This window comes from Lactobacillus corticis, from assembly GCF_018327645.1.
Taxonomy (GTDB): Bacteria; Bacillota; Bacilli; order Lactobacillales; family Lactobacillaceae; genus Lactobacillus; species Lactobacillus corticis.
In genome coordinates, this window is sequence record NZ_BMAY01000002.1 from 114731 (window position 1) to 172401 (window position 57671).

General features: G+C 42.1%; 52 protein-coding genes and 1 other annotated feature (1 of these 53 cut by a window edge). Of the genes, 25 read left to right on the plus strand and 27 right to left on the minus strand.

Annotation, left to right across the window (positions count from 1 at the left end):
- Positions 1–187 precede the first annotated feature (187 nt).
- The 3 genes from cbpB to KI210_RS01855 all read left to right on the plus strand — a co-directional run bounded on the left by cbpB (position 188) and on the right by KI210_RS01855 (position 3925).
- Positions 188–658, plus strand: coding sequence for a cyclic-di-AMP-binding protein CbpB (cbpB, locus tag KI210_RS01845; RefSeq protein WP_212780189.1), 471 nt, complete (start codon positions 188–190; stop codon positions 656–658).
- Between the two features lie 94 nt (positions 659–752).
- Positions 753–2609: a heavy metal translocating P-type ATPase gene (locus KI210_RS01850; protein ID WP_212780190.1), complete on the plus strand. Its 1857-nt coding sequence runs from the start codon at positions 753–755 to the stop codon at positions 2607–2609.
- A gap of 58 nt (positions 2610–2667) precedes the next feature.
- Positions 2668–2715 (plus strand) — a sequence feature (sodium ion sensor (DUF1646 type); this cis-regulatory element may regulate processes involved in with the transportation of sodium ions).
- 40 nt (positions 2716–2755) lie between these two features.
- The gene (locus KI210_RS01855; RefSeq protein WP_212780191.1) at positions 2756–3925 is read left to right on the plus strand and encodes a cation:proton antiporter; all 1170 of its coding nucleotides are present in this window, start codon (positions 2756–2758) and stop codon (positions 3923–3925) included.
- Between the two features lie 28 nt (positions 3926–3953).
- Here the strand turns inward: KI210_RS01855 and KI210_RS01860 are convergent, their stop codons facing one another.
- Positions 3954–4610 carry a type II CAAX endopeptidase family protein gene (locus KI210_RS01860; protein ID WP_212780192.1) on the minus strand — a complete coding sequence of 219 codons (657 nt, stop codon included), beginning with the start codon at positions 4608–4610 and terminating at the stop codon, positions 3954–3956.
- Positions 4611–5023: 413 nt separating this feature from the next.
- On the opposite strand from KI210_RS01860, the gene KI210_RS01865 reads away from it, so the two are divergent.
- The 6 genes from KI210_RS01865 (at position 5024) to KI210_RS01890 (ending at position 12260) form a co-directional block, all read left to right on the plus strand.
- Positions 5024–6112, plus strand: coding sequence for a BMP family lipoprotein (locus KI210_RS01865; RefSeq protein ID WP_371870176.1), 1089 nt, complete (start codon positions 5024–5026; stop codon positions 6110–6112).
- Positions 6113–6168: 56 nt separating this feature from the next.
- Positions 6169–7263: a BMP family lipoprotein gene (locus tag KI210_RS01870; protein WP_212780194.1), complete on the plus strand. Its 1095-nt coding sequence runs from the start codon at positions 6169–6171 to the stop codon at positions 7261–7263.
- 245 nt (positions 7264–7508) lie between these two features.
- Positions 7509–8591: a BMP family lipoprotein gene (locus KI210_RS01875; RefSeq protein WP_212780195.1), complete on the plus strand. Its 1083-nt coding sequence runs from the start codon at positions 7509–7511 to the stop codon at positions 8589–8591.
- A 75-nt stretch (positions 8592–8666) separates the two neighbouring features.
- Positions 8667–10211 (plus strand): ABC transporter ATP-binding protein, encoded by a 1545-nt coding sequence (locus KI210_RS01880; protein WP_212780196.1) that lies wholly within the window; start codon positions 8667–8669, stop codon positions 10209–10211.
- Positions 10201–11304 carry an ABC transporter permease gene (locus KI210_RS01885; protein WP_246487302.1) on the plus strand — a complete coding sequence of 368 codons (1104 nt, stop codon included), beginning with the start codon at positions 10201–10203 and terminating at the stop codon, positions 11302–11304. The genes KI210_RS01880 and KI210_RS01885 overlap by 11 nt, the downstream gene beginning before the upstream one ends.
- Positions 11304–12260 (plus strand): ABC transporter permease, encoded by a 957-nt coding sequence (locus KI210_RS01890; protein ID WP_212780197.1) that lies wholly within the window; start codon positions 11304–11306, stop codon positions 12258–12260. Before KI210_RS01885 ends, KI210_RS01890 begins: the two co-directional genes overlap by 1 nt.
- A 102-nt stretch (positions 12261–12362) precedes the next feature.
- Here KI210_RS01890 and KI210_RS01895 read toward each other — a convergent pair whose 3' ends face one another.
- From KI210_RS01895 to KI210_RS01910, 4 genes are all read right to left on the minus strand, one after another.
- Positions 12363–13619: a matrixin family metalloprotease gene (locus tag KI210_RS01895; protein WP_212780198.1), complete on the minus strand. Its 1257-nt coding sequence runs from the start codon at positions 13617–13619 to the stop codon at positions 12363–12365.
- Between the two features lie 186 nt (positions 13620–13805).
- Positions 13806–14459 carry an ABC transporter ATP-binding protein gene (locus KI210_RS01900; protein ID WP_212780199.1) on the minus strand — a complete coding sequence of 218 codons (654 nt, stop codon included), beginning with the start codon at positions 14457–14459 and terminating at the stop codon, positions 13806–13808.
- A 2-nt stretch (positions 14460–14461) separates the two neighbouring features.
- On the minus strand, positions 14462–16660 hold the full coding sequence (locus KI210_RS01905) for a bacteriocin-associated integral membrane family protein (protein WP_212780200.1): 2199 nt from the start codon (positions 16658–16660) through the stop codon (positions 14462–14464).
- On the minus strand, positions 16657–16956 hold the full coding sequence (locus KI210_RS01910) for a lactococcin 972 family bacteriocin (RefSeq protein WP_212780201.1): 300 nt from the start codon (positions 16954–16956) through the stop codon (positions 16657–16659). Before KI210_RS01910 ends, KI210_RS01905 begins: the two co-directional genes overlap by 4 nt.
- 262 nt (positions 16957–17218) lie before the next feature.
- Here KI210_RS01910 and KI210_RS01915 point away from each other — a divergent pair, with 262 nt between their 5' ends.
- The 6 genes from KI210_RS01915 to KI210_RS01940 all read left to right on the plus strand — a co-directional run bounded on the left by KI210_RS01915 (position 17219) and on the right by KI210_RS01940 (position 22994).
- Positions 17219–17896, plus strand: a complete 678-nt coding sequence (locus KI210_RS01915) for an IS607 family transposase (protein ID WP_212780202.1) — start codon at positions 17219–17221, stop codon at positions 17894–17896.
- On the plus strand, positions 17877–18986 hold the full coding sequence (locus KI210_RS01920) for an RNA-guided endonuclease InsQ/TnpB family protein (RefSeq protein ID WP_246487305.1): 1110 nt from the start codon (positions 17877–17879) through the stop codon (positions 18984–18986). The genes KI210_RS01915 and KI210_RS01920 overlap by 20 nt, the downstream gene beginning before the upstream one ends.
- Before the next feature lie 199 nt (positions 18987–19185).
- The gene (nagB, locus tag KI210_RS01925) at positions 19186–19893 is read left to right on the plus strand and encodes a glucosamine-6-phosphate deaminase (RefSeq protein WP_212780204.1); all 708 of its coding nucleotides are present in this window, start codon (positions 19186–19188) and stop codon (positions 19891–19893) included.
- A gap of 239 nt (positions 19894–20132) precedes the next feature.
- Positions 20133–20786, plus strand: coding sequence for a deoxynucleoside kinase (locus KI210_RS01930; RefSeq protein WP_212780205.1), 654 nt, complete (start codon positions 20133–20135; stop codon positions 20784–20786).
- Positions 20787–20809: 23 nt separating this feature from the next.
- On the plus strand, positions 20810–21505 hold the full coding sequence (locus KI210_RS01935; protein ID WP_212780206.1) for a deoxynucleoside kinase: 696 nt from the start codon (positions 20810–20812) through the stop codon (positions 21503–21505).
- Positions 21506–21683: 178 nt separating this feature from the next.
- Positions 21684–22994, plus strand: coding sequence for an NCS2 family permease (locus tag KI210_RS01940; protein WP_212780207.1), 1311 nt, complete (start codon positions 21684–21686; stop codon positions 22992–22994).
- 151 nt (positions 22995–23145) lie between these two features.
- On the opposite strand, the gene KI210_RS01945 is transcribed toward KI210_RS01940, so the two are convergent.
- The 12 genes from KI210_RS01945 to KI210_RS02000 all read right to left on the minus strand — a co-directional run bounded on the left by KI210_RS01945 (position 23146) and on the right by KI210_RS02000 (position 33875).
- Positions 23146–23859: an ATP-binding cassette domain-containing protein gene (locus KI210_RS01945; protein ID WP_212780208.1), complete on the minus strand. Its 714-nt coding sequence runs from the start codon at positions 23857–23859 to the stop codon at positions 23146–23148.
- Positions 23856–24599, minus strand: a complete 744-nt coding sequence (locus KI210_RS01950) for a hypothetical protein (protein ID WP_246487303.1) — start codon at positions 24597–24599, stop codon at positions 23856–23858. The genes KI210_RS01945 and KI210_RS01950 overlap by 4 nt, the downstream gene beginning before the upstream one ends.
- Positions 24600–24659: 60 nt before the next feature.
- Entirely contained in the window at positions 24660–24884 is a 225-nt protein-coding gene (locus KI210_RS01955) for a hypothetical protein (RefSeq protein WP_212780209.1), read from the minus strand.
- Between the two features lie 160 nt (positions 24885–25044).
- Entirely contained in the window at positions 25045–25863 is an 819-nt protein-coding gene (locus tag KI210_RS01960) for a helix-turn-helix domain-containing protein (RefSeq protein WP_212780210.1), read from the minus strand.
- 29 nt (positions 25864–25892) lie between these two features.
- Positions 25893–26288 (minus strand): hypothetical protein, encoded by a 396-nt coding sequence (locus KI210_RS01965; protein WP_212780211.1) that lies wholly within the window; start codon positions 26286–26288, stop codon positions 25893–25895.
- A gap of 359 nt (positions 26289–26647) precedes the next feature.
- Positions 26648–27127 carry a hypothetical protein gene (locus KI210_RS01970; RefSeq protein ID WP_212780212.1) on the minus strand — a complete coding sequence of 160 codons (480 nt, stop codon included), beginning with the start codon at positions 27125–27127 and terminating at the stop codon, positions 26648–26650.
- Complete coding sequence (locus KI210_RS01975) at positions 27120–27716, minus strand: ABC transporter ATP-binding protein (RefSeq protein WP_212780213.1); 597 nt, start codon at positions 27714–27716, stop codon at positions 27120–27122. Before KI210_RS01975 ends, KI210_RS01970 begins: the two co-directional genes overlap by 8 nt.
- 19 nt (positions 27717–27735) lie before the next feature.
- Positions 27736–28317: a hypothetical protein gene (locus tag KI210_RS01980; protein WP_212780214.1), complete on the minus strand. Its 582-nt coding sequence runs from the start codon at positions 28315–28317 to the stop codon at positions 27736–27738.
- A 281-nt stretch (positions 28318–28598) separates the two neighbouring features.
- Positions 28599–29831, minus strand: coding sequence for a chloride channel protein (locus KI210_RS01985; protein WP_212780215.1), 1233 nt, complete (start codon positions 29829–29831; stop codon positions 28599–28601).
- Positions 29832–29907: 76 nt separating this feature from the next.
- Positions 29908–31071 (minus strand): MalY/PatB family protein, encoded by a 1164-nt coding sequence (locus KI210_RS01990; protein ID WP_212780216.1) that lies wholly within the window; start codon positions 31069–31071, stop codon positions 29908–29910.
- 9 nt (positions 31072–31080) lie between these two features.
- Positions 31081–31920: a DUF3737 family protein gene (locus KI210_RS01995; RefSeq protein ID WP_212780217.1), complete on the minus strand. Its 840-nt coding sequence runs from the start codon at positions 31918–31920 to the stop codon at positions 31081–31083.
- A gap of 134 nt (positions 31921–32054) precedes the next feature.
- A complete protein-coding gene (locus KI210_RS02000) occupies positions 32055–33875 on the minus strand; it encodes a monovalent cation:proton antiporter family protein (protein ID WP_212780218.1) in 1821 nt (606 codons plus the stop codon).
- A gap of 420 nt (positions 33876–34295) precedes the next feature.
- Here KI210_RS02000 and KI210_RS02005 point away from each other — a divergent pair, with 420 nt between their 5' ends.
- The gene (locus KI210_RS02005; protein ID WP_212780219.1) at positions 34296–35918 is read left to right on the plus strand and encodes a peptide ABC transporter substrate-binding protein; all 1623 of its coding nucleotides are present in this window, start codon (positions 34296–34298) and stop codon (positions 35916–35918) included.
- 31 nt (positions 35919–35949) lie between these two features.
- Here KI210_RS02005 and KI210_RS02010 read toward each other — a convergent pair whose 3' ends face one another.
- Complete coding sequence (locus KI210_RS02010; protein WP_212780220.1) at positions 35950–37407, minus strand: FAD-binding oxidoreductase; 1458 nt, start codon at positions 37405–37407, stop codon at positions 35950–35952.
- A gap of 269 nt (positions 37408–37676) precedes the next feature.
- On the opposite strand from KI210_RS02010, the gene KI210_RS02015 reads away from it, so the two are divergent.
- From KI210_RS02015 to KI210_RS02030, 4 genes are all read left to right on the plus strand, one after another.
- Positions 37677–38492, plus strand: coding sequence for a Cof-type HAD-IIB family hydrolase (locus KI210_RS02015; RefSeq protein ID WP_212780221.1), 816 nt, complete (start codon positions 37677–37679; stop codon positions 38490–38492).
- Positions 38493–38562: 70 nt separating this feature from the next.
- A complete protein-coding gene (locus KI210_RS02020) occupies positions 38563–38940 on the plus strand; it encodes a cupredoxin domain-containing protein (RefSeq protein WP_212780222.1) in 378 nt (125 codons plus the stop codon).
- Complete coding sequence (locus tag KI210_RS02025; protein WP_212780223.1) at positions 38940–39218, plus strand: cupredoxin domain-containing protein; 279 nt, start codon at positions 38940–38942, stop codon at positions 39216–39218. Before KI210_RS02020 ends, KI210_RS02025 begins: the two co-directional genes overlap by 1 nt.
- The gene (locus tag KI210_RS02030) at positions 39218–41137 is read left to right on the plus strand and encodes a copper-translocating P-type ATPase (protein WP_212780224.1); all 1920 of its coding nucleotides are present in this window, start codon (positions 39218–39220) and stop codon (positions 41135–41137) included. The genes KI210_RS02025 and KI210_RS02030 overlap by 1 nt, the downstream gene beginning before the upstream one ends.
- A 116-nt stretch (positions 41138–41253) precedes the next feature.
- On the opposite strand, the gene KI210_RS02035 is transcribed toward KI210_RS02030, so the two are convergent.
- The 9 genes from KI210_RS02035 to rpmH form a co-directional block, all read right to left on the minus strand.
- Positions 41254–42822: a ClC family H(+)/Cl(-) exchange transporter gene (locus KI210_RS02035; RefSeq protein ID WP_212780225.1), complete on the minus strand. Its 1569-nt coding sequence runs from the start codon at positions 42820–42822 to the stop codon at positions 41254–41256.
- A gap of 126 nt (positions 42823–42948) precedes the next feature.
- Positions 42949–44334 carry an NADP-dependent phosphogluconate dehydrogenase gene (gene gnd, locus KI210_RS02040; RefSeq protein WP_212780226.1) on the minus strand — a complete coding sequence of 462 codons (1386 nt, stop codon included), beginning with the start codon at positions 44332–44334 and terminating at the stop codon, positions 42949–42951.
- A gap of 204 nt (positions 44335–44538) precedes the next feature.
- Positions 44539–46347 (minus strand): pyruvate oxidase, encoded by a 1809-nt coding sequence (gene spxB / locus KI210_RS02045; RefSeq protein WP_212780227.1) that lies wholly within the window; start codon positions 46345–46347, stop codon positions 44539–44541.
- Between the two features lie 326 nt (positions 46348–46673).
- Positions 46674–47672 carry an alpha-hydroxy-acid oxidizing protein gene (locus tag KI210_RS02050; protein WP_246487304.1) on the minus strand — a complete coding sequence of 333 codons (999 nt, stop codon included), beginning with the start codon at positions 47670–47672 and terminating at the stop codon, positions 46674–46676.
- 22 nt (positions 47673–47694) lie between these two features.
- The gene (mnmG, locus tag KI210_RS02055) at positions 47695–49590 is read right to left on the minus strand and encodes a tRNA uridine-5-carboxymethylaminomethyl(34) synthesis enzyme MnmG (RefSeq protein WP_212780228.1); all 1896 of its coding nucleotides are present in this window, start codon (positions 49588–49590) and stop codon (positions 47695–47697) included.
- Between the two features lie 14 nt (positions 49591–49604).
- Entirely contained in the window at positions 49605–50990 is a 1386-nt protein-coding gene (gene mnmE, locus KI210_RS02060; protein ID WP_212780229.1) for a tRNA uridine-5-carboxymethylaminomethyl(34) synthesis GTPase MnmE, read from the minus strand.
- A gap of 103 nt (positions 50991–51093) precedes the next feature.
- Positions 51094–51951, minus strand: a complete 858-nt coding sequence (locus tag KI210_RS02065; protein ID WP_212780230.1) for a YidC/Oxa1 family membrane protein insertase — start codon at positions 51949–51951, stop codon at positions 51094–51096.
- Entirely contained in the window at positions 51932–52318 is a 387-nt protein-coding gene (rnpA, locus tag KI210_RS02070) for a ribonuclease P protein component (protein WP_212780231.1), read from the minus strand. Before rnpA ends, KI210_RS02065 begins: the two co-directional genes overlap by 20 nt.
- A gap of 51 nt (positions 52319–52369) precedes the next feature.
- Positions 52370–52510 carry a 50S ribosomal protein L34 gene (gene rpmH / locus KI210_RS02075; protein WP_003549412.1) on the minus strand — a complete coding sequence of 47 codons (141 nt, stop codon included), beginning with the start codon at positions 52508–52510 and terminating at the stop codon, positions 52370–52372.
- Between the two features lie 477 nt (positions 52511–52987).
- Between rpmH and dnaA the strand changes: the two genes are divergently transcribed.
- The 5 genes from dnaA to gyrB all read left to right on the plus strand — a co-directional run.
- Entirely contained in the window at positions 52988–54349 is a 1362-nt protein-coding gene (dnaA, locus tag KI210_RS02080; protein WP_212780232.1) for a chromosomal replication initiator protein DnaA, read from the plus strand.
- A 169-nt stretch (positions 54350–54518) separates the two neighbouring features.
- Positions 54519–55649, plus strand: a complete 1131-nt coding sequence (gene dnaN, locus KI210_RS02085) for a DNA polymerase III subunit beta (RefSeq protein ID WP_212780233.1) — start codon at positions 54519–54521, stop codon at positions 55647–55649.
- 320 nt (positions 55650–55969) lie between these two features.
- Positions 55970–56185, plus strand: coding sequence for a S4 domain-containing protein YaaA (gene yaaA, locus KI210_RS02090; protein WP_212780280.1), 216 nt, complete (start codon positions 55970–55972; stop codon positions 56183–56185).
- A gap of 1 nt (position 56186) precedes the next feature.
- Complete coding sequence (recF, locus tag KI210_RS02095; protein WP_212780234.1) at positions 56187–57320, plus strand: DNA replication/repair protein RecF; 1134 nt, start codon at positions 56187–56189, stop codon at positions 57318–57320.
- On the plus strand, positions 57320–57671 hold the 5' portion of the coding sequence (gyrB, locus tag KI210_RS02100; RefSeq protein ID WP_212780235.1) for a DNA topoisomerase (ATP-hydrolyzing) subunit B. The gene runs 1607 nt beyond the window's last position; only the first 352 of its 1959 coding nucleotides appear in the window; its start codon is at positions 57320–57322; its stop codon lies beyond the right edge, outside the window. Before recF ends, gyrB begins: the two co-directional genes overlap by 1 nt.

Genomic DNA, 57671 nt, shown 5'->3' on the forward strand with positions numbered 1-57671 from the left:
CCGTATTATATAAATCGTAGCAAGGCGGTAGAACTTGTTACGATACTCCCACTTTTTATTTCATTCATTCATTCTTACTCCTCCAAAGTAGATGAAATTTAAGAGACCTGCAGAAATTGCAGGTCTTTTTCTTTGCCAATAACTAGTACAATGATAAGGGAGTAATCATAAGAATGTGAGGAAGTCTATGTTTTCACCGTCAATTAAACATTTAATAGAAGAAAAATCCGGTTCCTTTTTAATTCCGGCCAGTCGGATTGCCTTTGTTCAAGATGATAATCCGCTTTACCACGCCTTTTTAATTCTTACCAAGGTCCGCTATGCCAAAATTCCGGTATTGGATAAGCAAAAACGCGTGGTTGGCCTGCTTAGTCTAGCTATGATCACCGACAAAATGCTGACAAACGAAGCTATTAACCCAGAAGTATTGAATGAGCTGAAAGTGCGTGACGTCATGCAAACCAAATTTGCCAAAATCAATTTTGTTGAAACTACGCTAGAAGCCCAACTTCATCTCTTAATCGATAATGCCTTTCTTCCGGTTGTCGACGACAAGGGCGTTTTTCAAGGCTTATTAACGCGGCGAGAATGGATCAAGGCCTTTAATTACGTTACTCATACTTTTGAAGATAAATATGAAGTCAAAGCCAAAAAGTAAATTCTAATTTAGAATCATTACAGTTTACATTTTCAGTTAAAGTGTTATTCTTAAGGTGTACGAAGAAGTGAGAACGAATATATGGAGGCTGATTATGAAACGGCAATGGAAATTTTGGGTAGTTGTAGCCCTTGGTATTGTTGCTGTCGTATGTGACTTTGTACTCCACCTTGAACCATTCTTCCAATTCTTCAGCTGGAAAATGAGCATTTCGGAAATCTTGATTGATATTGTCGGGATTTTCATGGCTTATGAACTGCTAGCTGAAATTATCTCCGACTTGAAGAATGGACGCTGGGGAGTCGACGTTCTGGCAGTAATTGCGGTAATCTCAACAATCTTAATTCGTGACCATTGGGCTGAATGGATGATTTTGATCATGATGACCGGTGGCGAAACTTTGGAAGATTACGCTACTAGTCAAGCTGACAAGGAATTGCGTGCCCTGCTAAGTCGCGCACCTCGCATGGCCAACCGCCTAATCAACGGCAAGATTGAACAAGTTAAAGTAGAAGATTTGGCAGTAGCTGACCATGTTTTAGTCCGCCCAGGCGAACAAGTCCCAGTCGATGGAGTCATTGTCGATGGTGAGTCTAGTTTTGACCAATCGTCACTGACGGGTGAATCAGTACCCGTAGAAAAGGGACCTGATGATGAATTGATGTCTGGTTCCATAAATGGCGACGGGGCTGTCGAGATGAAGGTTACTAAATTAGCCAAAGATTCTGAATATCAGACCATCGTGGCCTTAGTTAAATCATCACAAGCCCAACCGGCTAAATTCGTTAAGATGGCCGACCGTTACGCTGTGCCATTTACGATTATTTCCCTGGTAATAGGGATTGCTGCTTGGATTTTTTCTGGCAACCCTGTGCGTTTTGCGGAAGTTATGGTAGTTGCCTCCCCTTGCCCGCTGCTGATTGCAGCCCCAGTGGCAATGGTTTCAGGCATGAGCTCAATGTCTAAGCACCACATTATTGTAAAAAGCGGTCCAACTTTGGAAAAATTATCCCGTGCTAAGACTTTTGCCTTTGATAAGACCGGTACTTTGACTCAGAACCAATTGGAAGTTGAAGAAGTAATCCCGGCTACTGATAAATTCAGCAAAGACCAGATTCAAGCCTTGGCTGCAAGCGTAGAACAACAATCAACCCACATCGTGGCAGTTTCGCTTGTTAAGAGCACTGACAAGGCGGCATTAAAGCCCGTTAGCGACTTAACTGAAACGACTGCTCAAGGGGTTGAGGGCGTTGTTGACGGCCATCGGGTTAAGGTCGGTAAGGCTAGCTTTGTCGCCCCTGATCAAGATGTTAAGCGCGTAAGTGGTTCAGCTGTCTATGTCACAATTGATGGCGAATATGCCGGCTGCATCAGTTTGCGCGACCAGATCCGGCCAGAAACTCCTGAAACTTTGGCTAGATTACGGCGGCAAGGAGCTCATCACATTATGATGCTGACTGGCGACCGCGAAGCAGTTGCCCAAAAGATTGGTAAAGCTGCCGGCGTGGATGATATTCGGCATGACTTGTTGCCTTCTGAAAAGATCGCTGCTATTAAAAACGTTAAACCAGCTGATCGCCCTGTAGTAATGGTTGGCGACGGCGTTAACGATGCTCCTAGTTTGACCGCTGCTGATGTTGGTATTGCCATGGGAGCCAAAGGTGCGACAGCCGCTAGTGAAAGTGCTGATGCGGTTATCATGGTTAACGACTTGAGCAAGGTTAATGATGCGGTCGCAATTTCCAAACATACCATGAAAGTGGCTAATATCGATGTCTTAACAGCGATTGCGATCGTTATTATCATTGAACTGATTGCCTTCACTGGGGTAATTCCAGCAATTATTGGGGCCATTTTGCAGGAAGTGGTCGATATGATCACGATTAGTTTGGCCTTGTTGGCTAAAACCGAGCCCAAAAATCCTGAACAAACCGGGCTTGCAGGTAAATAATTTGCACTTTGACTGAAAATACCGTACACTATTGTTTATACATAGTAGATATTTTTGTGGTTGGAGTTTCGAAACTTTCAAGATTTGCTTCTTTGGGTCAAGGAGCGACTTGAAAGTTTTTTTGTTTTTAGCAGAAAGGAACGGATATGCACTTTGTAGGTCAATTAATCTTAATTTTATTGATTTCTAGCCTTTTGGGACAACTCTTTGCCCGCCTTAACTTGCCAGCCGTAATTGGTCAGTTATTGAGCGGAATTGTCCTTGGGCCCGCCATCTTGGGATGGGTCCATCCAGGAGAAATCGTTTCCCTCTTCTCTGAATTCGGGGTAATCTTGCTCATGTTTTTAGCAGGGCTGGAATCCGATTTAGACCTGTTGAAAAAATACATGAAATTGAGCGTCACTATCGCAACCATGGGGGTAATCCTGCCCGTCGTCCTGATTGGCGGAGCTTGCATGGCCTTTGGCATGAAATTCCTCGAAGCCCTCTTTATCGGGATCGTCTTTGCTGCTACCAGTGTTTCAATTTCGGTAGTAGTTTTAAAAGAAGCCGGACAAATGAATACGCGGGCCGGCTCAGCCATCCTAGGAGCCGCTGTGGTTGATGATATTTTAGCTGTGATCGTGCTGAGCTTATTTACCAGTTTCAGTCACGAAGGCGGTAAAACCGGGCTAACTAATAACTTCTTTATTAATCTATTAATCGAAATTGCGTATTTCGTGGTCGTTTGGCTAATTTACCGTTTTGTTGCACCATACTTTATGAAGTTGGCCGAAAAAATTGAAGTCAACTATTCAGTAGTTATCGGATCCTTGGTATTAGCTCTGACAATGGCGTGGGCTGCTGATTTTGTAGGCTTGAGTGCCGTCGTTGGTGCTTTCTTTGGTGGTTTGGCAATTCGCCAAACGCCGCAGCACCAAGAAGTCCAATCTTCAGTTTCCGCAATTGGTTATTCTATTTTTATTCCAGTCTTTTTCGCTGATATCGGGCTTTCGATGACTTTTGCCAGCTTCTGGAAAGACTTTGTCTTTATTGTAGTCATGACCATCCTAGCCCTGTTTTCAAAATTCTGGGCCGGCAAATACTCAAGCGAATTGTTCGGCTTTACTAAAGACGAAGGTAATATTGTCGGAGCCGGCATGATTTCACGTGGTGAAGTAGCTTTGATTGTGGCCCAAATTGGGATTAACTATCACCTTTTCCCCAAAGATATTTATTCTAGCCTAATCCTGGTAATCATTGTAACCACGGTACTATCACCATTTATTCTTAACTACTTCATTAAGCGGCACCAAAAAAATAGCAGCATGGCATAAAAAAGACGTGAGGTTTGCCTCACGTCTTTTATAATACGCCTAAAGCGTTGTAGCACATATGAACCAGCATCGAATACCGCAAATCGCGCGTTTCAACATAAACCCATGCGAGTATACACCCTAGCAGTAAATATACGATAATATATTTGCTAAAAGTCGGATCGTGCATGTAAGCAAAACAAAAGCCACTAACTAGCACAGCCAAAACTTTATTAGTGCGAGTTGGATGCCTAAAGAACACATTAAGCAACATGCCTCTAAATAAAGTCTCCTCACAAAAAGGTGCAATAAAAACCACCATTAGGTTATATAAACCCCGAGAGCCATTCTTTTCAATCGCATTTAATGCCGATTGGTTGGCAGAAGTGCCACCACCAACTAGATTCAAAGAAACCACTGAGGCAAAGACAATTAAAATATAACCTAACACTGCTATCCCCAGCCGATGCCAATCCCAATGCGGTTCTTCATTAAAGTGCCATTCATCAGCTTCGGGGATAGTTTTTTTATACATCCAGAAGATGAAAGCCAAAACTGCCACAGTTCCAAGTGCTAACAGCCAGCCTGAACTACGATGCAAATGGGCTTTTTGCGGATAAAAATAAAAATATTGCAGATAGGCATAAAGGTAGTAAGTCACGATCATCGCCACAAATCTACCAAGGGTTTGCCCAATTTTTTTCATGTCTCCACCTCCTAGTTATATATTCTCTATTGTATTATTTCCCAGGTAATAATGCTATTAAACAAAATAAAACAAACAATTTTGCCGACTGTTCAGTTAAAAGTTCGTTTTGTTTTACGCTTACTATACGCTATATCTTGTGCATTCATTGACAAAAAATGTGATTCGCCTACTAGATAATGTGTTTTTTAATATTTTTTGTAAAAAGCACGCTCCTCCCTACTCCGATAAGCCCTTCACCCACTTTTTAAGAAAACAAGAATGGCTTAATACCAGGCTTTTATGGGATTTCGCAATTTTGACAAGTGCGAATTTTTAGGCTAATTTGTTAATCGTTGCCGCTAATCGGCATAAATATATTCGTTTTTTGTATTTTGTATTTTTAATTATCTATTTTGTTTGTGTTAAAGGGGATCCGGATGAATTTTAAGCGGATAAAACGTGCCGCTGCTTCAGTCCTCCTCCTCTCAGCGGTTGGTTTAGTGCTGGCTGCTTGTTCTGGCAAAAAGAACAGCAGTAATGGGAAGACTACGGAACACAGTATTGCATTAGTGACTAACAATACTGGCGTAGACGACCATTCTTTCAACCAATCAGCGTGGGAAGGACTGCAAAAGTACGGCAAGAAGTACGGCTTGAAAAAAGGAACCGGTGGCTACAACTACTTTGAATCTAGTTCAGCCAGTGATCATGTTCCAAATATCGAACAAGCCATCAATGCTAAATATCAAACTATTGTCGGCGTTGGCTACGAATTAACTAGTGCAATCAAGTCTGAGGCGAAAAAACACCCCAAGACTAATTTCATTATGATTGACAACACGATTAACGCCAAAAATGTGGTCTCTGCCACCTTTAAGAGTCAAGACTCTTCTTACTTGGCTGGGATTGCCGCTGCTTACACCACTAAGACCAATGTAGTTGGTTTTGTCGGCGGAGCTCACAGCGTCATCATTGATATGTTTGATGCTGGGTTTACGCAAGGCGTCAAGGACGGCGCTAAGGCCCAAGGCAAGAAGATCAAGATTTTAAACCAGTACGTTGGCAACTTTACCAGTACCGACAAGGCTAAAACAATTGCCCAATCGATGTATGCCAATAAGGCTGATGTAATTTATCATGCTGCCGCTACAGCTGGTGAAGGCGTATTTTCAGAAGCCAAGGCAATCAACCAAAAGCGTTCAGCTGCCAACAAGGTTTGGGTCATCGGGGTTGATAGCGATCAATCCAGTTTAGGCGCTTATACCGATAAAAACGGCAAGAAGAGCAACTTCACTTTGACTTCTGTCATGAAGGGAATCGGCAAGGTCTGCTACGATATTGCCGTTAAGACCCATGAAGGCAAGTTCCCAGGAGGAAAGCACTTGGTTTACGGCGTTAAAGGCAATGGTACTTATGTGTTAAAAGGCAACATGAATGCCAAGAGCTGGAAAGCCGTTCAAAAAGCCAAGCAAGCTATTATCGCTGGAAAAGTCAAAGTTCCAACAACTCCCAAGAGTTAATTAAACAAAAAAGAAAGTAACCAAAACTCGTTAAGTAAGACATTTAGGACGAAAAAATGAACAAGAAAATTAAACACTTATTATCTGCAGCAGCCGTCTTCTTAGCTGCTGGTATGACCTTAGCTGCCTGCTCAGGCAAAAAATCAAGCACTGCCTCTGGCAGCAAGAAGAAAGGCACCGTTGCCTTAATTACTGACGGCAATGGGGTTAACGATAACTCCTTCAACCAATCAGCTTGGAATGGCTTTTTAGCTTACGGCAAGGAACACAACTTGAAGCGAGGCAACAACGGCTACCAATATTTCCAATCTTCAAGCGCTGCTGACTATGATCCTAACTTTACGCAAGCCGCAAACGCTGGTTTCCAAACTATTTTTGGGGTTGGCTACCAACTTAAAGACGCCGTTGCTTCGGCAGCCAAGAAATATCCTAAAAAGAACTTCGCAATTATCGACGATGTTATTAAGGGTCAAAAGAACGTTGTTTCTGCCAACTTCAAGAGTGAAGACGCCTCTTACCTAGCCGGGGTAGCTGCTGCTTACACTACCAAAACCAATGTTGTTGGCTTTATCGGCGGAGCCCACGGCGATATCGTTGATTTGTTCGATGCCGGCTTTACCCAAGGGGTTAAGGATGCTGCTAAGGCTCAAGGCAAGAAGATCACGATCTTAAACCAATACATCGGCAACTTCTCCAGCACCGACAAGGCTAAGTCAATTGCCCAATCAATGTACGCTAAAAAGGCTGATATCATCTTCCACGCAGCTGGTGGTGCCGGCAACGGTTTATTCCAAGAAGCTAAGAACATCAACCAAGAACGCACTGCTGCTAACAAAGTTTGGGTGATCGGGGTTGACGTTGACCAATCAAGCCTTGGTTCCTACAAGGACAAGAACGGCAAGAAAGCCAACTTCACTTTAACTTCCGTAATTACCGGGGTTAACGTGGCAGTTAAGGACATTTCTGACCGTGCTTACGAAGGCAAATTCCCTGGTGGTAAGAACCTAATTTACGGCCTTAAGAATAATGGGGTTTCAATCACCCAGGGACAACTTTCAAGCAAAGCTTGGAAGGCTTCTAGAACTGCTAGAACCAAGATTCTCAACAAGACAATCAAGGTTCCAATCCACCCAGCTTCAGCTTCTAAATAATTCCATCTAACTCCGAAGCTATTTTTTACACTTACATTTACATTCTTTACTATTTCCATCTAAGAGAGCCAGCTTGAAGTGCAATGGCTCTCTTTTCTTAAAAAGCAAAAATATTGTTCGTGTTTTAAACTGGATCAGACCAACTTTTTCCGAAAACAAAGTTTTTGTAATTGACATCAAACTAACAAATTGTTAAATTACTAAGTGGAATGTTCGTTTTATAAAATTTCGGAGGAAGAAATATAATGAAGTTCAAGTTCAAACACATTGCTGCTTTAACCGCAGTTGCTTTGGCTGGGGTTGCCCTTACTGCCTGCTCAGGCAAGAAACAAGGCGGCAACGCAAATGCGGGCAAGGCGAACCATTCAATCGCCTTGATTACCGACTCTAACGGTGTTGATGACCACTCCTTCAACCAAGCTGCTTGGAGCGGCTTTAAGGCCTATGGTAAAGAACATGGTCTCTCCCGCGGCAAGGGCGGATACCAATACTTCGAATCATCAAGTGCCTCAGACTATGAACCTAACTTCACGCAAGCTGCTACTGCTGGTTACAAGACGATTTACGGCGTCGGCTACATGTTAACTGCTTCAGTTAAGGCTGCTGCCAAAAAGTATCCTAAGAAGAACTTCGTTATCATTGACGATGTAATTACTGGTCAAAAGAACGTAGTTTCAGCTACTTTCAAGAGTAATCAAGCTTCTTACCTGGCTGGGGTAGCTGCTGCTTACACTACCAAGACCAATACTGTTGGTTTTATCGGCGGTGCCAAAGGATCCGTCATCAGCATGTTTGAAGCCGGCTTTAAGCAAGGCGTGGCTGCTGGTGCCAAGGCTCAAGGCAAGAAGATTACGGTCTTAGACCAATACATTGGTAACTTCACCAGTACCGACAAGGCTAAGTCAATTGCCCAATCAATGTACGCTAAGAAGGCCGATATTATTTACCAAGCTGCTGGTAGTGCCGGCAACGGGGTCTTCTCTGAAGCTAAGTCTTTGAACCAAGCTAAAGCTGTTAAGGACGAGGTTTGGGTAATCGGGGTTGACATTGACCAATCAAGCCAAGGTGAATACACTGCTAAAGGTGGGCAAAAGTCGAACTTTACTTTAACTTCAGTCCTTAAAGGTTTGAAAGTTGCCGTTAAGGATATTGCCGACAAGGCTTACGAAGGCAAGTTCCCAGGTGGTCAACATCTTGTATATGGTCTAGATAACAACGGTGTTTCAATTACCAAGGGCAACCTAAGCTCAAAGGCTTGGGAGGCAACGCAAAAGGCCCGCAAGCAAATTGTAGACGGCAAGATTAAGGTTGCAAGCACGGTTAAGTAGTAGCACAATATATTGTGTGTCATACAAAGCACTTCGTAATGATGCGGAGTGCTTTTTATTAAAGAAAGAACGACTATGGACAAAGAGAATACAAATATTATTGAGATGCGCCATATCGTTAAAGACTTTGACGGCTTCAAAGCCAATAACGATATCAACCTCACGCTCAGAAAGGGCGAAATCCTGGCGCTTCTAGGCGAAAACGGTGCCGGTAAATCTACTTTAATGCGGATTTTATCAGGCTTATTGCAGCCAACTAGCGGCGAGATTTTTGTTAAGGGGCAAAAAGTTACCATTGACGGCCCGATCGCTGCTCAAAAACTAGGAATCGGGATGGTTCACCAACACTTTATGCTGGCTGATGCTTTTACCGTTTTAGAAAATATTATTTTAGGGCATGAAACTACTAAAGGATTGCAGCTAGACCTTAAAAAGGCGCGCCAAGACTTGCTGGCCCTATCGCAGCATTATGGTTTGGCAATTGAACCAGATGCCAAGGTGGCCAACATTACCGTGGCCCAGCAGCAACGGGTGGAAATTTTAAAGGTCCTCTACCGCGGTGCTGATATTTTAATTTTTGACGAACCAACTGCAGTCCTAACCCCGCAAGAAATTACGGAATTTATCAAAATCATCAAGAATTTAGCTGCTGAAGGCAAATCGATTATTTTGATTACCCACAAACTGAAAGAAATTAAAGCCTCTGCCAATCGAGTTGCCGTTATTCGACATGGTCAGAGCATCGGGACGGTTAATGTGGCAGAAGCCAACGATGAAGAACTGGCCGAAATGATGGTGGGCCGCCACGTTAATTTCAAGCTGCAGAAAAAGCAGGCTGCGCTTGGCAAAGACGTCTTGCAAGTAAAAGATCTGCATGTCAAAGAAGACCGAGGAGCTGAAGCAGTTAAAGGCCTCTCCTTCAAGGTTCGCCAAGGTGAAATTTTAGGAATTGCCGGAATTGACGGGAACGGCCAAGATGAGCTAGTGGAAGCCTTGACCGGTTTAAGAAAAGTTGAAAGCGGCAAAATTATCATCAAGGACAAAGATATGACCAATGAAAAAGTCCGCAAAATTACCGAATGGGGCGTCTCCCACGTTCCGGCCGACCGCCAAAAATATGGCCTGATTTTGCAATTGCCTTTGTACGAAAATTTGGCACTGCAGACTTATTACCAAAAGCCCTATTCAAACCACGGCATCATGAACTTCAAGGCAATCAGAAAACATGCCAAAGAGCTGATTCAAAAGTTCGATGTCCGGACCAGCAGCGACGCCCTGAAGGCCAGCGAACTTTCAGGCGGTAACCAACAAAAGGCAATAATTGCTCGGGAACTTGACCGCAATAGCGACCTGATCGTGGTTTTCCAGCCAACTCGGGGGCTAGACGTTGGGGCAATTGAATATATTCATAAGCAGCTCTTAGCTCAAAGAGACGCAGGAAAGGCAATTTTGCTGGTTTCATACGAGCTTGATGAAATCATGCAGCTATCCGACCGAATTTTGGTTTTGCATAATGGCCAAGAATCTGGCGAAGTAAGACCTGATGACACGACCGAAAAAGAATTGGGTCTGTTAATGACTGGGATCAACAGAAAGGAAGGTGCCGAAAGTGCGCGTTAGTCCAAAAGCTAAGAATATTTTGGTACCGATTATTGCGGTAATCGCCGGATTTTTAGTCGGTGCAGTCATCATGCTGCTATGGAGCTATGACCCAATCGAAGCATATAGCTCGATGTTCCAAAGTGCCCTAGGCAGCATGAACGGCGTGGGTGAAACCATCCGGGAAGCCACACCACTGATTTTTACGGCGATCGGATTCCAAATCGCCAGTGCCGCCGGTTTCTTTAATATCGGTTTGCCTGGCCAAGCTCAAGCTGGCTGGCTAGCATCAGTTTGGTTTGCCTTAGCCAACCAAAACATGCCAAGCTACCTGCTCGTGCCGCTTGAAATTATTATTGGCGTGGTTGCTGGTGCCGTTGTTGCCGGGATCGCAGGCGTTCTCAGAGCCTATTTTGGGACCAACGAAGTGATCGTTACGATTATGCTCAACTACGTGGTCCTCTACTCCTGCCAATACCTGATGCAGCAAACCATGTCCAGCAAGTTGAGAATCTCAACCGACTCCACCAAAACTGTCGTTAACGGCAGCCTGCAGGTCGGCTGGCTGACTAAAATGTTTGGCTACTCGCGGATCAACACCGGGATTTTCATGGCCATCATTGCCCTGGTCATCTTTTGGTTTTTGATGAAAAAGACAACGACTGGTTTTGAAATTAAATCGGTTGGTTTGAACCCCTTCGCCAGTCGGTATGCCGGAATGTCAGCTAAGAAGAACATCATTGTTTCCATGCTGCTTTCAGGTGCTTTTGCCGGCATGGGCGGCGTGATTCAAGGTCTGGGTACCTACCAAAACTACTTTACCCAAACCGCCAGCGTTGATATCGGTTTTGACGGGATGTCCGTTGCCTTGCTAGGAGCAGGCAGTGCTTTAGGAATTTTCTTGGCCGCTTTGCTTTTCTCAATTTTGAAGATTGGTGGCCTGGGGATGCAAACTTTAGCCGGGATTCCCTACGAAATCGTCTCAATTGTTATTGCCGCCATCATCTTCTTTGTCGGCATCAAATACGTAATTGAACTGCTATTTAAGAACAAAACCCCTCAGACCATTGAAGCAACCGGTACAACCGGTACGGGTAAGGAAGGAGAAGCCTAATGAGTATCGTTTCTATGCTGGCTTTGATCGTTTCATCATCGCTAGTCTATGCTGCTCCGATGATTTTTACCTCAATCGGCGGAGCTTTCAGTGAACACAGTGGCATTGTCAATGTTGGTTTGGAAGGAATCATGACCATGGGCGCCTTTGCCAGCATCGTCTTCAACCTGACCTTTGCCCATACTTTCGGCAATGCCACGCCATGGCTGGGTGCATTGGTCGGCGGGATCGTTGGCTTATTATTCTCCATCCTCCACGCTGTAGCCACTGTCAATTGGCGGGCTGACCACATTATTTCCGGGACGGTTTTAAACTTAATGGCCTCGCCATTAGCAGTCTTCTTAATTAAAGCAATCTACAACAAAGGCCAAACGGAAAACATCACGGCCAACTTTGGTAATTTCAGTTTTCCAGTCTTAGCGCAAATCCCGATTTTAGGGCCAATCTTTTTTGAAAATACTTCTGCCCCAGCCTGGGTGGCAATAGTCTTAGCTATCTTTATGTGGTGGCTATTATACAAAACTCGTTTCGGCTTGAGACTGCGGGCATCTGGTGAAAATCCCCAAGCCGCTGATACTATGGGGGTTAACGTCTATGCTATGCGTTATGCCGGCGTCCTCATCTCGGGCTTTTTAGGGGGTGTAGGCGGCGCCGTCTTTGCCCAAGCGATCTCTGGCAACTTCTCTGTTTCCACGATCGTGGGACAGGGTTTTATGGCTCTAGCAGCAATGATTTTTGGTAAATGGGATCCAATTGGCGCAATGTTGTCATCGATTTTCTTCGGCTTTGCTCAAAGTTTAAGCATCATCGGCAACCAACTGCCAGGATTTTCACATATCCCATCTGTCTACTTGCAGATTGCGCCTTATGTCATCACCATTCTGGTTTTGGTATTATTCCTTGGCAAGTCGGTAGCCCCGGCAGCCGACGGGCAAAATTACATTAAATCGAAATAAGTTTAATTGAAAATTAGTTCAACAAAAAGGCGAAACCTGCAGGTTTCGCCTTTTTTGATTATTGCATTTTCATCATAGATGTCTATTTATTTTCCCTTCAAATTAGTAGCTGACTGCGTATGATTGACCAACCTTTTTAACTGGGATCAGCAAACTTTGTGCCTTGCTTTGTTTAGTAGTTGAAGTATTAAGCTTGTAGGTCCACTTAGCTTTCTTAGTTACAGCTGATTTAGCCAGCTTGAACTTAGCCTTAGAATTCTTGACTGCCACCTTCTTGACAAACTTGCCCTTACGATAAAGCGACAATTCACCCTTCTTAAATGAAGTGCTTATGGTATAAGCCGCATACTTCTTACCAGTAGATACATTTTGTACCAAGCCGCTTGGAGTTACATATTGACTAGTGGTAATCTTCTTAGTTGCTAGTGTCTTGCCTGACTTCAAGCCCTTCAAAGTCCAGGTCTTGTAGCCACTGATCTTAGTTGCTACAGTGAAGTGATGCTTCTTGTTTACCTTAGCAGTAGTCTTGCCCAATTTTACTTTGCTAATACCTGAACTAGCAGTACCAGATACCGTCAACTTTTTAGTTTTTGAGCTGTATGTTACCTTTGAGGTCTTTAAGCTGGAAGTTGCAGTCTTAGTAGAAGTAGAGCTGGAAGTTGATGACGAGTTGTAAGAAATAGTAGTTGCGATCCCATTTGCATCAACAGTAGTAGTACTATCTTGATCACTACTTGATTCAGTCCCCGGTACGTAAGTATATGAGGTTACAGTCACAATATTTTCCGAAGTACTTATTACATCTGAAGATATTGTTGTGGAGTATTGTTTCTTCAAACCTTTAACATCAGGAGTTTTAATTTCATAATATCGGTTTGAAGGATTCATAACAGATACACTACCCTTTGAATTGTGAGCTAATCCAAGCGCATGCCCCAGCTCGTGCATAGCTACATTAACTCGCTGAGTAGTTGTATAACCGTACTTATCTAACGCTGCACGGTTCAAATATACTTTATTGCTAATGATTCTTCCAGTCGATAAATCATACTGTGTATCAGTCCGACCAGCAACATTAAGAGTATTAGTATTACTATATGTGTTTAAAGTGGTCTTTGACGTACTAGTAATCTTTTTCCACTTAAAGCCATTATTAATCCAGCCTTTAGTTGCCTTGGCCCAGATTGACTTATATTTTGTCGACGTTGACAGCACATTATAGTTAGCCTTTTTGGATACATATCTCCAAGCAGCCCCGGGTGTTGTGCTTAAAGTAGACGCCGAAGCAGTTTGATGGCTAAAACCTATTAAAGCCGTAGTACCAATAATTAGTAATATACTTTTTTTAAAAGATTTCATGGTTTCCCCCTAAAAAAACACGATATCTATGATTGATTAAATTATACTCCTATTTTTTTGTCTGACAATACACATTATAAAATTTGATGGTGATAATCTTTTGCTATTCCGATTTTAAAAGCCTACGGACTTTTTTCTACGTAAAGTCAAGTGCAATCAGGTATTTTTCTTTTTAGATAATTTTATTTATTGTGCTTTTAAATCGAAAACACGATCACATTGTTGAGCTTGTTCAATGTTATGAGTAACCATTAAAATAGTTTTACCATATTTAGAACGCAATTGTTCAATCTGACCAAATGCCAATTGAGCATGACTTTTATCTAAAGCACCTGTGGGCTCGTCCGCAAGAATTATTTCTCCAGGTTTTAAAATAGTTCGAGCAAGTGCAACTCTTTGCTGTTCACCACCTGATAAACTAGTTACTTTTTGATTTAAAAGATAAGGAATCTCTAGCTCATTTAATACTTTTGAAATCATTTTTTCTTTATCTGAAAGGGACTTTTTTACAAAGTGCATTGAGAGAAGTAAATTTTCTTTGACGCTTACATTATCTATTAATGCAAAAGATTGAAAAAGATAATTGATTATATTTCGCCGCCATAAGGTTGCCTCTTTACTATTTATAGCAGGAAGTTTTTTATCTAAAATATAAATTTGACCACTATCGGGATTTTCTAATAAACCCAAAATATTAAGAAGAGTTGATTTTCCACAACCAGAAGGTCCAACAATTGCCACAAATTCTCCTGATTCAACTGTAAAATCAATATTGTTTAAAACAGTTCTTGAATCGAATTTCTTAATTAATTTGTGAACCTCTATTGCATGTTTTACCATAGTTACTCTCCCCTAAATAAATTAATAATTTGAGTGAATTGACTCCGTGAAATATAAAGATAAAATACTAATATTTGAATAAAATAATTAAGTAAAATCAGCGGTAAACCGATACGACTTTTGGCAACTAAAACAATAATAATTTCTATCAATGTAATGATGCTAATAGTTAATAGCGGTAAACGGTAGATTTGCCAAAAAGTAAATCCCAGAAACTTTTTAACAGCAACTTTTTGTCTGTTACTAGTTTTAAAAGTCATAGCTAAAACAATAATTAATAAACATAATATAAGTAATAGTAAAATCAAAGCTATACCGAACATCGCAATAGTCTGCCATAGAGTTTTTTGTTCACCATCAATATAGTTAGAAACAGCAGTATATTCAGGTTTATTATCATCTAAATGATATTTGACTAATCTTTGAGATGTAAGTACCTTTCTACGAATTTGTTTATTTTCAAACTTAAGATTGCTTTCTAATCCGGCAACTTGAATGCCTCCAATATCTACAAAAGTCATGTTATTGGGAGTAACAATATCAATAATTGGTGTTTTGCTGTGAGTTGGTTCGTTCGAATCGTTGTTCCATAGAAAAATATTTTTATTAGGGTGATAAGTGAATAAAGAAACTTGCTGTTTTTTGGTAAAAGTCGTTTGGACATCACTTTTGCTAATATCTTCAGTAAGCATATCTTTCAGGAAAATTTTCATTTTACTTTGTTGCTTTTTCGAATAGGTATTAGGAACGTAGAAAACTCTTCTTCCTTGTGCAGCTTGTTTTAGTGCGGAACGACTTGGAGAAAATCCAATTTTTTTAAGATAATTTGGTGATGCGGTTAAAATGGTAAAAGGTTGAGTCGGCATCTGTTTATATAATTCTCGATCTGAAAGCCATTCGCGGGAACCATAAAAAGAATTAACTAGATAAACTCCTTTTTTATTAGCAATATTTTTATAAAAATTCAACACGTCTCTATAAATCTGTGATGAAGGATCTCCAAAGGCTTTAATTCCATCGTCACCACTATCAATTTTTTTCAAAACCTCCATATTTTCAACTTTTCGCCATTGTAAGGCTTGCTGTGCATTAGCTGCAACTTCTTTAGTAGGTCCATCGATATAAATTGAAATACCAAGAAGTGAGCTACTAATTACAATATAAAGTCCAACTATGAAGGTATAAATTGTTTTTTTAGGATATATTTCTTTTATCAAGGAAATATTTTTAGAAAAAATAACTAAAAGAGAAGCAATGAGAAAGATTAATGTAAATAGTAAGAAACTTAACAGAGTAGCGATGATTGAATAGCTAAGAAACAAAACAAAAAATGATTTTCTACCAAAAATAGTCGCAAAAAATATAGAAAGAAATAATCCTATAACTACAACAAAAAAGGCAAAAGGCTTATATCTATTGAGTAATATTACTCTTTTTGACCATCCCAAAAGGACTAAAGAGCCAAATTCTTTGAAAGACGATAGTAAATTAATAAAGAAGAAAGCAAAAAGTCCGAGACTAGTAATTAATAAGCCTAATAACAAAAAAGAATAAAGTAATCCATTATCTTGAGCTTCACCTGAAAATGGGCTCTTAAAAGTATCAGCTTTAAGCGAAGTAATTTTAGATAATTTTTCAATAATAGAATTATATTCTTTTTCAGAATGTAGCCCCACTAACTGATACTTACCATTTAGCGTTTTATCAATTTTATTGAACTGTTTTAATTTATAAATTACTATTCGATCGCTGAACGGGAATTGATAAATAGGTGTCAATTGGTAAATAGAACCTTCTCCTAAGCCTAATGTTGCTTTTTCATTGTTAGAATGGAGTAATTTAATCACATCTTTTTTAGAAACAACATCCTGACCATCAAATCTAAAATCAACGTTAATGTTAGATGGATTGCCGTCTATCCCCATAGCAAGAGTATTATTGATATTTTCTTTTCTTAATAGCAAAAAATGTTTATTTTCAGCTTCTGACTCTAATAAAGATATGACATCGTCTTTTTTAGAATTAGGAATTCTATTTAAATATAAGCTATAATCAGTCTGATCGTTTAAATAATCTTCCCAGCTGCTTTCATATCGATTTGCAAGAAAAGAAATCAGAGTAACAATTAAAAGTATAGTTTGTAGTAGCAATAAAGCGTATCCAACCAAATGGGTACGCTTTACATTAATATATTTTTTCATCCCTTACAGTCCCAGTATGCGGTAGCCTTTTTTGTTGGAGAAATCCAAGTTGATGCTTTTGCTGTAACGCCTTTCTTTTTCCATCCAGAAAATACGCCATTAGCAGTGGAGCTGTGAGTATATCGATGACTTTGCACATTTGAATAGGATCTTACTTTTCCCCAATTTCCATGTTCCCAATATACAGGTGTCCTTTTGTAATAAACTGTATCTGCTAAAGCAATACTTGTTGTTGCTGTAGAAGCAAATAATACAAGTGGTAAACATAACAGAATTAGCTTCTTTTTATTTTTCATACTAAAGCCCCAATACAACTTTATTTGGGGCTATTTTAATAAAAAAATAGTTCTTTGTCAAACACCCTAAAGTACAAAGGTAGATAGAAACATGACGATGTTTTTATCTACCTTTTTCTTAACAATTGACAAATTGGCATAAACCAATTTATAATGGACTAGACCAGTATGAAGAGGAGGAAATAACAGTTAAATAAAATATAGTCAATTATAATCAGACATGACATAATACTCGCAGAAAGTAGAATGTGGGGCGAGTATTATGTCTAAAATATTAAAGCCAAAAGATATGGCTGAAAAATTGGGGGTTACAGTGCTGACTCTCCAACGTTGGGATAATAAAGGAATTCTAAAAGCCTATCGAACACCAACTAATCGAAGATATTATACAGAAGAACAATACTTGCAATATATTGGGATGTACGAAAATGTACAGGATCGCAAAACAGTAGCCTATGCTAGGGTTTCCACCTACGGGCAAAAGGACGACTTAAAAGATCAAATTGCCTTTATTCGTCAGTTTGTGAATGCCAAAGGTGTAATTCTTGATGAAGTTATAACTGATATTGGCAGTGGATTGAATTACAAGCGTAAGAAATGGAATCAATTGCTACAAGAGGTAATGGATGACAAAATTAAGACAATTTACATTACTTATAAGGATCGTTTTGTTCGTTTCGGATATGACTGGTTTGAACAGCTATGCCAACAACACGGCACACTAATCGTAGTTATAAACAACCCAGATACAAGTCCTAATCAAGAATTAGTAGATGATTTAGTAAGTATTATTCATGTATTCTCTTGCCGTCTATATGGTTTGCGAAAATATAAACGTAAGCTAGTAGCTGATAAGACTTTGAAAGGCGGTGAAATAAGTGATACGCACGGAGAAGGTAAGGCTATATCCAAATCAGATGATGAAAAAGCATCTCGATGAACTATGCGACTATCGTCGCTATTGTTGGAACCAAGGGCTGGCTTTATGGAATGATATGTATGACGAATCTCTAATTATGGACAACAAAAAACTGCGTCCTAGTGAAAGAAAAGTACGTAATATTCTAGTAGCAGAGAAAGCCGACTGGCAATATGCGCTTTCAGCACGGTGCTTGCAACTAGCAATTTCCGATTTGGGTAAAGCTTGGAAGAATTTCTTTGATAAAGCTCAACCAGACTGGGGCAAACCTCGTTTTAAATCTAAGAAAGCGCCTAGGCAGGGCTTTAAAACTGATCGTGCCAAAATTATTAATGGCAAATTGAGATTGGATAAACCCTACGGTGTTAATGATTGGGCTGACATTAAAATGGCTGGCGCAAAATCATTAAAGGGTGATCTAAAAGTTGTTTCAGTATTTCGTGAAAATGGTAAATACTGGGCTAGTTTACCGTTAGAAGTTGAAATAGCCAGCAAAGATAAAACCAGCAATAAAACAGCGGTTGATATTAACGTCGGTCATTTTAACTATACCGAAGGCAAAATTAATACTCTACCCGATCATTTAAAGAAGCTCTATAAACGCATTATGCATTATCAACGTCAGTTAGCTAAAAAGCGCTCTGTCAATGGAAAGAAAGCAACTCAATCGAATAATTACGTAAAGACGAGAGCCAAGTTACAGCGTGATTATCGGCGTGCTGCCAACATTCAGCATGATATTATTCAAAAGTTTACCACTAAGCTGGTTACTGATTATGACAAAGTCGTGATTGAAGATTTAGCGGTGAAACAAATGCAGATGAGCCATGTTGCGTCTAAAGGTTTACAACGGTCGTTGTTTGGTTATTTCAGACAGGTTTTAACTTATAAATGCCAATGGTATGGCAAAGAATTGCGATTGGCAGATCGATTCTATCCTAGCACCCAACGGTGTTCTCAATGCGGCTTTATCAAGACTGGCGCAGATAAAGTTGGTCTTGATGGCAACAAGCTGCATCAAACTAAACATAATGAATATATTTGTTATGCATGTGGTGCAGTTATGGATCGTGATGAAAATGCAGTTCAGAATCTTTTAGCTTTAGCATAAATTATACTAATGGGTGGGCTACACCCTAAAGCTATCAGAGTTGGTCAATGTCATTACCCCCTTGTTGGGATATGGGAATACTAATGTTGACGGTAGTAAATAAAATTAAGAAAGGAAAACTATATAATTCTTTCTCCAATATAATCAAATCTAATTCATGATTATATTTGTTCATATTTTATATAGCAGGAGACAAAAAATGAAAATTATCATTACTAAAGATCAAACTGAAGGCGGCAAGAAAGCTTTTGAAATTTTTGCTGATGGAATCAAGCACGGTGCTAAAACACTAGGTTTAGCAACAGGTTCAACCCCTATTACCTTGTATGAAAACATGATCGCCAGCGACTTGGACTGTTCAGCCTTAACCAGCATTAATTTAGATGAATATGTTGGCCTTTCTTTTGACAATCCTCAAAGCTACCACTACTTCATGCAAAAGCACCTATTTGACAAGAAGCCTTTCAAGCACAGCTATGTTCCTAACGGCATGGCAGACGATATTCAAGCAGAAGTTGACCGCTATAACAAGCTGATTGCTGAAAACCCAATCGACATTCAATTGCTAGGGATCGGCCGCAACGGTCATATTGCCTTCAACGAACCAGGTACCAGCTTCGACAGTTTAACTCACGAAGTTAAATTAACGCAGAATACGATTGAAGCAAACTCACGTTTCTTTGACAGCATTGATGAGGTGCCAAAGAGCGCAATCTGCATGGGCATTAAGAATATCATGGCTTCAAAGAAGATCGTCCTAATGGCCTTTGGTGAGCAAAAGGCTGATGCCATCAAAAAGATGATGGAAGGCCCAATCACTGAAGAAGTGCCTGCTTCAATTTTGCAAAAGCATCCAGATGTAACGGTCATCTGTGATCAAGCAGCAGCCAGCAAATTGAGCAAATAATTAACTAATATAGCTATCCAAAAAGGAGTTCCGCAAACTAAAGCTGGACTCCTTTTCTTTATCCAGTTTTATTATTTGTCGCCCAAATATTCTAAACAAAAGTTTTGACTCAAACTTAGCAATAAATAACGTCCAACCTGCTTGACTTTTTCACCTAAAGGCAAATCAAAAATATACTTGATTATCCCCCACATCTTGCATAGACTATATTGTTGTATTCAATATCTAGTAGAAAGAACGTGATGACAGTTATTGTTTTAAGCGGGCCAATTGGAGCCGGAAAATCCAGTTTAACCACTATTTTAGCCAATCATTTAGGATCTAAGGCTTACTACGAAGATGTAGCCGATAATCCCGTATTGCCTTTATACTACAAGGACATGAAGCGCTACACCTTCTTACTGAACACTTACCTCTTAAACAAGCGCTTGACTCAGATCAACGAGGCGATCAGCGACCCTAACCAAAACAATGTCATCGACCGTTCTATCTACGAAGATGCACTCTTCTTCAAGATGAACGCTGACAGTGGGATTGCCGATCCAACTGAATGTGATATCTACACGGATCTGGTACACAACATGATGGAAGATGTACCTGGAAATCCTCATAAAAAACCAGATTTGTTGATTTATATTGACGTGTCACTTGAAACTATGCTCAACCGAATTAAAAAACGTGGACGTTCTTTTGAACAATTAGATACTGATCCAAGTTTGAAAGAATACTATAATCGGTTGCGTACTTACTACAAACCATGGTACGAAAATTACAATGAATCACCTAAAATCAAAATTAATGGTGATGAATTCAACTTTGTGGAGAACAAACAAGACCAAAAAGCCGTCTTGCAGCTAATCGATCAAAAGTTGCATGATTTAGGCGAATTATAAGCGTCTTGGTTAGAAGGAATGTGATGACAGTTATTGTTTTGAGCGGGCCAATTGGAGCCGGAAAATCCAGTTTAACCACTATTCTATCGAAATATTTGGGAACTAAGCCGTTTTACGAAAGCGTGGACGACAACCCTGTGTTGCCGCTTTTTTATGAAGATCCCAAGAAGTATGCATTCTTATTGCAAATTTTCTTCTTAAATACACGTTTCCACAGTATTAAAGCTGCTTTAACCGATGATAACAACGTCTTAGACCGGTCCATCTATGAAGATTCGCTCTTCTTCCACATGAACGCCGATATTGGGCGGGCTACTAAAGAAGAAGTTGCAACTTATGATGAATTGCTGGAATCGATGATGGATGAATTAGAGCGGATGCCAAAAAAGCACCCAGATCTCTTAGTTCATATCGATGTATCATACGACACTATGATCAGCCGGATTAGAAAACGCGGGCGTTCATATGAACAGCTGAGCTATGATCCGACTTTGGAAGACTACTACAAGCGGCTTTTGAAGTACTACAAGCCTTGGTACAAAGACTATGATTACTCACCAAAGATCAAAATCAACGGTGACCAGTTGGACTTTATGGCTAGTCAGGATGATCGTAAGCAAGTACTAGATACGATTGTGGCTCAACTTAAGGATATGGGCAAACTGCCAGCTGATTGGCAGCCTGCTCCTGAAAATGTCAAAGCAGCCATGGAAGAATAAACATAAAATAGCGAACTGAGAAGTTTTGGGCTTCTCAGTTTTTTTCTTCAATCCATAGCAAACTAATCATTTCTGCTTCGCAAATAATATTCGGGTTTACATCACACTTATAAAATGCTAAAGTTGAATAGTTGACTTAATTAGTAAATCACGAACATTATTTCTGTGGAGGAACAGAATGGAGTTTATCAATAAATATTTCGGACTTGATGGTCTGCACACCAATATCAAGCGCGAATTCTTAGCTGGCTTAACCACTTTTGTCAGCATGTCTTACATTTTATTCGTTAACCCTAGCGTTTTAGGTGCCAGCGGCATGGACAAGGGAGCAGTCTTTACTGCTACCGCTTTAGCCAGTGCGCTTGGCTGTTTTATCATGGGGCTTTGGGCAAACTACCCAATTGCAACTGCTCCAGCACTAGGAATCAATGCCTTCTTTGCCTACACCGCCTGCATTGGCATGGGAGTTAAGTGGCAAACGGCTCTGGCTGCAGTTTTCGTTGCTTCAATCATCTTTATCCTGATCACTTTATTCAAACTGCGGGAAAAGATTATTGATGCGATCCCTGCAGATTTGAAATATGCCATCAGTGCCGGGATTGGCTTGTTCATCGCATTCTTAGGCTTGCAAGATGGCGGTTTGATTGTTAACAGCAACTCCACTTTAGTTACTGTCGGCACATTAAAGTCCGCAACCGTCTGGATTACTATCTTCGGCTTATTAGTTACTGTTATCTTGATGATCATGGGCGTTCCTGGCTCAATCTTCATCGGTATGGTTTTAGCCGCTGTTTTTGGAATTATTATCGGTCAAATCAAACTGCCAACTGCTTTTATTTCGTCAGCACCTAGTTTGGCACCAACCTTTGGCCAGGCTATTCTTCATATTAAAGATATAAACACCATGCAAATGTGGGTCATTGTCCTAACCTTCTTGCTGGTTACCTTCTTTGATACTACTGGTACTTTAATCGGTTTAGCACAACAAGCCGGTTTAATGAAAGATAATAAGCTCCCTAGAGTTGGTAAGGCATTAGCTGCTGACTCTACTGCGATGATGGCTGGTTCGATTTTCGGGACTTCACCAGTCGGTGCCTTTGTCGAATCAAGTTCTGGGATCGCCGTTGGTGGTCGTTCAGGTTTAACTGCTGTTTTTGTAGGAATTTTCTTCTTAATCAGCATGATCTTCAGCCCACTATTGAGCGTTATCACCACTCAAGTTACCGCTCCTGCCTTAATCATCGTTGGGGTCTTGATGGCACAAAACTTAGCTAAGATCAACTGGAGCAAGCTGGAAATTGCGGTTCCTGCCTTCTTGATTGTTTTGGGGATGCCGCTGACCTACTCCATCTCAGATGGTTTGGCTTGGGGGATGATCACCTACCCAATCACCATGGTTGCTGCTAAGCGCGGTAAGGAAGTCACGCCAATGATGTGGCTGCTGTTCATAATCTTCATTATCTTTATGTGGGTTTTGAATGTCGGATAATATAAGCAGATTAAAAGCGTAAGAGTTGTAATTGACCCTTACGCTTTTTGCATGCTCATAATTGTCTCCGGTCCAGCCAGCAGATTTTTCAAAATATCGATCGTCGCCCGTTTGGTACAACTATTACCACCCGATTGGCCTACTTCCATAATTACTCTCTTTCAAAAGTTCCATTTCTCATTGCGTTTGATAAATTGACGAATGCGCTATCAAATGTGTTCCCAGCTAAAGCAAGTAACTCGTCATATTTTCCGCTAAAGCCTATCTGTTTTGAAGATAAGTAATTAATTATGCAATTAACTTTTCCAAATTCTTCAACATCATGTGAGGTAACTATTGTAGGTCGATACTCGGATAATTTTTCTAGAAGATAAACAATTTTCTGTTGATTTTCGATATCTACACCCGATAGAGGCTCATCAAAAAGATACAAATCTTTATCAATTAGTATCGAAGAATAGATAAACACTAACTTTCTCTCTCCTCCAGATAATACTCCCAATCTTGAGGAAAGAAGAGGAAGAATATTTTGATGATAGATCTGTTTAATTTTGGGGTCTTCTTTGATCATTGGTTCAGTAGTTGAAAAAGACGTATACATTTTTAGTAGACTCTGAACAGTAACATCTGCGAAGAACGGAGTATTCTGAAAAACGTACATTATCTTTTTTTGAGGAGGTAATCCCGTTATGTTACCCTCTAATGGCTTCACCAACCCACTAAGAACATCCAACAATGTAGTTTTACCAACTCCATTTTTTCCAATGATTACATTGAGGTTTTCTAAAGAAAAGTAGCCATTAAAACCATTAAAGACTTTTTTATCATCGTATTTCACAGTAATATTTTTTAAAACTATTTTCATGCCTTTCTCCCCCTGTCTTGCAAATCAAATTTATTAAACGAGATGCAGCCTACAATTATATATACTATTGCGACTATAAATATGGATAGCAGTTTACTGAGATATAGTTTTAAAAACAGTTGAAATACTCCTCCAATGAACACATATGGATTCACCAAATAAAAAATATATAATGATCCTGATACTTTTAAATTTAATAATACTAGTAAACCCAGCAAAAGGGCTGTAGCAATAATTGATAAACTAGTTTGTCTTACTGGCATTAAAAGTAAAAAATTGAACCCTAAGGAAATTAGTGGAAAGACTATCAGTGTTGTTATCAAGAACACTATGAAAATTTTCAAGGAGAAATATGTGTACATAACCATCATAAAAATCGTGAAAATACTAATTTCTAAAATCACAATACCAGTTTGAACAAGCAAATTTGCAATATATATTGCCCACCTACTTCCACTAGCAAAATAATAGGCTTTGATAAAACCACTATCTCTAGTAGCAATCATTGGCATCGTAACACCATTTAATGCAGTCGAAACAATTATATAAGCGGTCATTGGCATAATTGTTGACGTAAATTCATATTCATTTGTAACATTCATTGATCGCTCTGCAATTATCTGATATATGACAGGAAAGACTAGCGTAAAAATTAAAGCCAGCTTGTTATCAATCGCTATATCAAAATAAAATTTAGTAAAAGCTTTCACCTTAGATATAAACATTGTATTTCCATCCACTATGCAAAAAAGCCTGCAGGATCCTTAACATTTTTACAAAGTTTCCTACAGGCTATCTTTTTATTTTTCTCTTTTATTGGCTGCGCCGGTAGAAATGATCACACAGCAACAACAATTCACGCTAACCCCTTTACTTTGTTCAATGGCAATCTCGGAATCATCAAGATTAGACACCATCTCAATTCCAAAGCGACCCTTTGGATCTTTATTTTCATAATGAGTTATCCGTTTTTTAGCTGTTGAGGCTTCCAGTGAGACAGAATTAAATTTTTCATTCGAACTCATCTTAATCTTCCCTTCTATCAAAAAATAAAATGCTTGCTGAAATAAATCTCGCCAACAAATGCATTTATTGACTATTATATTATCAGCTTTACAATTTACCAGTTTTTAATTTGCCATATTTGACACTTACCCACCATATATGGTTAGCAAAATTAAATATCTATTTCAACTTCAGTAAAACATGGTCGCAGAACTTATATCCGGTGTTTCTTAAAACATATAAATACATTTGCGTAGAATCCTTGTCCTTAGCTATATAGGCTTCATAGTACTTGGCTATTGCTTTGTACAAAAATAGCTCTGATTGATTGGGAAAACGATTAATTTTATAAATTGCGTTCTTAGCTAAATCATATTCTTCATTTTCAAGTGCAACATGAATAAAATTAACTAATATAGCACATAACACTTTATTTCTGTCTGAATCGTGATTAGATTCCAGGGCCTCTTTTACCAAAATTGAATTAACTATAAAGCTTAGATTCCAAAAATTATAAAGACGCATGGAACTGCAAAATAGTTCCAAATTTTTATTTGTCCATGTCTGTTGACTAAAAATCTTGTCCTTTATTTCCTGACGCTCTTCTGAAGTTAGGGTACTTAAATCATCGTTACCACTAGTTTCAATTAACTTAGTGTACAAATATGTTCTTCTTGAATATTGATTTTTATCTCGATAGACTTCATTGGTCAGTGTTGCCAGTTTATTTTTATCATTTTGATAGTAAGCTTCAGTCAATTGATCAATCATCAAATCATTCATGTTCACCTGGGTATTCACTGTAGTGCTATCTTGAAAGAAATAAACTATATCAATGTGATGTTGTTCTAAAAGTGCTAATAACATATCAGCACTGATATTATTTTCTCCCCTCTCTACCTTGGCGTAGTACGAGACAGAAACAATATCAGCTGCCATTTCTTTTTGGGTTAGTCCCTTTTCTCGTCTAATTTTTTTTAATTTTTCCCCTATACTCATAACGAGTCTCCTTCAATTTTTCTCGCCTGTTAACCCTGTACTTTTCGCCGTACCAGCCTTCCAACTATTCCGGCAACTAGCAGCCAAAAGATGGGCTTCAGTACATACCGGCCAATACTTGCATTTACCGCAATGATCAGCCAATCCAGCAAATCACTTACCGGTATCAATTCCGCAATAATTTTCAAGAACCAAGGATATTGGCTAACTGGGATAATCACTCCAGCTAAGATAATAATCGTTCCCGTGAAAATATTTACCAGCCAATAAGTGTTTTCTTTCTTCAAACCTGCTATTGCGCACAAGTAACCAATGATCCAACCATATGGGAGCACTAGGAGCAACTGCCCTATTAGATGAGGATATAACTGCATTTTTCCTAACCCACATAGGCCAATTGTGCCTAACACTAGACCTTTGGCCACCCTTTTTCCGTAGCCCTTCTAAATCTTCCGATCCGACAAATGGCATATGCTGCCCAGTATCAAGCAAATCCTTAGCCTGTTCCGTTTCTTCTAATAATTGTGTTGTTTTAGCAAAATTAGCGCTCACCTTGCAATTCAAAAGTTTATTCTTACCGGCAGGGGTAATTGCAAATGAAGCAACTTGCTCCTGAATTCGTGCAAAATCAAGTTCGTCATTCATCCATCTCAGTTCTTAAATTTATTTCTTATTATTATAGACGATTTTCATATATTTTTATAGACGATTTTCATATATTTCTATAATAAAAAGCCCGAGCCCTTTTTAGGGTTCGAGCCTAGATATTTTTTAGTTTTACATCTTACCCCATAGAATTTAGCACCGTGCGCAAGACTAGCAAGCAAGTTGCCACATAGATCCCGATTCCGGTACTAGTTTGAGCCGGTTTTTTTACTGGATGAAGCAAGACTACAGCGATTAGACTAGTGATAATTAACGCTATCAATTGCCGCCAATCAGTGCTCATAAAGGGCATGTGTCCCAGCCACAAGCAAGCCAAATATGGTAAATCCCGTTTAGCAAAAGCTGCTACTTGCCGACCCCAGGTTAAAGCTCTAACTTGAACCAGCAGTTCTAAGTCCAAGCGCTCTTGTTTAGGGACTGAAATTGCCAGATAATCATAAACCAGCATGTACCAGTTGCTAGCCAGCACAAAAATTTTGCCACTGACCCAACCAAAGTTCAGCTGATAATAATTTATGCCGTTAAGCAGGCCGCTATAACGCATTAAGAGCAACAACACCAAGCTCACGCCAACAAATTTCAAGTAAGTCTTATTCATGCAGCACGCCGTTTTCTAAGTGCAGCTGACGGTCATACTTCATCTCAGCTATGGTATCATGACTGGCTACCACAATACTTTTACCGCTACTGGTCAATTCATGGCAAAGCTCTGTAAACTGACCAATCCCTTCTTGGTCGATCCCACGTGTTGGTTCATCTAGCAAGATAATCGTTTGATCTTCCATCACTGCTTGAATGATGCCCACCTTTTGCCGCATACCGATAGAGTAGTTCTTAATTGCTTGCGGATCATCAGGATCTAATGAAAAGCGCTGCATCAATTGGCGGATCTTGCCTTCATCATAATGCTGATTAAGCTTGGCCAAGAACGCTAGATTTGACAAGCCGGATTCATATTCCAAGAAGCCTGGATTCTCAATTAAAGCTCCCAAATAATCATCGCTTCCCAGGGTTACTTTTCCCTGGTCAGGAGCCAGCAGCTTGGCGATGATTTTAAACAAGGTAGATTTGCCTGAACCGTTAATGCCTGAGATATGAACTAACTCGCCTGCATCAACCGTTAAATTAATATCCTGCAACACTAGCCGCTTTTTAAAGCTCTTTGAGACATTTTCAACTTTTAACATATTCTTTTCCCCATTCTGATTAATGCGAGTACAGGTGAATGTCCCGCCATAATTGATCAAAGTAAATACTGTATTTAACCAGCAACTGGTTTTCAATCATATAGTGGAAAACTAGGTTTAACATGATCGCTGCCAATATCTGCAAATAGGGGTGGGCTTGATAATAAATACCTAGTAGCAAGGTAGAAAGCACCAACATTACCACAATGTGCAAGACGATAAGCGCAGTTCCCAACTGCCAGCTGCCCAAAGTAAACCATGACCAGCCCACAACAATATATGGAATAAAGATCCCTAAAAATAAGGCAGCTGCGTTTAAAATGACCGCAGTCCAAAGACGCGCACCGATATCATTGTCACCGCCGCGTAGGCTAATATAGGGCTTCACCGTAGTAAAGTTCATTATTTCCTTGCCGGAAATAATGAGCACAAAGCTTTGCAGGTAAAGACTAAGCATATGCGGATAAAGATACACGTTTAGTACATCCTTTTTGTCCTGCGGATCAAAGGTCAGTAAAGCATTGGCAGAAGCCAAAATGCCCATCAGGAAAATTCCAATTAACCAGTAGTAATAATGGCGTTTTGTCTTGGTTGGAAGCATTGCTACCCTTCTTTCAATTGCTGCTTAAACCATAAGGTAACAGGAACCAATTCAACGTAAATAACTGATTGACAAAATTCAGGACAAACGTAAAAGTAAAACTAACTGTAAGTCCCTTTTTAACAAACATTGAATATCCTGTTCTTCGTGCAAAAAAAGCTCTCCGCAACATTCGTGCGAAAAGCTTTACTACTTAAAATATCAGCTAACTGCTATATTTGATCATTTGTCATCCCATAACCTGAATTAGCGTCGGTAAATAACAAAATATTCCGATACTACTACCTTTGGGTAGCTTTCGTCATAAGATAGCTGCTTCCTTGCAATATTTTTTGGGTACACCAGCAGACCAATAATATTGGAATTGCTAACTCAATCGGCCACAAAAGCAGCATCACAATTGCCGTTAACACCGGCCGCCCCAAGATCGCCGTTAAGCTGCTAGCTACTACAACCGCTGCTACTATAGCTGCATTGCCAGGAAGGTATTGTGCCAAAATCGCTGCTATTGCGAAGCTACAGATAATTGCGGGAAAAATCGTCCCCCCGCGCCAGCCGAAATAAAAACCAAAATTAGTCGTAAATGCTTTAATCAAGGCTATGCCTAACAGCACCCACGGAGACATATTAAAGGCCGTTTTAGCTAAACTTTCAATCCGGAACTCTCCTGAAAAAAGCGCATCCCTAGTAATCACTCCACAAATTGCCAAAATAATCCCCATAATTATTGCTTTAACAATTCGATTAGTCAGGCGTTCTGACACCCGTCCTGCTAATTTGCCGGCTTGGATAAAAAGCTTGCCGACAATGATTCCAACAATAATTGCCGGTATGACCATCCATAAATTTTCCCAGTGATAGACATAATGTGCATGGTGAATTCCTAATGGATTATCTTCTGGGAAAAGTTTGCCATAACCAAAATATCCCACAAAGCCAATTGCCGTAAGCAAAGTGTACAGAACTTTAGCTACTTTTTTGCCACCATATATATCGTAGACATGACGAGCAGCTGCCAATTCAGCTTTATCTAGCCGCCCCAGCCAAATAAACTTCAGCTGACTTAAAAATGGCATTGTGGCTAGTTCCTGTTGATGCAAATCCATCCGCTTAATGCGATCGCCCAGCCACACAATCATTCCTGTCAATAAGACGGTAGTGGATGCTTCTGGACCGATGCTTCCACCACCGGTAAGGGCTAAAAGTCCTAAGAGCATGGTCTTCCACCAATTCTGATAGGCAAAATGATTGGTTTTCTTCACTTCCGCCAGAGTTTCAGCAATCGTCAACGGATAGTCTCCCAGTTTATTGTTGAATAAGCCAATAACGATCCCAAAAAGCGGACAAAGCAAAATCGGCAGCCATTTAGCTGAAAGCCCCGCCGTTTCAGGGAAACTAGTCCACATTAATTCGATCAGACGATTTACCAAGTCCAAATAGCCAGCAGTAGCAAAGCCTAGAACAATACTGAAAAAGATAATATAAATTGCATGATTAAGTTTATATTTCAGCACAAAAAATACTCCTATCTTATTACTTAGCTAGGAGTATATCATAAATTTGATTTTTCTTGGGTTTCACGTGAAACTTTTACCCTTGTTTCTGCCACAGCTGCACGCCGCGTTTTAGCCGCGTCAGTCCATCTGCAACTAGTTTGCGCGGAGCGGCGACATTCATCCGCACGAAGTCGTGGCCGTTAGCACCATAAACATCCCCGGCTGATAAGATCAGGCCGGTTTTTTCACGCAAGAACTTGCTAAAAGCAGCTGAATCATGACTGAATTGGCTGATATCCAGCCAAAGCAAATAAGTACCAGCTTCCTTAGACACTTTAATCGGAGTATCCGCCAGTTCCTTTTGAACCAGCTGACGATTAATTGCTAAATAATCCAGCAAGTCATGATACCACTGGTTCGACTGGGTATAAGCAGCAATCGTTCCTGGAATAGCAGCCAAGTTAGGCTCGGCCAATTCGTCGCTGTTTAAGCCGCGGCTGACTTGTGCCCGCAGATTGCTGTTAGGCACGATTACCGTGGCCGCATGCAGGGCTGCCACATTAAACGTCTTGCTTGGCGACACGGCAATGACTGCATGCTGTTTTAACTCGTCCGGCAGACTGAAGACCGGCGTATAAGCTTGGTCAAAGGTAAGATCGCCATGAATCTCATCAGAAAACAGCACTACTTGGTGTTTAGCACAAAGACTGGCAATGCGCATGACTTCATCCCGGCTCCAGACATGGCCCGTGGGATTGTGCGGGTTGCAGAAAATCATCATATTGGTTAGCGGATCCGCCAGCTTTTCTTCTAAGTCTTCCCAATCAACGTGGTAACGGGTCGTTGCCTGATCATATTGCAGATCGCTGCTTAACACATGGCGTCCGGTATTTTCAATTGAATGATAAAACATGTTGTAGACCGGTGCCTGCACTAAGACCTTATCGCCCACATGCGTCAATCGCTTAACCGCCGAAGTAATGGCTGGGACTACTCCCGTGACAAAGATCATCCAGCTGGGATCAGGCCGATAGTCATGGATTTTTTCATACCAAGCTGCGACTGCTTGGTAGTATTCATCCGGGATCTCTTCGTAGCCAAAAGCTTTTAATTCCAATTTCTGCTTAATGGCAGCAATAATTGCCGGTGAAACTGCAAAGTCCATGTCAGCAATCCACATTGGCAACTCGCCGTCTTTAACCTGCCACTTAATTGAATTGGTACCCTGCCGTTTAGGCATTTGATCAAAATCAGTCATGCTTTTTCCTCACTTTACCGTAATGTTTACCTTGCTGGTATCTAGGTCAGGATCATCTTGAATTATCTCAGCTGATCCTTTTGCCTCAATTATCCCACTAATTGGATTCTTAATGCTGGTATTGCTACAGGTAAAATGAGCATCAATCTTTTTACAATATTCAAAGGCCAAATCTGTTTCCAGGACCTTGCAATTAATCAGTTTGATTCCATCTAAATAGCACAGCCCTTGGTGACTTTCGATAGTACAGTTGACAAAGGTTACATCTTTGCTGTTCCAAGCCAGGTATTCGCCATTAATCTTGGAATCATACACGGTAACGTGCTCGCAATTCCAGAAGGCATCCTTGGACACGAACCGGCTATTGTGAACTTCAATATTTTTAGCGCCGTCGAAGACATAGTTGCCAACCAGATCCAAACCATCAACTTTGATATTCTGACTGTTCATGCCAAAATAGTCGCCCCTGGCCTGAACTTGGTCAAGCACAATGTCGCTGCAATTCCAGAGCGTTTCATCAGCATCGGAAAAATGCACCTTATGCAGGTTAATTCCCTGTGACCGGCGGAAAAGCTTGGGTGCTTGCAGCGTACTATTATTAACGGTTATCTGTTTGGTATACCAGATCCCAGACCGCGACATCGTTTCAAAAATCGTATCATTAACGGTAATATTGCGACTGTACCACAATGGGTATTTCCAGCGAAAAACGGAGTTAACAATCGTTAGATTGCGACTTTCTTTTAATGGCGACTCGCCTTGGCCGAAAGTCGTATCAATTATTTCCGCATCCCGCACCTGGAACAGTGAACGCTCTCCTTCAAAGTATGCTCCTTGATATTTTTTCATCGTCACCCTCCTGTTCTAACAGCTTTTGGCTTAATCATAGTTGCTCTTAGGGAATATATCAAATAGTTATCTATTATTAACATTTATGCGCAAAAAGCATAATAAAAACTGCAGCCAAAACTGCAGTTCTTTCATTAAACTTCTCGGCTTAAAACTTCCCGTGCGCGGTCAGCTTCTGTAACCTGACCTGTGTAAAGCAATTCATCACCGAGCTCAATAATCGTGGTTCCGTGTGGTGAAATCCATTTACCATCACGCCGAATCCGGCTGACCGTCAAGCCGCCGATAAAGTCCCAATCCATCAAACGCTGACCAGCGTAGTTGGAGTTCTTAACCACCACGTCGTAAAGCACGCTCTTGGAATCGAGCAAGATATCGTAGAAGGCTGGCGACTCAATCAAAGCCCGCATCGCACTGACATGAATATTGAACATATTGAAGATTTCGATGCCCTCTTGTTTCATTTCAGCAATCCGCTCAGCACTTGGACTGTTTTGGTAAGCAATTACCCGCTTGACGCCATGTTTCTTCGCCCATTTGGCGACTTCTAAGTTCTTATCATCATTTTGATAGGCAACCAGCAGAATATCGCAGTCATAAACATTTGCGGCTTCGAAGCTTTCATCATCCCGCTTAAGCAGAACCATATCTGCTACTCGGCTCTTGTAGGTATTGTAGTATTGCTCATTAGTGGCAACCATTTTTACTGAATACCACTTATCATGAAGCTCTTGGGCAACCGGCACCGTGCTGACCGTGGCCCCAACGATCGTGACCCGTTCCTTGATCTTATCTTCTGGCGTTAATTCAAATTTCGAATTGAAGATGATCGGTGAAACAATACATACTACAATCGCAGCTAAAGTGAAGGCAGCCGACTGGGTTGAGGTCATCACGTTTAATTTACGCGCTACTTGTAAAGCAGGCAGCACAATCGTGATGGTCGTAGCAGTTAAAAAGCCCCCCGCAAGCGCATTGCGTTTGTTGAAAAAGCGCGCATAAATCACGGCCACCGGCATCTTAGCTAAGAAGAAGCAAATGATTAAGACCGGCACTAACATCAGTGCTTGGGCATTCGTAAACAGGCTAATCAAATCCAGTTTAACTCCAGTCATAATGAAGAAAAACGGGATAAAGAAGCCATAACCGATCGAGGTTAATTTATCCTTGGTTGATTCGCTTGGCTGCAACAATTTCATGATGATCCCAGCCAAAAAGGCCCCCAGGATGTTTTCGGCCCCAACAGTTTCAGCAACTGTGACCAGGGTGAAAATTAGGAAAAAGGCTAAACGAATGTCCACCTGGGTAGTTGATTTAGTAATCTGAGTAAACCACTGATATGGTCGTTTAAACCGCAATAAAAGCACAATCGCAGCGATGAATAAGAAGACAATCAACCACAGGGTGCCGCCATTTCCGCCATTGATTGAGGCATAAAAAGTCAATCCAAACAAAGGAATAACTTCACCGAAAACGGCAGTCAGGAGAATGGTCTGCCCAATTGGTCGATTTAGAATTTCTTTTTCCTTAAGAGTGGCAATAACTACTCCCAAGGCGACCGTACTAAAGATGATCGTTGCTAAAACCACATCCTTAAAAAGTCCGAAGGCGCGCAAGAGTGCTGCTAGAATTCCGGCAGCAACCAGGATACTAATAAAACCGCCCAGTGCTAAATAAAGCGGATTAACTTTTTCCTTTGGGCGCCCTTCTTCCTTCTTAAAGAGGTCAAAATTAATTTCCATCCCGGATAGGAACATCAGCAGAATCACACCTAAGTCTGCTAAAAAAGCCAACTGACTATTGTTAGATACTAGATGCAGGCCGCTCTTTCCAATAATTATCCCGACAATGATTTCAGCAACTGCAGTAGGTATGTTCTTGAGGTTAAAGCGCGCCATGACAATTGGAATGACCAGCGCCGCAAAAATCACAAGCAACATTGACAGTTGTTCCATAATTTCCTCCATTCATTTTGTTTGCATCTATAATAACAAAATATCTGCAAAAATGGCGGATAAAGGTCTTTGACTTGAAATGAAAAAATACTATTGACAAATTAATTTATTCTCTTTAGTATTAGAAATAAGTTAAGATAAACAGCGATGACGAGGAAAGTAGCTGCTGGCTTTTGGCACAGAGAGCCTTCATGATGGTGCAAGAAGGAGCAGAAGCGGGATGCGAAAATGGCCTCGGAGCAGAAGGTGCGATATTCAGTGCCTTCAGGGTCCGCCCTATACCGCGGTAACGTATCGCCTTCTTGGCCGTACGTGAGGCCCAAAATAGGTGGTACCGCGCTCAGGCGCCCTATTAGATCAAGCAGATCTAGTAGGGCGTTTTTTATTTGCTGGTTACACAAAATGAGAGGAAGAGAAGATATGAAGTTCAAACCATTTTTTATTGCAGCCGCTGCTCTTTTATTGACAGCCTGCAGCTCCAATAAGGCAAGTTCTGGTTCTACTGCCAAAAAACAAGTTCTCAATTGGTCAGAATCCACTGCTTTGTCAACGCAAGATCCGTCCCTGGCTACCGATACCACCAGTTTCCAGGCATTGTTAAACACAGGAGATGGGCTCTATCGTTTGGATAAAAATAATAAGCCTAAACTGTCACTGGCTAAGAGCGTTAAAGTAACGGACGGCGGGAAGCAATATGACTTCACTTTGCGCAAAGATGCTAAATGGTCTAATGGGGATCAAATCACCGCCAAGGACTTCGTATATTCATATCGCAGAACGGTTACGCCAGCAACCAAGTCTGCTATGGCTTTTTACCTGTATCAAATCAAAAATGCCCAGGCTATTAACTCCGGGAAAAAACAGCCGACTGCTTTAGGCGTTACAGCAGTTTCTAAGTACCATTTACGGATTAAGCTTACTCGCCCTTTGAGCTACTTCAAGATTTTATTATCTTGGCCATTGTTCTTCCCGCAAAACCAAAAGTTCGTTGAACAAGCGGGCAAACTTTACGGTACCCAAGCTAAATACACGGTTTCATCCGGACCATTCGTTTTAAAGAAGTGGACTGGCACCAACAAGAGCTGGACCTTAGTCAAAAACAAGTACTACTGGGATAAAAAGCATGTGAAACTGACCAAGGTTAATGAACAAGTCAGTGAATCCACTACTACCAGCTACAATCTTTTCCAAGCTGGCAAAGCTGATGAGACCTTATTATCAGGCGAGCAAGTTTCTGCTAACAAGAATAAAGCAGGTTACCACCAACGTTTATCTTCAGCCATCCAACGGCTAGAATTGAACCAAAACAAGGTAAAAGCCTTCAAGAATCAGTCAATTCGTCAAGCTTTCTCATATGCAATCAACCGTAAGCAATTAGCTTACAATGTTCTAAAAGACGGTTCGGTACCTGCTAAGGGGTTCGTGCCTTCAGGCATGGGAACCAACCCCAAGACCGGAGCACAATTTGAAGACGATGCTTACGTCAAGAGTGCTGTTTCCTACAATTTAGCCAAGGCCAAGAAACTGCTTAAGAAGGGCTATCAAGAAACCGGCATTAAGTCAATCAAGGTAACGCTATTAGTTAGCGACACTGATTCCGCCAAGCAAACCGCTGAATTCCTGCAAAGCAAGCTTGACCAGCTCCCAGGCGTATCAATTTCAATTCAAAGCTTGCCATATACGCAATTAATTCAACGGCAATCTGCCGGCAACTACCAATTAACGGTTAAAAATTGGCAAGCCGTGTTCGGCGATCCTATCAACTTCTTGGACGTTTATGAAACTGGCTCCAGCTATTTAAACAACGGCTGGTCCAACAAGACATTTGATAAGCTTTTGCATGAATCAGAAAATGTCTACGGCAACCAACCCGTTACACGCTGGAAGAAGTTAGTCGCAGCTGAAAAAGTATTAATGAAGAGCCAAGGTACGATTCCGTTGATTCAAGTTGCTAAACCGCAACTGCTGAAGACTTCAGTTAAAGGCGTATCCTTTAACCCAACTGGCGTGCCATACGACTTCAAGAACGTTTACCTCAAATAAAAAAAGAACCCTCACGGGTTCTTTTTACTTGCTAGACTAATTCTTTTGAACTGCTGCCTTGAGCATTATGCTTGCTGTCTTCCGCATCTTCCAATGGGAAAATCTTATCTGGGTTGATTACCCCATTTGGATCAAACAAAGCCTTAACTTTTCTCAATAGGTCAGTGTAGTCCTTGCCATAAAAGTCTTCGTAGAAGTCCTTGCGAGCGTAGCCGATTCCATGTTCACCTGACATATTGCCATCTACTGCGCGCGCCGTCTTGTACAATTCACTGATTACGTAGTTTGACTTGTCAGCAAATTCTTGATCATTTAATTCGTCGGAACATAGGTAAATGTGCAGGTTACCGTCACCAGCATGGCCAAAGTTTGGAATCCGCATGCCAGTTTCTGCTTCCAATTCATCGATCCGCTTTAAGACGTCCGGAATATGGTTGATTGGCACGCTGACATCAACTTCGTCCATCTTCGGCGTAGATTTTTGAATTGCCAGCAGCAAGGATTCACGAGCTTCCCAAATCAGCTTGGCCTCAGCACTATCAGCATCCAAAACTACTGGTTTCATACCATGCATCGTGCTGGTTACTTCAACAATCGTATCAAGTTGGGCTTGTAATTCTTCCTTAGTAAAGGCATCAAGACCTAAGATAATGAAGCCGTCGCCTTCCTTGATTGGGAATTCTTTTTCGTAGTACTTTTCCCACAAATTCAAAACTTTGCGGCCCATGAATTCAACCGTCGTTGGAACCACGCCACTAGCTAAAATAGCTGGTACTGATTCAATTGCGTGAGTTAACGTATCAAATGGAATAACTGCATTGATACTTTGCTTTGGCTTTGGGTAGAGGCGGACAGTAACTTCGCAAACAACTCCCAAGGTCCCTTCAGAGCCGATAATCAAGTCTTTAATTGAGTAGCCGGAACTGGCCTTAACTGACTTGGAGCCGAGCTTGTAAAGCTTGCCATCGGTCATCGCCACTTTCAATTGGCGAATATGTTCACGGGTTACGCCGTACTTGATTGCCTTCAAGCCACCGGCATTCGTGTTAACATTGCCCCCGATCGTTGCCCAGTGCATTGCTGGAGCTGGCATATAAGTAAATGGCTTGTCTGCCAAGAATTTATCAAGGTCATTCAGCCGCATTCCGGCTTGCACCGTTAAAGTCAGTGAACCCGGATCATACTCAACAACCTGGTTCATCTTTACCATATCCAGTGAAATGCCATGGTGCACGGTCAAGTTGGCACCCATCAAACCAGTTGAGTTGCCGCGCGGTACCAATGGAATCTTATGGTCGCTAGCATACTTAACAACTTTTTGGACTTCTTCGTTGGTAGTTGGTTGGATAACCAAATCAGGCATTGCGCGAACCGTCTTAAATTGGTCATGATCCCAGTGTTCAGTTGGTTCGGTAATAAAGCGTTCAGGATCTGCGATATATGAGCGTAAAGTTTCAATGTCGGCAGCGGTTAACTTGTTAAATTGCATATTGGATGCCCCCCTATTTTGAAAAAATGTTTTCGTCAATTTCTACTCTATCCCAGCACAAATGAAAGCGCAAACATTTTATTTTGACTTTTCTGAATGTTATTTAAAGAACCTAGACCAGCTAGCATGTCAATCATTTAAATAAATCAAAAAAATTATTTTTTAGCGATAATCAGTCTTTTTGTTCTATATGGACCAATTACCGCTTTTCCTTGCGCTATAATTATTTTTAACTGCTAATCTATGCTTAGAAATTGAGGTTATGCATCATGACAGAACTTATTTTTAGTGATATTGACGGCACTTTAATTAATCAAAAGAAAGAAATTACGCCACTGACGAAACGCGCCCTGCAGTACCTAATCGCAACGGGCAATCTTTTCATTCCCGTCTCAGCTCGCAGCCCTCAAGCAATTCGTTCGGTAACAGATGAGATTATGCCTGATTGCCCTATTGGAGCTTTCAACGGCAGTTTAATTTACGACGAAAAAGGGCAAGTGATGCGTTCTATCACTATGGATTACGCCTCTGCGCACGCAATTATCCAATTGATCGAAGAACAATATCCAACTCAAGTCAGCTGGAACTTATACTACTATGACCAGTGGTACTGCGCTTTGCCAAAAAGCAGCCGCGTTCAAACAGAAGAAAGAATTGTAAAGGTGTCGGCTGAACCGATCCTGTTGCCTGAACTTGATGCCAAACAATTGCCTGGAGCTCACAAACTCCTCTTGATCGGTGATCCCCAAGTTCTTGACGCCCTGCAACCGCAGCTAAAGCAGCGCTTTAACCAACTTGATTTTGTCAAAAGCGATCAACACCTCTTAGAGGCTATTCCTAAAGGAATCCAAAAAAGCGACATCATTGATTTCTTCTGCCAGCACGAAAAGCTTGATAATACGCATACTTGGGCTTTTGGCGACAACTACAATGATGAAGCCCTCTTGCGGGCAGCCAACCACAGCTTTTTGATGGGCAATGCTCCAAAAGACTTGCAGCCCCAATTCACCTTGACTGCTGATAACGATCACGATGGCATTTATGTGGCCCTGAAAAAATATTTCCCAGGAAATTTGCCTTTTTAATCCGTAATGTTGACATGTGTAAACTTAACTGCTAAGATTACATATGTAAACAGAAAAGGAGTCGATTAAAATGGCAGCATCACAAATTATTACCATTGTTTTCGGTTTGGGTCTGATCGCCTTTATCCTCTGGTGGTTCTTTGCACCTCATAAGGAAACTGCAGTTCATGCAGAAGTCAAAGACGGCCAGCAATCAGAAACCGTTGTAGTTAAAGGGGGCTATAGTCCTGCAACCATCATTGTTAAGAAGGGCCTGCCAGCCACCATTAACTTTGATCTGCAAGATTCAACCGCCTGCTTATCAATGATCACGTTTGATAAGCTGGGCATAAACGAAAAGTTGAATGCCGCTAAAGATACAACCGTCAAAATTCCTACCAGCCAAGCCGGCGAGTACAACTTCGCTTGCGGAATGGATATGTTTCATGGAAAGGTGATCGTTAAATAATGTCTCTATTCAGTAAAAAGCAAAACGCAAAAATCGTTGTTGATGGCGGCTACAAGCCGGAAGTCGTTCATTTTAAGCAAGGCCAGCCGGCTCAAGTCGCATTCCATGCCAAGAATGTTAACGGCTGTTTGTCACACGTTGTTTTCAAAGACCTTAATGTTGATTCAGATTTAACTGCTCAAAAAGTTACTAAGATTAACATTCCAACCGACAAGCCAGGTGAATACAACTTCGCTTGCGGGATGGACATGTTCCACGGAAAGATTGTTATCGACTAATGAAACTCTCAAACATCCAACGCTTTTGGATCTCATTCGTCCTTGCGATTCCAATGCTCATCCAAATGTTGGCCATGCCATTTCATTGGATGATGCCTTACTATAACTGGGTTGCCCTTATAACCACCACCATCATTATGGCTATCTCGGCTGCTCCATATTGGAAGAGTGCCTGGGCGGCTTTTCAAAAGCACAGCGCAAACATGAATACTTTAGTCGCTATTGGTACCTCAGTTGCCTACTTCTACAGCATCTTTGCCATGATTACCGGCCGCGAAGTGTACTTTGAAAGTGCTGCTTTTGTGACGGTCTTCGTTCTTTTAGGCGATGCCCTAGAAGAAAAGATGCATAACAATGCCAATAACGCCTTAGCTAGTCTATTGAAGCTGCAGGCTAAGGATGCAGAAATCGAACGCAATGGCGAATTTGTCCGTGTTCCCCTAGACCAAGTAAAGACTGGTGCTACAATCCGCGTTAAGCCTGGTGAAAAGGTACCAGTCGATGGCGTTATTTTAACTGGTTCTACCAGTATCGACGAATCAATGGTTACCGGTGAAAGCATGCCGGTGAAAAAGACAGTCGGCGACGAAGTGGTTGGGTCAACCATCAACTCAACCGGAACTTTTACTTTCAAGGCAACCAAAGTCGGTGAAGATACGGTCTTAGCGCAAATCGTCGACTTTGTTAAAAAAGCACAAACCAGCCATGCTCCGATTCAAAAGCTGACTGATAAATTCTCTAACATCTTTGTGCCCGCAGTTTTGATCATTGCGATTGCTACTTTTGTCATCTGGTATGCCTTCTTAGGCGCCAGCTTCGTTGAAGCTTTGCTTTTTGCCATTAGCGTCCTCGTAATCGCCTGCCCGTGTGCTTTGGGACTAGCTACGCCAACCGCTTTAATGGTCGGTACTGCACGGGCTGCCAACATGGGGGTTTTGATTAAGAATGGCGAAGCCTTACAGGAAGCTAGCGACATTGACACGATTGTCTTTGATAAAACCGGTACGATCACCAATGGTAAGCCGGTAGTAACTGATGTGATTGGCCCACGTAAGGAAATATTGCAGCTAGCTGCCAGTTTGGAAGACTCGTCTGAACACCCTTTGGCACAAGCTGTTGTTGCTGCCGCCAAGGCTGACAAGCTCGATTTAACAGCTGCCAACAACTTCAAAGCTATTGAGGGTAAAGGCGTTTCTGGCAGCATAAATGGCCAAGAGATTCTTATCGGAAGCGAAAAACTGTTCGCCGATGGCAATATTTCCCAGGAAATATCTAACCAGGCAACCGCCTTGCAAAAAGCTGCCAAAACCGTCGTCTATGTTGGTAAAAATGGCCAAGCTGTGGGTTTGATCGCAATTCAAGATGCGCCAAAACCAACGTCTAAAGAAGCTATGGCTGCTTTAACCAAGCGCGGTTACCACACAGTAATGCTGACGGGCGATAACCAAGACGTGGCCCAAGCAATTGCTGATCAGGTTGGCATTAGTGAAGTAATTGCTGGCGTTTTGCCAAACCAAAAGGCTGATGAAATTCAAAAGCTACAATCTGCTGGTCGTAAGGTCGCCTTTGTTGGTGACGGGATCAATGATGCCCCTGCCCTGTCAGTAGCTGATGTCGGAATTGCCATGGGATCAGGAACTGATATTGCCATTGAATCCGGCAGCATTGTCTTAATGCAAAATGATCTGCGCGGCGTGGTTAAGGCCTTGGAAATGGCTAAAAAGACCTTCAACCGCATCAAGCTCAACCTCTTCTGGGCAATGATCTACAACATGATCGGAATTCCAATTGCCGCCGGCTTATTCATGCAAGTTGGACTGCAGCTTAGCCCTGAATTAGCGGGACTAGCAATGGCCTTCAGTTCGGTTTCGGTAGTCACTAGCTCCTTGCTGCTCAACAAGACCAAGGTTGCGGTTTAACCCTCTTCCCTCTAAACTAACTTCTATAATCTATACTTATCTACTTTTTACTATCTAACACACTAAAACGGCGCTAGGATAATTAATCCTAACGCCGTTTTCTTATTTTTTCTTTTTTAAAGCTTTTTGACTGTATCTAAGCCTTTGCCTTCTTGCAAGGCCTGGATTGCGTCATAATCGTACCCGCGCTGACTTTCATCAATCGCCAGTACTAGCAGATCTCCCGGCTCCAATTTGGTTTCACCATTGGGAATAATATCGCTGCCTCTACGCTTGATTACTTTCACCAAAGTATGCGGCGGCCAAGTAATTTCAGCAATCGTCTTATCAACCAAGGCACTTGATTCAAAGACCGCTACCGTCAATTGATCAGCTTGGCCGGAAACCTCATCTTGGTCATAGCTTGGCTCCATTGCTTTTGCCAAACTATCATAAATTGGCAAACCGCCTAGCAATACATCTACCAGCAAGGCAAAGAAGCTGACTAGGGCCAAAGGCATCAGGTGCAGGAGCGAGCCGACCATTTCCGTAATCAAAATGATCGCCGTAAATGGCGCTCTGATCGTCGCTGCGAAAAAGCCGGCCATGGAATAAATTATCAAATTGACGACCAGATAGCGTGGCATTAAGCCCAACTGCGCCATAAGCAAACCATAAGTAGCGCCAAAAAGGGCACCCATCGTTAAGATCGGGAGGAAAATGCCGCTTGGCAGACCGGAGTCATAAGAAACGATGGAAAATACCAGTCGCAGAACGAAAAATGCTGCCAGCATCCCTACTAAGGCCCAGCCATCGTGCTTAATTAATTTTGGCAAGGATAAAATCATTCTGTTTCCCGGACCGGTTACGATTGGCACATACCACATAATCGGTACCAAAATGGCCAACGGGATCAAGCCGTGAAGCCAGCGTGGAATGATTTTCAGCTTCATATAAGCGGCTTTCATTTTAAATAGGCCTACTTTATAGTAGTGTCCGCAAAAGCCGAGGAGCAGGCCTAAAATGACCAAATGCCAATAAAGCTGCGTTGGGAAGTAGTTCTTGTAAGCAATCATCAATGCCGGTTTCTGCCCAAAAATATTGGTAATGACATAGTCTGACGCCAAGGCCCCGATCAATGCGTTCATCCAAACCCGGGCTGAGAAGTTATGGAAGACCTCTTCCAACACGAATAGCGCGCCACTAAGCGGTGCGCCAAAAGCTGCCGCCAAACCACTAGCTGCCCCAGTTGCTAAGAGCACTCGCCGGTTAGTTCGGCTCTGTTTGCTTTTTTCGCCGACACCTTGACCAACTGTTGACCCCAATTGCAATGATGGTCCTTCAGGCCCTAAAAACAGCCCAGTTCCAATAACTAGAATACCGGAGATAAGCTTCCGCCACAGAATTGGCCACCACTTCAGGTTAAGCTTCCCTTGTAATTGCAGCTTTACTTCCGGAATCCCTGACCCGCCAACATGCGGGTATTGTTTAACAAAGTACCCTGCTAAAAGCCCGATAGCTGCATAGCCAACAATGATCAGGCCTAAAATCCAAAGATGCTGATGGGCCTGTTTGAATGCCCAAAGCCAAAATGAGCTGGTCTCTTCAATGCCAAAGCGGAAAAAACCAACGATACAGCCGACCAATACGCCCACGATCAGCGATTGGAACAGCAATTTGATACTTACATCTTTTTCGTATCTCATGCCCTCAAGAATCCCCTCTAATTGAATACAGTGACGTTTTTATTTTACAACAAAATGATCTGCCTGTAGGCAAAAAATAGGCCCCCTGCCGTTCGACAGAGCGCCTATTTGCTTTTTAGCATTCAATTATTTTTCTTCGTACCATTCAGTGTGGAAGACGCCTTCCCGGTCATTCCGGTAGTAAGTGTGCGCACCGAAGTAGTCACGTTGGCCTTGAATCATATTAGCTGGCAGGTTTGGATTGAAGATTGATTCCAAGTAGTTGAGTGATGCACTCAAAGTTGGAGTTGGAATACCCGCATCAGCAGCTAACTTCACAACTGCCCGCAAAGCTGGCAGATTCTTTTCCATTAAGCTCTTGAAGTAAGGAGCTTGGAATAAAACTTGCAGCTTGCCGTTTTCATCATATGCCTTTTCAATATCTTGCAGCATGTTTGAACGAATAATGCAGCCTGCTTCCCAGTTTTGAGCAATTGATTGGTAACGCAATTCCCACTTGTAAGCCTCAGCTGCCATCGTCAATTGTTGGAAGCCTTGAGCATAAGCAACTGCTTGCGCCAAGTTTAAGGCCTTTTCCAGGTTTTCTACCAAGTCAGCTGGTGCTTGGCCGTCAAACTTCGGAGCTGATCCCTCACGAGTCGTCTGCTTGCTCATGAACCGGCCGATAACGGCTTCCGCAATTACGCTGATTGGAGCACCAAGTGCTACCCCATCTTCCAGCATCCAGTTACCAGTACCCTTGTATGAAGCTACGTTTAAGATGTGGTCGATTACGTAGTCACTGGTCAGGTCGTCTTTTTGCTGCAAAACCTTAGAAGTGATTTCGATCAGGTAGGCGTGCAAGTCGCCTTGGTACCACTTGCCAAAAATTTCTGACATTTCTTCATTGCTCTTGCCAGAAACCGTCCGCAGCAAGTCGTAAACTTCACTAACTTCTTGCATGATGGCATATTCAATGCCGTTGTGAACCATCTTTACGTAGTGACCGCTTGATTCTGGGCCGATGTAGCTTACGCATGGCCGTCCATCTTCGGTCTTAGCAGCAATGGCTTCTAAAATTGGACGCACTTTTTCAAAGGCTTCTTTGTCACCGCCTGGCATTAGTGCTGGACCGTGCAGAGCGCCTTCTTCACCGCCTGAGACACCCATTCCGATAAAGTGGATGCCATACTTGCCTAATTCTTCAAAACGTCTCTGAGTGTCGTGGAAGTTCGAATTACCGCCGTCAATTACAATGTCGCCTGGTTCAAGCAAGTCTTTTAGCTTGTCTAAGGTCATGTCTACCGGCTTGCCGGCTTTGATCATAATCAAGATTTTGCGTGGCTTTTCAAGTGAATTAACGAATTCTTCCCAAGTATAAGTTGGCTTGAGCTTGTCATCTTGGTACTTGGCCAAAGCATCAACTTCCGGCTTGTCAATGCTGAAGCCGGCAACTGAATATCCACGTGAATGAATATTCAATGCTAAGTTTTTACCCATAACGGCAAGACCGATAACGCCGAATTGTTCCATAAAAGTTCCTCCGTCTAGAAATATCCAGATACTATTATAGTTTACTTAGCCAATAAAAGTACATGCAAAGATCTTGAATGCTAGCATACGGCAGAATTATATTTAATGGAATTATTTACGCTTTTTTGAAAGCACACAAAAAAGCGCTCAACTTGAGCGCTTTTCCGCTCTAATTAACAATCACTAGTTGCAAGTGTCTGATAATTAGTGTTCTGATGCACCTGAGGTGGTGTCTGGTTCTGGATCTGGTTCAGGTTCTTCTTGTGAAGCGCCTGAAGCAGTGTCAGCTTCAACACCGTACTTTTCAGCATAGTAGCTGAAAGGCTTCAATGCTTGTGCTTGGTACTTCTCAACGAATGCTGGGTCGTCCAAAGTATTAAGTTCAGTAGAATATGGCATTTCCTTAGTGAGCTTAACGTCCACAAGCATTGGGCCGTCCATCTTCTTCCATTCCTTGACAGCTGCTTCAAATTCAGCCTTGTTGGTTACAGTAACGGCCTTAACGTTCATACCCTCAGCAACCTTTGCCCAGTCGTTGTCTGGAAGGATAACACCTGATAATGGTTGGTGAGATTCATCTTCTTGTTCAGCTTGGATAAATCCAAGAGTTTCGTTAGTGAAGACAACGTTCATTACGTGCATGTTGTAACGAGCCATGGTCAACAATTCTTGGTTCATCATGGCAAAGCCACCGTCACCTGACAATGACCAAACTTCACGGTCTGGGAAGGTAGTTGCAGCTGCGACTGCGGCTGGTAAACCGTAACCCATAGTTGCGTACAAACCTGAAGTTGACCATCTTTGGTCACCGTGCAAGTTCATCAAACGAGTAAAGTTGATGTTTACGTTACCAACGTCAATTGCGAAGATAGCGTCGTCAGTTGCGTAGTTGTTGATGACGTCAAAGATAGGTTCTGCACGAACGCGTCCGTCATCCTTAATGTGGTCATCCTTGAAGCTGTCAAGCCATGCTTCCCAGTTTTCACGGTCTGCAAGAGCAGCCTTGTAAAGTGGAGTTTCAGGCTTTTCTTCACCAGCATCAATAATTGCACGCAAACTCTTCTTAGCATCTGCCAACATTGGCACATCTACAGAGTGACGCTTGCCAAGCTTTTCAGGGTCAACATCGATTTGGATGACCTTAGCCTTTGGGTTGAAGAAGAAGACTGAGAATGGTGAGTTGTTACCAACCCATACAACCAAGTCAGCGAACATTTGAATGTCGTCCCCAACCTTAGGAGCGGTACGGCCAATTGAGCCAACGTATGCTGGGAACTTGTCTTCAACAATCCCTTTAGCAATAACTGATGAAGCTAGCGGCATCTTGAATTTGTCTGAGAATTCTTTCAATTCTTCGCCGGCACCCTTAGCACCAATACCAAAGTAAACCATTGGAGCCTTAGCTTCCTTAATCAACTTAACTGCTTCTTCAACTGAAGCCTTAGTTGGTTCTGGGTAGTTTTCAGCAACGTGTGCATTAGCATTTACACGGAAGTTGTCTTCGATTTCTGCCCAACCAAAGTCCTTAGGAATGATTAAAATAGCAGGACCTTTTCTTGCGTAAGCTTGACGAATAGCTTCATCCATTAATACTGGAATAGCTTCCTTAGTCTTAGCTTGGTGTACCCATACGGCTACATCACGGAACCAAGGTTGTTCATCGAAAGCTTGGAAGAAGTTGATGTCTTGTCTTGAAGTTGGAACGTTAGCGACAATAGCAACCATTGGAGTCTTGTCGTACTTAGCGTCGTACAAACCATTCATCAAGTGAACTGCACCAGGGCCAGCTGAACCGAAGCAGACACCGACTTTGCCGGAAATCTTGTATTCGGATGAAGCAGCCAAAGCGCCAGCTTCTTCGTGACGAACTTCAATAAACTTAATCTTGTCTTGCATTTCGTGAATAGCGTTCATTGTTGAGTCGAATGAACCACCAGGGTAACCGTAAATGTGGTCAATACCCCAGTCAACTAACACTTGCAACATTGCATTTGAGCCTTTAATTTTTGCCATATTAAGTGCATCTCCTTGTTATTAACAATCAATTCACTTAGTATTATATGCACTGTGAAACCGTTTTTGCAAGCGTTATAAATATTGATTTATCAACGATGTAAGCGCTTGTTATAAAGATCATTTTCACAAACTTTGACTAGATTTTGTGAAATTGTCCTTGGTTACAAAGCTTATGATTGTGAAAAGCTTACTTTGTGTTAGTCCTTTTCTGTATTAACTGCACCGATTCGCAATTAATTTTTTTGAAATTTAGTTAAAAAGAGCCGCTTTACTTTCAATTTTGCAAAGTAAAACCGCTCTTTTTGCTATTTTTGTAATGTTTCCTAGTTGAAATGCAGGACTTTTGGATCAAAATCCTGCGTATCTTTTACGCCGGTATAAAGCATTAGCTGCGCTAGCTCTTGATTCATGCGTTTGATTTTGTCTTCAACGCCCGCTTGCCCTTGGTCAAGCAGCTCCGGCAAAATGCCGCGGCCAATCAGCACCGCGTCTGCCCCTAAGGCTAAGGCCTTGTAGGCATCGTAGCCGCTCATCAGTGACCCGTCAACAAATATGGTCATGCCGCTGCCGGCCAGGGCCTGCTTGATGTCCGGCAATACTTTCAATGGCGGAACGCCGAATGGGATCCGGCCATGGTGGTGCGAAACCACAATGGCACTGCAGCCTGCCTTCCAGGCTTTGAGTGCATCCCTGACGGACAAAACCCCTTTAGCAACAAACGGCACCTTGCTGTAAGCTGCATAACGAGCTAAATCAGCCTGCGTGATTGGCCCCATGGGAATACCGTCAACCACATCATAATTGCCATCTTCGCCCGGCACATGGTCAATGTCCATCCCCACCGCAACGGCTCCGCGGTCTTGGGCAAAAGCAATTTCTGCCAAAATCCGCTCGTGATCGGCAAAAGGCTTGATAATTCTGACAGTATCGCCGCCGGCAGCAACAATCTCTGCATATTCATCATCCGGCTCCATTCCGATCCAGTTCAAAACTTGCAGTTTTTTGGCAGCAGCCGCTTTTTCCTGCATTGGCTGGCGACTAGTATCAGCAAGCACCTGGTTTAAGTGCGACACGGCTGCCAAAGTTAGTGGCGAGGCATACTTGCGACCGAAAATTTCTGTCGTCAAATCCGGCTTGACCGCATCAATGATGCGCATTTCAACCAAAATATTATCCAAATATGCTCGGTTGTGAACGTTGGCATCATCAGCTTTCCCGCTAGTTACTGGGATCATCCCTTTTGGACCAGGCCATGAATCCTGCTTTAGCTCTGCTTGGTGCTTTTTAATTGAAGCACTGGTATTTGTATCGCTATGTTCCATTTATCTCGCCTCGCTAAAAAAACTACTTAGTCTTACTGTATTTGCCGTTTTGAATGTAGACGCTCAAAATCGCCAAATCGGCTGGGTTTACGCCGGAAATTCGTTCAGCCTGTGCCAAGGTTTCCGGCCGAATCTTCTCAAACTTTTGTCTAGCTTCAGTTGCTAAGCCGTCAATATCGTCATAATTGATATTTTCAGGGATCCGCTTAGCTTCCTGGCGCTTAAGCCGGGCAATCTGAACTTCTTCTTTTTTGATATAACCAGCATACTTGATCGAAATTTCTACTTGTTCCTTAACATAACGGTCATCACAAATATGCTCATGAGTTAATTCTTCAATATCAGAAATTGTAACCTTTGGCCGGCGCAAGAAGTAGTCAGCCTTGACGCCTGAAGCCATTGGAGCTTGGCCAATTTTTACCAAATAGCTTTGAACGTCTTCGATTGGGTGCACCGTGATTTCATGCAGGCGCTTTTCAACGCGGGCAATCTCTGCCTTCTTGGCTTCAAAGTCAGCATAACGATCATCGTCAATCAAGCCTAATTGATGCCCATATTCGGTCAACCGCAAGTCTGCATTGTCGTGACGCAAAATCAGCCGATATTCTGCCCGACTGGTCAGGAGACGATATGGCTCATTAGTGCCCTTGGTTACCAAGTCATCAATCAAAACGCCGATATAAGCTTCATCCCGGCCTAAAGTAAAGCCTGGCTTGCCTTTAGCTGCTAAAGCCGCATTGATCCCAGCAATTAAGCCTTGGCCAGCTGCTTCTTCATAGCCGCTGGTGCCGTTCATTTGGCCAGCAGTAAAGAGGTGCTTGATTTTCTTTGTTTCCAAGGTATGCTTCAACTGCCACGGTTCAATCACATCATATTCGATGGCGTAGCCTGGACGCATCATTTCAACCTTTTCCAAGCCAGCCACTGAATGCAGCATCTTCAGCTGCACTTCTTCCGGCATTGAGGTTGAAAAGTCGCCAACGTAGATTTCCTTAGTATGCCGACCTTCCGGTTCAAGGAAAATTTGGTGGCGGTCTTTATCAGCAAACCGTACCACCTTATCTTCGATTGATGGGCAATAACGTGGCCCTACCCCCTTGATGACGCCACTGAACATTGGCGCACGGTCAAGGTTGGCGCGGATAATTTCGTGCGTGGTGTTATTGGTATAGGTCATCCAGCATGAAATTTGGTCCTGTAAGTAGCTGCGGTCGCTGGTTTCATATGAAAAGTGCCGCGGTTCCTGATCACCAGGTTCTTCTTCGGTTTTGGAGTAGTCGATCGTATTGCCATTAACGCGTGGCGGCGTACCAGTCTTGAAGCGGCGCAGCTTGAAGCCGAGCTTTTCTAGGTTTTCTGACAATTTGATGGCGGGAGTAGTGTTATTAGGGCCTGATGAATAAGTCAATTCCCCAATAATAATCTTGCCCCTAGCTGCCGTACCGGTAGTCAGAACCACGCTTTTAGCCAAGTACTTAGCACCAGTATTGGTAATGACCCCTTTGCAGACGCCGTCTTCAACTACCAACTGGTCAACAACCGCCTGCCGCAAGGTCAAATTAGGCGTATTTTCGATCGTGTCCTTCATCCGTTCATGGTATTGCCACTTGTCAGCTTGGGCCCGCAAAGCTCGTACTGCCGGGCCCTTACCGGTGTTCAGCATCCGCATCTGAATGTAGGTAGCATCAATATTGCGTCCCATTTCGCCGCCTAAAGCATCGATTTCTCTGACCACGGTTCCTTTGGCAGGGCCCCCAACGGATGGATTACATGGCATAAAAGCCACCATATCCAAGCCAATGGTAACTACTAGAGTTTTTAAGCCCATGCGCGCACTAGCCAGGGCTGCTTCACTGCCGGCATGACCCGCACCAACTACGATTACATCATATTCGTTTGAATTGTATGTTTTTATCATCAATAACTTTCCCTTTACTTGCCTAAACAGAATTGACTAAATAATTGCGTAATTAATTCATCCGGAGCACTGTCTCCAGTAATTTCGCCTAAGGTGTCCCAAGCCCCGGTAAAATCAATTTGTGCAATATCAACGGGGATGCCATTGTCAACGGCTGAAATTACTTCCTCTAATTGCCCCTTAGCCTTGGCTAGCAATCCCGTCTGCCGCTGGTTGGTAACCATCACTTGCTCATTGGAGTTCTCGATTCCGCTAAAGAACAAATCCTTAATCGTCTGTTCTAGCTGTTCCATATGCTGCTTTTCCAACACGGATACGGCAATTACCGGGCTAGCCGTCTGGTCAGCCAGTTCCTGTGGTGTAATTTTCATCCCCAGGTCCGTCTTATTAAGAACAATGATCCGCTTCTTATCAGCCGTAGCTTGCAGGAGTTCTTGATCTTCACTTGTCAACTCCTGGCTGCTGTCTAACAACAGCAAAACCAAGTCTGCCCGCTTAAGCGCCTTTTTCGATCGTTCAACCCCAATTTTTTCTACCTTATCATCAGTCTGATGGATCCCAGCCGTATCGATTAATTCTAGCGGTACGCCATTGACTGAAACAAATTCTTCCAAGGTATCACGGGTCGTTCCCGCCACGTCGGTCACGATCGCCTTATCGCTTTGCGTCAAATAATTAAGTAAGGAAGATTTTCCTACGTTCGGTCGGCCAACGATCGCCGTCGCTAGCCCATTGCGCAAAATTTTCCCTTCATTGGCAGTCTTCAAGAGCGCATCAATTTCGGAAATTACGCGCTTAGAGGTATCTGCCATTTCCTTAGCAGTGACCGTATCAGCATCGTATTCGGGGTAGTCAATATTAACTTCCACATTGGCCAAAGTGTTTAAAATTTCTTGCCGCAGGTCCTTGATTTTCTGCATCAAGCCCCCCGCCATCTGCTTAGCAGCCACATCGCGCGCCTTATCGGTTTTAGCCCGCACGATATCCATCACGGCTTCTGCTTGCGTCAGGTCAATCCGGCCATTAACAAAGGCGCGTTTGGTAAATTCGCCAGGTTCGGCCATCCGGGCACCATTAGCCAATAAGAGCTGCAAAATGCGGTTAGTAACTACAATTCCGCCGTGACAATTGATTTCGATCATATCTTCGCGGGTTGCGGTTTTCGGTGCCAATAAAACTGAAACCATGACTTCATCAATCATCTCACCAGTTTTAGGATCGACGATATGACCGTAATTGATTGTGTGGCTAGCTGCTTTGGTCAGGTCCTTGCCCTTAAACAAACGATTGGCGATCTTCACTGATTCTTCACCAGACATGCGCACAATCGAAATTCCCCCTTCGCCAATCGGGGTTGAAATTGCTGCAATCGTATCAAATTCAGTTAAGGTCTGTGCCATCTCTTTCTCCTTGATGATCGTAATAAAAAAAGCGCAATAACCATCACAAATATGATGGATAAAGCACTTTCACCACTTTATCTAAACTAATTTAGATTATATGCTATTTTTTACGTTTTATCTGCTTATATGCTTTACGCAATTTGCGTTTACGCTCTCTTTCAGCAGCAGCCTTAGCTTCTTGCTCCCGCTTGTACTTAATCGGGTTTTGCAAGATGAAGGTTTGAATCAGCTGGAAGAGGTTGGAAATTACCCAGTAAAGCGAAATTGCTGATTGGAAGTACAAAGCCCAGAACCCTACCAGCAGCGACATCCCATACATCATGATCTTGCTGGTCATATTTTGGGATTCCTTCGGAGTCGACAATTGACTGACATAACTCGACAAGAAGGTAAAGACCGTAGCCAAAATTGGCATGACGTAGTATGGGTCAGGTCTACCCAAGTCCATCCAGAGGAAATGTCCAGTTTGCAATTCTGGCGTTGCCAAGATGGCTTGGTACAAGACCAGCATAACCGGCAGCTGAATCAGCATTGGCAAACATCCAGTATATGGGTTGACTCCTGCCTCTTTATACAACTTGTTGGTTTCCTCACGCAGGATTTGCTGGGTTTCTGGATCACGGCTTGAATACTTCTTTTGCAGCGCCGACAGCTGTGGCTGAATTTGCTGCATCTTTGTCGTACTCTTGATCGACATTGCGTTCAATGGGACCAAGATCAGCCGAATAATCACGGTAAAGACGATAATTGCAACTCCTGGGTTGTGGCACACCTTTGACAGCCACAACAAGAAGTCTGAGAAGTAACTAATTACCCAGCGGTACCACCAGCTATCATGACTAATAGTAGTACTGCTTGAACTGGTATTAGCACATCCCGTCAAAACAACAGCAATCGTCATTACCGCCAAAACTAGCAAAAGTCGTTTGAGATTTCTCTTAGTCAGAATGTCCTTCACTCTTTTTATCCTCAACTTTTTCTGGCGTGCTTATTACTTGACCAAGTTCCAAAGCGTGCAACAAATTTTGGCGCACGGCTGGTAGGTCAAAATTACGAGCGTATGGCCGAGTAATCACTAAAAAATCGACTTGCGGATCAATCTGCCCGCGATTTTCCGTAATTACCGCCCGAATGAAGCGTTTAAGTCGATTACGAGCAACAGCTGTATGCCCTACTTTTTTACCGACTGAAATGCCGACGCGGAAATGCTTGTTGTCGCTTTTTTCTAATTTATAAATGACAAAAGCGCGATTGGCGACTGAGTCGCCATGTTCGAACACTTTTTGAAAATCCTGTTCGGATTTAACTCGATAAGACTTTCTCAAAACGTTTCATTCCACTCTATTAGATTAAAAAAACCACTGGGATTCAGTGGCTTAAGCAGATAAGACTTTTCTACCCTTTGCACGGCGTCTAGCTAATACTTTACGGCCGTTTGACGTGCTCATCCGCTTCATAAAACCGTGAACGCGTGAACGGTGACGCTTCTTTGGTTGGTAAGTTCTCTTAGTAGTCATTCTAGTTTGCACCTCCCGTTATCGTGTGCCTAACTGCACAATTTCTTATCTAGGATAGCATGAAGCAAGAAAAAAACCAAGTAAAAAATCTAAAAAAAGCCCGAACACACGCTAAAAAAAGCAATTATTTTTGTAAATTTGTGTGGAAAAAAGAGAAAGCAAAATTTTTTCAAAAAAATATATCCACAGAGATATTTGCAAGATTATCCACAACTAACATGGTGTTGATAATTTTGTCCACAGGGTGTTGATAAGTATTCAGTGAGTTGGGCTAATCGCTTGAAAAATATGGGATTTTTATCCACAGATATTCATGTAGACAAGTCGTTTTTATATTTAATTTAGCACAATTATGTGAGTAACTAAAAATATATTTTCCACAGGCTGTGAATTCTGAATTTCTCTTTTGCACCTGTGGAAAACTAATTCTTTTGATGCTAAAATTAGGATGCTTTAATCTACTGGAGGGAATTAATTTTGTTCGATATCGATAAATTCTGGCAGCATTTTAATGATCAAATGCGTGGTCGTTTTAATGAAGTTGCCTACAATGCCTGGTTCAAAAACACCAGACCCATCGCTTATGACAAACACAGTCATGAATTGACTATTTCCGTCCAAAATCCGGTAGCAAAAGGTTATTGGGAGAAAAACTTATCTTCCGAGCTGATTCAGTCGGCATATGGCTATGCGCAGCTAGAGGTTTATCCAACTTTTACCATTGACGGCGATGACAGCCCCGAACGGCTAGTCACCCCTAAGCCAGAAGCTGAGCGCCATCAATATGTCGAAGAGCAGCAGGATGAATTTACCAAAGATTTAAAGCTTAATGATAAGTACACTTTCGATAACTTTGTTCAAGGCGAAGGGAATAAATTAGCTGCCGGGGCAGCATTAGCTGTTGCCGACAGTCCAGGCAGTTTTTACAACCCATTATTCATCTTCGGCGGAACCGGTTTGGGCAAGACGCACTTAATGCAAGCCATTGGTCATCAAATGTTGGCTGAGCGCCCGCAAGCTCGCGTCGTCTACATTCAAAGTGAAACTTTTGTCAACGACTTCATCAACTCGATCAAAAATAAGACGCAGGATAAGTTTCGTAAGAAGTATCGCAGCGCCGACTTGCTTTTAGTCGATGACATTCAGTTTTTTGCTAAAAAAGAGGGGATTCAGGAGGAATTCTTCCATACTTTCGAGACTCTCTATAATGACCAGAAACAAATCGTCATGACGAGCGACCGCTTGCCAACCGAAATTCCTGACTTGTCTGAACGTTTGGTATCGCGGTTTACTTGGGGCTTGCAAGTTGAAATCACGCCGCCTGATCTTGAAACGCGGATTGCGATTTTGCGTAAAAAAGCCGAATCTGATGGGATGGCAGTTGACGAAGGCACGCTGGACTACATTGCTTCGCAAGTTGATACCAATATCCGTGAACTGGAAGGGGCCCTGGTAAAAGTTCAGGCCCATGCCACGATCGAAAAAGAAGACATCAATAGCAGTCTTGCTCGTGATGCTTTAGCAGACTTAAAATTAGTACAAAAAGACCGCGGTTTGCAGATTTCTAAGATTCAAGAAGTGGTAGCTAATTACTTCCAAACTTCCACTAGAGAACTCAAGGGTAAGAAGCGCGTACGGCAGATCGTCATTCCGCGACAAGTCGCCATGTACCTATCACGGGAATTAACCGACGCCAGTCTGCCAAAAATTGGTCAAGAGTTTGGCGGCAAGGACCACACAACAGTCATGCATGCTTACGAAAAAATCAAGACTGAGATCAAGACTGATAGCGAGATTAAGCGTGCAGTACTCGATTTACGGCAAATGCTGGACCGTTAGACAAAAATCTAATGTGGAAAAGCATCATACTTATCCACAAGTTATTAACGGACTCTTTCCCGTAAATTCAATGATTCGGTAGGTTTTCAACAAGATTAACAGGACCTACTACTACTAACTAAATATATAACTAATAATTAAAAAGCAAACAGCAGCAGAGGAGATTCAAATGCAGTTTACGGTAAACAGAAACTTATTTATCGAAAATCTTAACAACGTCATGCGGGCTATCTCCAGTCGAGCAACTATTCCAATCTTAAGCGGAATTAAGTTAACGCTGACGGATACCGAACTAATCATGATTGGGAGCGACTCAGATATCTCAATCAAAACTAGCGTACCGGTTAGTGATGATTTAGTGGTTGGATCTACTGGCAGCATCGTTTTGACTGCTCGTTTTTTCAGTGAAATTATCAAAAAATTGCCAGGAAAAGATTTTTCTTTTGAAGTGCAAGAAGGTTTCCAAACCAAGATTGTATCTGAAAATAGTGAGTTCACGATTAACGGCTTAGATGCCAACAATTACCCACGCTTGCCAGAAATTCCTGATGATTCAGCATTCAAGCTTTCTGGTAAAACCTTGCGGGAAATTATCAATGAAACGCAATTTGCCGTTGCTACTTCAGAAAGTCGTTTGGTTTTGACGGGGGTTCACTTTACTTTCAATCCAAATGAAATCAATGCGGTAGCTACTGACTCTCACCGTTTGTCTGAACGTTCGCTCAAATTGGAAAATGGCCCACAAGTAAAGACCGACTTGATCATTCCAGGTAAAAGCTTGCAGGAATTATCGCGTATTATTGGTGAAAGCGATCCTGAAGTTAAGGTTTGCCCAGGAGAAAGCCAAGTTCTTTTCGAAATTGGCAATATTTCTTTCTATTCTCGCTTATTGGAAGGCAATTATCCTGATACCGATCGCTTGCTGCCAACTGAAAGTGCGACGACAGTGAAATTTGACTTGGCAGAATTATCAAGTGCGCTAGATCGGGCCAGCCTTTTGACGCACGCCGGCCGCAATAACGTGGTTAAGCTAACTTTAGATACGCAAAAGCAACAAGTACGCTTGTCAGGTGAGTCAGCCGAAATTGGTAACGTTGAAGAAAACGTAACGTTTGGCGAACTGACGGGGGATGATTTGATGATTTCATTTAACCCTGACTACTTGCGCGATGCTTTAAGAGCTTCTGAAACCGACAGCGTTGTTATGAAATTCACCCAGCCGCTGCGTCCATTTACAGTGACCCCAGACGATAAAACAATTGATTTTATCCAATTGATAACGCCGGTTAGAACTTTTTAAATCAAAAAGCTAATTTAAAATAACAAGCCCTGTCTGTAATAGACGAGGCTTGTTTGTTTTGTTGTAATTTTATTAAAGCTGATAGCTGTCCCAGCAGCTTTGCCATAATTATCGCTTGCGTTTTTCAGTGAGTTTTTTGGCAAAAGAAAATAATTGCATGTTTTTTGCTATTTTACCCCGTTTTAAAGGAATTCCCCAATAACAGTTAAAAACCGCTCAGAAGCCCTCAAAATGGCTTACAGCTTGTAAACTAGTGCCAAAAACGCTATAATATAGAGGACAGAATGCCGCTCAGCGGCTGTTTTTTACGGGCATTGAAGGTGAGCATGATAAAGACTTTTGCAATTAGTGGTGAATACATCACTTTAGGACAATTTTTGAAAGAAGAGAGCATTGTTTCTTCAGGTGGGCAAGCCAAGCATTATCTTGAAGAAAACCCAGTTCAGCTTAATGGCGAAACGGAAGCACGTCGCGGCAAGAAGCTGCGGGCTGGGGACCAGCTGGTAGTTGCTGGAATGCAATACGAATTTAAGTAGGATGTACCTCGAACACTTTTCTGCACAGCATTTTCGTAATTTGCAAAACGTTGACGTTGATTTTGATCCAAACGTCAATATTTTTATTGGAAAAAATGCCCAAGGCAAGACTAATTTGCTGGAGGCAATTGCTTTCTTAGCTTTGACGCGGTCGCATCGCACAAGCAATGATCGTGACTTGATTCATTTTGGCGACGAGTTTGCCAATTTAAGCGGTCATATCCAAAAAAGCCAAGTAGCGCTTGATTTGCGGGTGCTAATCAGCAAAAAAGGCAAAAAGGCTTGGATTAACCGGGTTGAACAAGCTAAATTATCCAACTATGTTGGCCAGCTGAATGCGATCTTATTTGCGCCTGGAGACCTGGACTTGATCAAGGGGGCGCCAGCTTTGAGACGGCGCTTTATGGATCAAGAATTTGGACAGGTAAATGCCGAATATCTGTATTATGCAAGCAAGTATCGGCAAGTGCTGCATCAAAAAAACAACTACTTGAAGCAGCTGCAATTAGGACAGGCAAAAGATCGAGTATTTCAAGAAGTATTATCTGATCAACTGGCTGGGGTGGCAGCGGAAGTGATTTTTCGCCGGCGCCGTTTTTTAAGCTTGCTGAATGGTTATGCCCAAGACGCCTATCAGCATATCAGTGAGGCTGGCGAAGAGTTGACAATTAGTTATCAACCCTCGATTGCAACGCTGACCCCAGAAATGGATACTAAGGAACTCTATCAGGCAATTAAGCAGCAATTTAAACAACAAGCTGATGCGGAAGTCCGCAAGGGCACAACGCTAGCGGGCCCTCATCGGGATGATTTGCAATTTCGCTTAGACGACCGCGACGCCCATCTATATGCTTCACAAGGCCAGCAGCGGTCTATCGCCTTGAGTTTGAAGTTGGCAGAAATCCAACTAGTGCATCAATTGACGGATGAGTACCCATTGCTTTTGCTGGATGATGTGATGAGCGAATTGGATCATGATCGGCAACGATCGCTGCTTAATTATATCCATGGCAAGACGCAAACATTTATCACTACCACCGATCTAACTGGAATTTCTTGGGAAATTATCAAACAGCCCAAAGTATATAAAATCTCGCATGGCGAGATTAGTTTTGAAGAAGGAGCACGGAGTTAATGGCTGATCAAAACGAATTGGACAAGGTCAAAAAATACGAAGAAGAAGCCGATAAATACAATGCCAGTCAAATTCAAGTTCTTGGCGGCTTGGAAGCGGTCAGAAAGCGGCCAGGCATGTACATCGGTTCGACTAGTTCGCAAGGCCTGCACCACTTAGTGTGGGAAATTATCGACAATAGTATTGACGAACGGTTGGCTGGTTTTGCAACCAAAATCGAAGTTACTGTCGAAGCAGACGGCTCAGTGACAGTACAAGATGACGGTCGTGGGATTCCAGTAGATATTCAGGCCAAAACAGGTCGGCCAGCTCTAGAAACAGTCTTTACGGTGCTGCACGCCGGGGGTAAGT

Bases quoted from the DNA above. Each gene is read 5' to 3' on its own strand.
- cbpB (WP_212780189.1), top strand. From the start codon at position 188: ATGTTTTCACCGTCAATTAAACATTTAATAGAAGAAAAATCCGGTTCC.
- KI210_RS01850 (WP_212780190.1), top strand. From the start codon at position 753: ATGAAACGGCAATGGAAATTTTGGGTAGTTGTAGCCCTTGGTATTGTT.
- KI210_RS01855 (WP_212780191.1), top strand. From the start codon at position 2,756: ATGCACTTTGTAGGTCAATTAATCTTAATTTTATTGATTTCTAGCCTT.
- KI210_RS01860 (WP_212780192.1), bottom strand. From the start codon at position 4,610: ATGAAAAAAATTGGGCAAACCCTTGGTAGATTTGTGGCGATGATCGTG.
- KI210_RS01870 (WP_212780194.1), top strand. From the start codon at position 6,169: ATGAACAAGAAAATTAAACACTTATTATCTGCAGCAGCCGTCTTCTTA.
- KI210_RS01875 (WP_212780195.1), top strand. From the start codon at position 7,509: ATGAAGTTCAAGTTCAAACACATTGCTGCTTTAACCGCAGTTGCTTTG.
- KI210_RS01880 (WP_212780196.1), top strand. From the start codon at position 8,667: ATGGACAAAGAGAATACAAATATTATTGAGATGCGCCATATCGTTAAA.
- KI210_RS01890 (WP_212780197.1), top strand. From the start codon at position 11,304: ATGAGTATCGTTTCTATGCTGGCTTTGATCGTTTCATCATCGCTAGTC.
- KI210_RS01895 (WP_212780198.1), bottom strand. From the start codon at position 13,619: ATGAAATCTTTTAAAAAAAGTATATTACTAATTATTGGTACTACGGCT.
- KI210_RS01900 (WP_212780199.1), bottom strand. From the start codon at position 14,459: ATGGTAAAACATGCAATAGAGGTTCACAAATTAATTAAGAAATTCGAT.
- KI210_RS01905 (WP_212780200.1), bottom strand. From the start codon at position 16,660: ATGAAAAAATATATTAATGTAAAGCGTACCCATTTGGTTGGATACGCT.
- KI210_RS01910 (WP_212780201.1), bottom strand. From the start codon at position 16,956: ATGAAAAATAAAAAGAAGCTAATTCTGTTATGTTTACCACTTGTATTA.
- KI210_RS01915 (WP_212780202.1), top strand. From the start codon at position 17,219: ATGTCTAAAATATTAAAGCCAAAAGATATGGCTGAAAAATTGGGGGTT.
- KI210_RS01920 (WP_246487305.1), top strand. From the start codon at position 17,877: ATGAAAAAGCATCTCGATGAACTATGCGACTATCGTCGCTATTGTTGG.
- nagB (WP_212780204.1), top strand. From the start codon at position 19,186: ATGAAAATTATCATTACTAAAGATCAAACTGAAGGCGGCAAGAAAGCT.
- KI210_RS01935 (WP_212780206.1), top strand. From the start codon at position 20,810: ATGACAGTTATTGTTTTGAGCGGGCCAATTGGAGCCGGAAAATCCAGT.
- KI210_RS01940 (WP_212780207.1), top strand. From the start codon at position 21,684: ATGGAGTTTATCAATAAATATTTCGGACTTGATGGTCTGCACACCAAT.
- KI210_RS01945 (WP_212780208.1), bottom strand. From the start codon at position 23,859: ATGAAAATAGTTTTAAAAAATATTACTGTGAAATACGATGATAAAAAA.
- KI210_RS01955 (WP_212780209.1), bottom strand. From the start codon at position 24,884: ATGAGTTCGAATGAAAAATTTAATTCTGTCTCACTGGAAGCCTCAACA.
- KI210_RS01960 (WP_212780210.1), bottom strand. From the start codon at position 25,863: ATGAGTATAGGGGAAAAATTAAAAAAAATTAGACGAGAAAAGGGACTA.
- KI210_RS01970 (WP_212780212.1), bottom strand. From the start codon at position 27,127: ATGAATAAGACTTACTTGAAATTTGTTGGCGTGAGCTTGGTGTTGTTG.
- KI210_RS01975 (WP_212780213.1), bottom strand. From the start codon at position 27,716: ATGTTAAAAGTTGAAAATGTCTCAAAGAGCTTTAAAAAGCGGCTAGTG.
- KI210_RS01980 (WP_212780214.1), bottom strand. From the start codon at position 28,317: ATGCTTCCAACCAAGACAAAACGCCATTATTACTACTGGTTAATTGGA.
- KI210_RS01990 (WP_212780216.1), bottom strand. From the start codon at position 31,071: ATGACTGATTTTGATCAAATGCCTAAACGGCAGGGTACCAATTCAATT.
- KI210_RS01995 (WP_212780217.1), bottom strand. From the start codon at position 31,920: ATGAAAAAATATCAAGGAGCATACTTTGAAGGAGAGCGTTCACTGTTC.
- KI210_RS02000 (WP_212780218.1), bottom strand. From the start codon at position 33,875: ATGGAACAACTGTCAATGTTGCTTGTGATTTTTGCGGCGCTGGTCATT.
- KI210_RS02005 (WP_212780219.1), top strand. From the start codon at position 34,296: ATGAAGTTCAAACCATTTTTTATTGCAGCCGCTGCTCTTTTATTGACA.
- KI210_RS02010 (WP_212780220.1), bottom strand. From the start codon at position 37,407: ATGCAATTTAACAAGTTAACCGCTGCCGACATTGAAACTTTACGCTCA.
- KI210_RS02015 (WP_212780221.1), top strand. From the start codon at position 37,677: ATGACAGAACTTATTTTTAGTGATATTGACGGCACTTTAATTAATCAA.
- KI210_RS02020 (WP_212780222.1), top strand. From the start codon at position 38,563: ATGGCAGCATCACAAATTATTACCATTGTTTTCGGTTTGGGTCTGATC.
- KI210_RS02025 (WP_212780223.1), top strand. From the start codon at position 38,940: ATGTCTCTATTCAGTAAAAAGCAAAACGCAAAAATCGTTGTTGATGGC.
- KI210_RS02030 (WP_212780224.1), top strand. From the start codon at position 39,218: ATGAAACTCTCAAACATCCAACGCTTTTGGATCTCATTCGTCCTTGCG.
- KI210_RS02035 (WP_212780225.1), bottom strand. From the start codon at position 42,822: ATGAGATACGAAAAAGATGTAAGTATCAAATTGCTGTTCCAATCGCTG.
- gnd (WP_212780226.1), bottom strand. From the start codon at position 44,334: ATGGAACAATTCGGCGTTATCGGTCTTGCCGTTATGGGTAAAAACTTA.
- spxB (WP_212780227.1), bottom strand. From the start codon at position 46,347: ATGGCAAAAATTAAAGGCTCAAATGCAATGTTGCAAGTGTTAGTTGAC.
- KI210_RS02050 (WP_246487304.1), bottom strand. From the start codon at position 47,672: ATGGAACATAGCGATACAAATACCAGTGCTTCAATTAAAAAGCACCAA.
- mnmG (WP_212780228.1), bottom strand. From the start codon at position 49,590: ATGATAAAAACATACAATTCAAACGAATATGATGTAATCGTAGTTGGT.
- mnmE (WP_212780229.1), bottom strand. From the start codon at position 50,990: ATGGCACAGACCTTAACTGAATTTGATACGATTGCAGCAATTTCAACC.
- rpmH (WP_003549412.1), bottom strand. From the start codon at position 52,510: ATGACTACTAAGAGAACTTACCAACCAAAGAAGCGTCACCGTTCACGC.
- dnaN (WP_212780233.1), top strand. From the start codon at position 54,519: ATGCAGTTTACGGTAAACAGAAACTTATTTATCGAAAATCTTAACAAC.
- recF (WP_212780234.1), top strand. From the start codon at position 56,187: ATGTACCTCGAACACTTTTCTGCACAGCATTTTCGTAATTTGCAAAAC.